40 protein-coding genes and 1 pseudogene (1 of these 41 running past the window's edge) are annotated in these 57,671 nt (G+C 75.7%); 18 read left to right on the top strand and 23 right to left on the bottom strand.

Annotated features, from left to right (window positions below; genetic code table 11):
* Positions 1-376, bottom strand: a pseudogene (locus FXF50_RS27905) (DedA family protein); it reaches 367 nt to the left of the window's first position.
* Between the two features lie 64 nt (positions 377-440).
* On the opposite strand from FXF50_RS27905, the gene FXF50_RS27900 reads away from it, so the two are divergent.
* Complete coding sequence (locus FXF50_RS27900; RefSeq protein WP_148431906.1) at positions 441-1,133, top strand: carbon-nitrogen hydrolase family protein; 693 nt, start codon at positions 441-443, stop codon at positions 1,131-1,133.
* 74 nt (positions 1,134-1,207) lie between these two features.
* Here FXF50_RS27900 and FXF50_RS27895 read toward each other — a convergent pair whose 3' ends face one another.
* The 5 genes from FXF50_RS27895 to FXF50_RS27875 all read right to left on the bottom strand — a co-directional run bounded on the left by FXF50_RS27895 (position 1,208) and on the right by FXF50_RS27875 (position 5,378).
* Positions 1,208-2,650: a protein kinase gene (locus FXF50_RS27895; RefSeq protein ID WP_148431905.1), complete on the bottom strand. Its 1,443-nt coding sequence runs from the start codon at positions 2,648-2,650 to the stop codon at positions 1,208-1,210.
* A gap of 133 nt (positions 2,651-2,783) precedes the next feature.
* A complete protein-coding gene (locus FXF50_RS27890) occupies positions 2,784-2,987 on the bottom strand; it encodes a hypothetical protein (protein WP_107079831.1) in 204 nt (67 codons plus the stop codon).
* Positions 2,988-2,989: 2 nt separating this feature from the next.
* The gene (locus tag FXF50_RS27885) at positions 2,990-4,039 is read right to left on the bottom strand and encodes a LacI family DNA-binding transcriptional regulator (RefSeq protein WP_148431904.1); all 1,050 of its coding nucleotides are present in this window, start codon (positions 4,037-4,039) and stop codon (positions 2,990-2,992) included.
* 81 nt (positions 4,040-4,120) lie between these two features.
* Entirely contained in the window at positions 4,121-5,008 is an 888-nt protein-coding gene (locus FXF50_RS27880; protein WP_148431903.1) for a helix-turn-helix transcriptional regulator, read from the bottom strand.
* Positions 5,009-5,123: 115 nt separating this feature from the next.
* Entirely contained in the window at positions 5,124-5,378 is a 255-nt protein-coding gene (locus tag FXF50_RS27875) for a DUF397 domain-containing protein (RefSeq protein WP_148431902.1), read from the bottom strand.
* A gap of 254 nt (positions 5,379-5,632) precedes the next feature.
* Here FXF50_RS27875 and FXF50_RS27870 point away from each other — a divergent pair, with 254 nt between their 5' ends.
* Positions 5,633-6,268, top strand: coding sequence for a GGDEF domain-containing protein (locus FXF50_RS27870; RefSeq protein ID WP_148431901.1), 636 nt, complete (start codon positions 5,633-5,635; stop codon positions 6,266-6,268).
* Positions 6,269-6,348: 80 nt separating this feature from the next.
* Here FXF50_RS27870 and FXF50_RS27865 read toward each other — a convergent pair whose 3' ends face one another.
* A complete protein-coding gene (locus FXF50_RS27865) occupies positions 6,349-6,843 on the bottom strand; it encodes a type II toxin-antitoxin system PemK/MazF family toxin (RefSeq protein WP_091309209.1) in 495 nt (164 codons plus the stop codon).
* Positions 6,844-6,961: 118 nt separating this feature from the next.
* On the opposite strand from FXF50_RS27865, the gene FXF50_RS27860 reads away from it, so the two are divergent.
* The 4 genes from FXF50_RS27860 (at position 6,962) to FXF50_RS27845 (ending at position 10,698) form a co-directional block, all read left to right on the top strand.
* On the top strand, positions 6,962-7,978 hold the full coding sequence (locus tag FXF50_RS27860) for a hypothetical protein (protein WP_148431900.1): 1,017 nt from the start codon (positions 6,962-6,964) through the stop codon (positions 7,976-7,978).
* Positions 7,979-8,086: 108 nt separating this feature from the next.
* Positions 8,087-8,716: a carboxymuconolactone decarboxylase family protein gene (locus FXF50_RS27855; RefSeq protein WP_148431899.1), complete on the top strand. Its 630-nt coding sequence runs from the start codon at positions 8,087-8,089 to the stop codon at positions 8,714-8,716.
* Between the two features lie 187 nt (positions 8,717-8,903).
* Entirely contained in the window at positions 8,904-9,422 is a 519-nt protein-coding gene (locus FXF50_RS27850) for an NUDIX hydrolase (RefSeq protein WP_148431898.1), read from the top strand.
* Between the two features lie 40 nt (positions 9,423-9,462).
* Positions 9,463-10,698 carry a hypothetical protein gene (locus FXF50_RS27845; RefSeq protein ID WP_148431897.1) on the top strand — a complete coding sequence of 412 codons (1,236 nt, stop codon included), beginning with the start codon at positions 9,463-9,465 and terminating at the stop codon, positions 10,696-10,698.
* A 40-nt stretch (positions 10,699-10,738) separates the two neighbouring features.
* Here FXF50_RS27845 and FXF50_RS27840 read toward each other — a convergent pair whose 3' ends face one another.
* The 11 genes from FXF50_RS27840 to FXF50_RS27785 all read right to left on the bottom strand — a co-directional run bounded on the left by FXF50_RS27840 (position 10,739) and on the right by FXF50_RS27785 (position 40,882).
* Positions 10,739-16,294 (bottom strand): non-ribosomal peptide synthetase/MFS transporter, encoded by a 5,556-nt coding sequence (locus FXF50_RS27840; RefSeq protein ID WP_148431896.1) that lies wholly within the window; start codon positions 16,292-16,294, stop codon positions 10,739-10,741.
* A complete protein-coding gene (locus FXF50_RS27835) occupies positions 16,294-19,413 on the bottom strand; it encodes a non-ribosomal peptide synthetase (RefSeq protein ID WP_148431895.1) in 3,120 nt (1,039 codons plus the stop codon). The genes FXF50_RS27840 and FXF50_RS27835 overlap by 1 nt, the downstream gene beginning before the upstream one ends.
* Positions 19,414-19,468: 55 nt before the next feature.
* Positions 19,469-19,657: an MbtH family NRPS accessory protein gene (locus tag FXF50_RS27830; protein ID WP_148431894.1), complete on the bottom strand. Its 189-nt coding sequence runs from the start codon at positions 19,655-19,657 to the stop codon at positions 19,469-19,471.
* A 1-nt stretch (position 19,658) separates the two neighbouring features.
* Positions 19,659-20,612, bottom strand: a complete 954-nt coding sequence (locus FXF50_RS27825) for a TauD/TfdA family dioxygenase (RefSeq protein WP_148431893.1) — start codon at positions 20,610-20,612, stop codon at positions 19,659-19,661.
* Between the two features lie 26 nt (positions 20,613-20,638).
* The gene (locus tag FXF50_RS27820) at positions 20,639-26,128 is read right to left on the bottom strand and encodes a type I polyketide synthase (RefSeq protein WP_148431892.1); all 5,490 of its coding nucleotides are present in this window, start codon (positions 26,126-26,128) and stop codon (positions 20,639-20,641) included.
* Between the two features lie 47 nt (positions 26,129-26,175).
* The gene (locus FXF50_RS27815) at positions 26,176-29,676 is read right to left on the bottom strand and encodes a non-ribosomal peptide synthetase (protein WP_148431891.1); all 3,501 of its coding nucleotides are present in this window, start codon (positions 29,674-29,676) and stop codon (positions 26,176-26,178) included.
* Entirely contained in the window at positions 29,673-31,976 is a 2,304-nt protein-coding gene (locus FXF50_RS27810; RefSeq protein WP_148431890.1) for a lantibiotic dehydratase, read from the bottom strand. Before FXF50_RS27810 ends, FXF50_RS27815 begins: the two co-directional genes overlap by 4 nt.
* Positions 31,973-35,227, bottom strand: a complete 3,255-nt coding sequence (locus FXF50_RS27805) for a thioesterase domain-containing protein (protein WP_255510227.1) — start codon at positions 35,225-35,227, stop codon at positions 31,973-31,975. Before FXF50_RS27805 ends, FXF50_RS27810 begins: the two co-directional genes overlap by 4 nt.
* The gene (locus FXF50_RS27795; protein ID WP_255510226.1) at positions 35,224-38,679 is read right to left on the bottom strand and encodes an AMP-binding protein; all 3,456 of its coding nucleotides are present in this window, start codon (positions 38,677-38,679) and stop codon (positions 35,224-35,226) included. The genes FXF50_RS27805 and FXF50_RS27795 overlap by 4 nt, the downstream gene beginning before the upstream one ends.
* A gap of 337 nt (positions 38,680-39,016) precedes the next feature.
* Positions 39,017-39,412, bottom strand: coding sequence for a DUF2267 domain-containing protein (locus FXF50_RS27790; protein WP_148431888.1), 396 nt, complete (start codon positions 39,410-39,412; stop codon positions 39,017-39,019).
* 219 nt (positions 39,413-39,631) lie between these two features.
* Complete coding sequence (locus tag FXF50_RS27785) at positions 39,632-40,882, bottom strand: MFS transporter (protein ID WP_187399857.1); 1,251 nt, start codon at positions 40,880-40,882, stop codon at positions 39,632-39,634.
* Positions 40,883-40,981: 99 nt separating this feature from the next.
* Between FXF50_RS27785 and FXF50_RS27780 the strand changes: the two genes are divergently transcribed.
* On the top strand, positions 40,982-42,343 hold the full coding sequence (locus tag FXF50_RS27780) for a PLP-dependent aminotransferase family protein (protein ID WP_148431886.1): 1,362 nt from the start codon (positions 40,982-40,984) through the stop codon (positions 42,341-42,343).
* Here the strand turns inward: FXF50_RS27780 and FXF50_RS27775 are convergent.
* Positions 42,303-42,701 (bottom strand): NUDIX domain-containing protein, encoded by a 399-nt coding sequence (locus FXF50_RS27775; RefSeq protein ID WP_148431885.1) that lies wholly within the window; start codon positions 42,699-42,701, stop codon positions 42,303-42,305. The two genes, FXF50_RS27780 and FXF50_RS27775, sit on opposite strands and share 41 nt — an antisense overlap.
* 177 nt (positions 42,702-42,878) lie before the next feature.
* Here FXF50_RS27775 and FXF50_RS27770 point away from each other — a divergent pair, with 177 nt between their 5' ends.
* From FXF50_RS27770 to FXF50_RS27760, 3 genes are all read left to right on the top strand, one after another.
* A complete protein-coding gene (locus FXF50_RS27770; protein WP_148431884.1) occupies positions 42,879-43,271 on the top strand; it encodes a hypothetical protein in 393 nt (130 codons plus the stop codon).
* A 58-nt stretch (positions 43,272-43,329) separates the two neighbouring features.
* Entirely contained in the window at positions 43,330-45,471 is a 2,142-nt protein-coding gene (locus tag FXF50_RS27765; protein WP_148431883.1) for a molybdopterin-dependent oxidoreductase, read from the top strand.
* A 92-nt stretch (positions 45,472-45,563) separates the two neighbouring features.
* Positions 45,564-46,268: a CBS domain-containing protein gene (locus FXF50_RS27760; protein WP_148431882.1), complete on the top strand. Its 705-nt coding sequence runs from the start codon at positions 45,564-45,566 to the stop codon at positions 46,266-46,268.
* A 27-nt stretch (positions 46,269-46,295) separates the two neighbouring features.
* Here the strand turns inward: FXF50_RS27760 and FXF50_RS27755 are convergent, their stop codons facing one another.
* Genes FXF50_RS27755 through FXF50_RS27745 form a run of 3 tightly spaced genes read right to left on the bottom strand, consistent with a single transcriptional unit; the run spans position 46,296 to position 49,518 of the window.
* A complete protein-coding gene (locus FXF50_RS27755; RefSeq protein WP_148431907.1) occupies positions 46,296-47,654 on the bottom strand; it encodes a hypothetical protein in 1,359 nt (452 codons plus the stop codon).
* Positions 47,655-47,662: 8 nt separating this feature from the next.
* Entirely contained in the window at positions 47,663-48,481 is an 819-nt protein-coding gene (locus tag FXF50_RS27750) for a sugar phosphate isomerase/epimerase family protein (protein WP_148431881.1), read from the bottom strand.
* Positions 48,478-49,518 carry a zinc-binding dehydrogenase gene (locus tag FXF50_RS27745; RefSeq protein ID WP_148431880.1) on the bottom strand — a complete coding sequence of 347 codons (1,041 nt, stop codon included), beginning with the start codon at positions 49,516-49,518 and terminating at the stop codon, positions 48,478-48,480. The genes FXF50_RS27750 and FXF50_RS27745 overlap by 4 nt, the downstream gene beginning before the upstream one ends.
* 119 nt (positions 49,519-49,637) lie before the next feature.
* Between FXF50_RS27745 and FXF50_RS27740 the strand changes: the two genes are divergently transcribed.
* The 6 genes from FXF50_RS27740 to FXF50_RS27715 all read left to right on the top strand — a co-directional run bounded on the left by FXF50_RS27740 (position 49,638) and on the right by FXF50_RS27715 (position 55,119).
* Complete coding sequence (locus tag FXF50_RS27740; RefSeq protein ID WP_148431879.1) at positions 49,638-51,029, top strand: ABC transporter substrate-binding protein; 1,392 nt, start codon at positions 49,638-49,640, stop codon at positions 51,027-51,029.
* On the top strand, positions 51,026-51,988 hold the full coding sequence (locus FXF50_RS27735) for a carbohydrate ABC transporter permease (RefSeq protein WP_148431878.1): 963 nt from the start codon (positions 51,026-51,028) through the stop codon (positions 51,986-51,988). The genes FXF50_RS27740 and FXF50_RS27735 overlap by 4 nt, the downstream gene beginning before the upstream one ends.
* Complete coding sequence (locus FXF50_RS27730; RefSeq protein ID WP_148431877.1) at positions 51,988-52,854, top strand: carbohydrate ABC transporter permease; 867 nt, start codon at positions 51,988-51,990, stop codon at positions 52,852-52,854. The genes FXF50_RS27735 and FXF50_RS27730 overlap by 1 nt, the downstream gene beginning before the upstream one ends.
* Before the next feature lie 115 nt (positions 52,855-52,969).
* The gene (locus FXF50_RS27725; protein WP_148431876.1) at positions 52,970-53,812 is read left to right on the top strand and encodes an alpha/beta fold hydrolase; all 843 of its coding nucleotides are present in this window, start codon (positions 52,970-52,972) and stop codon (positions 53,810-53,812) included.
* Positions 53,813-53,866: 54 nt separating this feature from the next.
* Positions 53,867-54,469: a phosphoesterase PA-phosphatase gene (locus FXF50_RS27720; RefSeq protein ID WP_148431875.1), complete on the top strand. Its 603-nt coding sequence runs from the start codon at positions 53,867-53,869 to the stop codon at positions 54,467-54,469.
* A gap of 44 nt (positions 54,470-54,513) precedes the next feature.
* Positions 54,514-55,119, top strand: a complete 606-nt coding sequence (locus FXF50_RS27715) for a bifunctional 2-polyprenyl-6-hydroxyphenol methylase/3-demethylubiquinol 3-O-methyltransferase UbiG (RefSeq protein WP_148431874.1) — start codon at positions 54,514-54,516, stop codon at positions 55,117-55,119.
* A gap of 161 nt (positions 55,120-55,280) precedes the next feature.
* Here FXF50_RS27715 and eccB read toward each other — a convergent pair whose 3' ends face one another.
* The gene (eccB, locus tag FXF50_RS27710) at positions 55,281-56,663 is read right to left on the bottom strand and encodes a type VII secretion protein EccB (protein ID WP_148431873.1); all 1,383 of its coding nucleotides are present in this window, start codon (positions 56,661-56,663) and stop codon (positions 55,281-55,283) included.
* A 141-nt stretch (positions 56,664-56,804) separates the two neighbouring features.
* Between eccB and FXF50_RS27705 the strand changes: the two genes are divergently transcribed.
* On the top strand, positions 56,805-57,074 hold the full coding sequence (locus FXF50_RS27705) for a metal-sensitive transcriptional regulator (RefSeq protein WP_091309304.1): 270 nt from the start codon (positions 56,805-56,807) through the stop codon (positions 57,072-57,074).
* A gap of 86 nt (positions 57,075-57,160) precedes the next feature.
* The coding region (locus FXF50_RS27700) for an MBL fold metallo-hydrolase (protein ID WP_148431872.1) at positions 57,161-57,671 on the top strand (511 nt) is incomplete at its 3' end.

Here is a 57,671-nt window from a genome sequence, read left to right as displayed (position 1 = left end):
ACGCCTCGGTGCGGTCGACGTCCGCCAGCTTGACCAGCGGCAACCGGCCCGCGAGGGCGCGCATCCGGTCCCGGCCGAGGGCCGCGCCGACGTAGTAGAGGGCCAGCGCGCCCAGCACCGACCCGAGGGTGGTCCACGCGATCGCCCCGGCCAGGCTCATCCGCCCCTGGCTGGCGGCGAACCCGGCCAGTGGCAGGATCACCTCGCTGGGGATGGGCGGGAAGAGGTTCTCCAGGGCGACCGCGAGACCGGCGCCCGGGCCGCCGAGCCGTTCGACCAGGCCGGTGACCCAGCCGACGGGGCCTTCGCCGGCCGGTTCCGCGGCTCGTGGGGCCGCGACGCGGGGACCGACGAGGAGCTGTGCGTTTCCGATCATCCGACAAGGTTACGAGGCGACCCGGCCGGCGACCACGGAAACCGGGGCGCACTACCCTGCGGGCATGCATACGCCCCTGCGTCTCGCGGTCGCCCAGCCGCTGTGCCGCTCGCACGACGTCGCCGGCAACGCCGAGCGGCACGCCGCCGCGGTCCGGGCCGCCGGGGCGCGGGTGGTGGTCTTCCCCGAGCTGTCGCTCACCGGGTACGAACTGGACGCCACGCCGCTGGCCCCCGCCGACGCCCGGCTCGCCCCGCTGGTGGCCGCCTGCGCCGACACCGGTGCGCTGGCGCTGGCGGGCGCGCCGGTGGCCGGGCGGCACATCGCGGTCCTCGCGGTGGACGGGGACGGCGCGCGGGTCGCGTACCGGAAGATGTGGCTGGGTGGCGCGGAGCCGCGGCACTTCCGGCCCGGCCCGGAGCCGGCGGTGCTCGAGGTGGACGGTTGGCGGCTGGGCCTCGCGGTCTGCCGGGACACCGGCGTCCCGGCGCACGCCGGGGCGACCGTGGCCCGGGGCGCGGACGCCTACCTGGCCGGTGTGCTGGAGTCGGACGACGACGCGGCGGTCCCCGAGGAACGCGCGCGCCGGATCGCCATCGCCCACGGGGTGTGGGTGGCGGTGGCGAGCTTCGCGGGGGCCACCGGCGGTGGCTACGCGCGGGCGGCCGGCGGTTCCGGCGTCTGGTCGCCGGCCGGGCTCGCGGTCGTCCGGGCCGGGACGGCCGTCGGGGAGGTCGTCACGGCGACCCTCCACTGAGGGGGCAGCCGACGTCGGACCCCCGGGGGTGGTCCGGACGGGCGACCCGGTGCGGCTGGCCTGAGCCGGCGGGCTCAGCCCTCGTCGCGGCCGCCCCCGCGCAGCCCCGCGTACGCGTCGAGCAGGTCCTTGAGGGCGCCGGCGGTGGCCTCGTCGAGCTTGCCGTCGTCGGCCAGGTCGCCGATCCGCTCGCGCAGGTCCTCGACCCGCTTGGCGCGGTCCCTGGGCTTGCCGCGGTCCAGCTCGGCGGCCTTCTCGCGCAGGTCGTTCGCGGTCTTGCGGTCGATGCGCCCGTCCGCCGCGGCCTGGTCGACCACGTCGGCGAACTGCGCGGCGAGCTGGCGCAGGGTGACGGGCGCCGGCAGGGTGCTGGCCGGGCCGGAGGTGGCCGGCTCGGACGGCGTCGACGGGGCCGGTTCCTCGGCCGGCGCCGTGCCGGTGGACGGGCCGGCGACCGGCCCGGTGGCCGCCGGGTTGTCGGGGTTGTCGCCGAGCAGCAGCGTGCCGACCAGGGCGAGCAGCAGCACCACCCCGGCGGCGACGAGCGCCCCGATGAGGCGGTTCGACCGGGTGGCCGGCCCCGCGGGCGGTGGTGGGACCGGGCGGGGAGCCCGCTCGATCAGCGTCGGCGGGTGTTCGGGGCGGGACACCGTGGGCAGGATCGCGGTCGGCGGGTCGGCCGGTTGGCCGGCGCCGAGCCGGGTGGCGAGCTGGGCGGCGGTGGGCCGCCGCGCCGGGTCCATGGCCAGGCAGGCCATGGTGAGGTCGGCGATGTCGGCGGGCAGCCCGGGGACGCGCAGCGGCGGCACCGGGGGCCGGTGGGCCTGGACGTCGAGCACGTCGTCCCAGGTCTGCACGGGCAGCGGGGCGCGCCCGGTGAGGGTGCGGTAGAGCAGGGCGCCGAGGGCGTACACGTCGCTGGCCGGGTTGGCCGGGCCGGGGGTCATCCGCTCCGGCGCGAAGTAGGCCGGGGTGCCCATGAGCAGCTCACCGGTCTGCCCCGCGAGGGGGTGGCGCGGACCGGCCAGCGTGGCGATGCCGAAGTCGAGCACCTTCGCCCCGGTCTCGGTGAGCATCACGTTGCCGGGCTTGATGTCGCGGTGCACCACGCCGATCCGGTGCGCGGCGGCGAGGGCGGCGGCGATCTGCCCGGCCAGCCGGACGGCCTCCGGCCAGGCGAGCGGCCCGCCGGTCAGCCGGTCGGCGAGGGTGCGCCCCTCGACCAGCTCCATGACGAGGTAGGGCGCCACCGAGCCGTCGGGCAGGGTGGCCTCGCCGTAGTCGTACACCTGGGTCACGTGCGGGTGGGTGAGCCGCGCCGCCGCGCGGGCCTCGCGCTGGATGGTGGCGCGCAGCTGCGGGTCGGCGGCGAGCTGCGTGGCGAGGGCCTTGACCGCGACGGGGCGGTGCAGGACCTCGTCGTCGGCGCGCCACACCTCGGACATCCCGCCGAGCCCGATGCGCTCGCGCAGGACGTACCGATCGTGCAGCCGGAGCGAGGGCATGAACGGCGACATGGTGGTCCAGTGTGCCTGGCCGGTGGGGCGCCCCACCAACCCGGTGCCGGGTTCCGCGCCGATCGGGCTGTTCCGGGTCGAATGGGGTGCCGTCCGGGTGGCGCCGGCCACCCGGACGGGCCGCCGGCCGGGGTCAGGACTGGCAGGTGGGCACCCGGGCGGGGCGCGGCTCCATCCGGTCGGCGAGGCGGCGCAGCGCCGCCGCGGCGGCCAGCCGGGTGGGTGCCAGCCGCGGCTGCCGGGGCCGGTCGGGGCGGACCGGGGCGTCGGGGCGGGCGGAGTTCACGTGCCGGGTCACGGCGTCGACGGCGAGGACGAAGCCGGTGGAGTGTTCCATGGTCAACTCCTGGGGACGGGACCGGTGGAGGTCCGGACGACAAGTTCGGTGGGGAGCAGGAGCTGGCCGTCGGCCGGGTCGGCCGGCGGCTCCAGCAGCAGTGCGGCGGCGAGCCGGCCCTTTTCCTCGGCCGGCTGCCGGACGGTGGTCAGCCCCGCGGCGGCGGCCTCGGCCACGTCGTCGAAGCCGGTGACCGAGAGGCCGGAATCCGGGCCCGCCGCGTCGAGCACTCCGAGCGCCAGCACGTCGGAGCAGGCCAGCACGGCCGTGGGCGGGTCGTCGCCGGCCAGCGCCGGTGCGACGGCCGCGGCGGCGGCCGCCCGGCTGTTGCCGGTGGCGTTGAGCACGGTGATGCCCGACCACGGGACGCCGACGGCGGCGAACGCGTCGGCGAAGCCGGCGAGCCGGTCGCGGGTCGTGGGGTGGGGCGCCTCGCCGGGATCGTCCAGCCGCAGCGGGCCGGGTGGCGCGTCGGGCAGCACGGTGTCGCCGAGCAGGGCCACCCGCCGGTGCCCGAGGCCGGCGACGTGCGCGGCGACGGACCGGGCGGCGGCCCGCTCGTCGATGCCGACGAAGCGGTCGGCCGGGCCGGCGGCGCCGGGTGCGGTGGTGACGAGGGGCAGCCCGCGGTCGCGGATCGCGGCGAGCACGTGCTCCTCGTCGCCGACGCAGTAGACGCAGAAGCCGTCGACCGCGGCGTTGTCGACGGCGGCCCGGGCCCGGTCGCGGTCGCCGGTCAGCGGCACCAGCAGCAGGCTGGTGCCGTGCCGCTCGGCGGCCTGGCCGACGCCGGCCAGGAAGCGCACCGCGAACGGGTCGGTGAACGCGTAGGAGAGGTCGGAGGTGAACAGGACGCCGATCGCGCCCACGAAGCCGCGGCGCAGCGAGCGGGCGGTCGGGTCGGGGCCCGGGTAGCCGAGGCGGCGCGCGGCGTCGAGGATCTTCGCCCGCAGCGCGGCGGAGAGCTGGTCCGGCCGGCTGTAGGCGTTGGAGACGGTGCTGCGGGACACGCCCACCGCGTTCGCGACGTCCTGCAGGGTCGGCTTCGCCACCGGTCTGCCCTTCTGGATCGATTCAGTGCTGTATCGATTCAGAAGCTACTCCGCCGATCGGCGGGAGTCAACGGGAAACGGTCAGGCGGGGTAGAGCTCGTCCCGGATCCGGGCCAGCAGCTCGGGCGTGCGCTCCGGCGGCGCGGCCTCACCGCAGAGCCGGTCCATGGCCCCCGCGTAGTGGTCGAGGTCGTCGCGCCGGTCGAGGTAGACCGCACTGGTCAACTGCTCGATGTAGACGATGTCCGGCAGGTCCTGGTCGCCGAAGCGCAGAATGCTGAAGGCGCCACCCGCGGCGGCGTGCCCGCCGGCGTCGAACGGGACGATCTGGAGCCGGACGTGCGGCGCGGCGCTCGCCTCGATCAGCGCGTCCAACTGGCCGCGCATCACCTCGGGGCCACCCACGGGCCGGCGCAGGGCGGCCTCGTCGAGCACCGCCCAGAGCTGCGGCGGGTCGCTGCGGCGCAGCAGCTCCTGGCGTTCCATCCGCAGGCTCACCCGCCGCTCGACCTCCGCCGGCGGGGCGCCTCGGTGGCCCAGCAGGATCACCGCCCGGGCGTACGCGGGGGTCTGGAGCAGGCCCGGGACGAACTGCACCTCGTACGTGCGGATCAGCGCGGCGGCCGCCTCGAGCCCCAGGTAGGACTGGAACCAGCCGGGCAGCACGTCACCGTAGCGGTGCCACCAGCCGGGGCTGTTCGCGTCGCGGGCGAGCGTGAGCAGCGCGGCCCGCTCGTCGGGCGCGGTGACGCCGTAGAGGGTGAGCAGGTCCGCGACGTCGCGTTCCTTGAAACCGACCCGGCCGAGCTCCATCCGGCTGATCTTGGATTCGGAGGAGCGGATCTCCCAGCCGGCGCTCTCCCGGCTCACCCCAGCGCCCTCCCGGAGCCGGCGCAGCTGCGCCCCGAGCAGCATGCGCAGCACGGTGGGACCGCTGGTCGGGCCTCCCTCGACGGGCACCGTCGTCACCTGGCCGTCCTTCGCATGCCGACTGTCCTGACCGGACGCCCCAGCCCGGCCGAGGAGTAAGCATGTCATGGACCGACAGTGAGGTGAACTCCCCCGGACGGAGGATTCGGTCCCGTCAGCGGGACGGCGACCGGGCGATCAGGTGGTCGAAGTCGCCGTCGCGGGCGCCCAGCACGAATGCGGCGATCTCGTCGACCGTGTAGATGAGCGCCGGGCCCTCCGGGTGCCGGGAGTTGCGTACCGCGATGCCACCGCCGTCGGGAAGCTCGGCCAGCTCGACGCAGTTGCCGCTCGGGTTGCTGCGCCGGCTCTTGAGCCACCGCACCGGCGGCAGGTCACTGGTGGGTACGCCGTTCGACGGCTGCTGCATGGGGGCGTCCTTCACGGGAAGAGCCAGCCGATGCCGCGGGAAGAGGCGGTGGGTGGCGACGGGGTGCTGTCGACTGTAGACGGAGATGCACGTGCATCTGCTATTGCATCTGCAATGGACAGCGAGCATGATACTGCAACAGTGCGGTGTACCCGGACGTTCACGCTCGGTTACCCGGATCCGGTTGCGAGCAGGGCGAACATCCCGGCCGGCGCCGTCCGGCGCGGCCCGTGGACTGCGGTGAGGGAGGGCGCGTGCCGGATCCGATGACCGTCGCCTCCGGCATCTCCGCGGTCGGCGCCCTGGTCTCCGCCTGGCAACTGCGCCGCCGGGCCGTCCGCGCCGAGGCCGAGATCGAGCTGCTCCAGGCCGAACTGGCGGCCGAGCGGCACGCCGCCAGCCACGACCCGCTCACCGGGCTGCCCAACCGGCGCGCCTTCTTCCGGCTGGCCGCCACCCTGCTCACCGACGCCGCCGGCAAGCCGCTCGTGGCCATCGTGCTGGACCTCGACGACTTCAAGCAGGTCAACGACCGCTACGGGCACGCCGCGGGCGACCAGGTGCTGGTCAGCGTAGCGCAGCGGCTGGCCGCGTTCGCCGGGGACAACCTCGTCGCCCGGCTGGGCGGCGACGAGTTCGCCGGCCTGCTGGTCAGCCCGACGGTGGACCGGCGCTGGATCGAGCACGCCACCCGCCGGCTCTGCGAGGCGCTCGCCGCGCCGATCCCGCTGGGCGCCCGCAGCATCCGGGTGACCGCCTCGGTCGGGCTCGCCCCGGTGCACGGCCCGACCCAGCTCACCGACGCGCTGAGCCGGGCCGACGCGGCCATGTACCAGGCGAAGACCGTCGGCGCGGCCCGCGCGGCCCGCCAACTCGTCGCCGAGTGCTGAGCCGGCCGGCGGTCGGCCCGGCCGGCGGTCGGCCCGGCCGGCGACCGGCGTCGCGCCACGCGACCCGGCGGTCGGCCCGGTCAGCGCCAGCCGTAGCCCGCCCGCAGCGCCTGGCCCACCCGGTCGAACCGGCGCCGGTCCAGCACCGCGCCCTCGCGGCGGATGCTGTCCTCGCGCATGGTGAGCACCCGGTCCAGGCGGACCCAGCTCGGCCGCTGGTCCCGGTCCCACTCCCCCGGGCCCAGCGCCAGCCAGTGCCGCTGGCCGTCACGGTCGCTCTGGCTGGACAGCATCAGCCCGAACAGCGTGCGACTCTGCCGGCCCACCACCAGCACCGGACGGTCCTTGCCCTGGCGGGGGTCGTCCTCGTACGGCACCCAGGTCCAGACGATCTCCCCGGGGTCGGCCTGCCCGTCCAGCTCCGGCGCGTACGCCAGCTCGCGCCGCTGCAACGCGGTGACCTGACGGCGCCGGGCGACCTGGGCCGGAATCGGCCGGGCGGTACGGGTCGGCGCCGCCGCGCCCCCGGCGATCCGGCCGAGCCGGGACGCCACGTTCCTCAACAGACCTGCCACGGCGGGCAGCCTAATCCCGGCCCCGGCCGGGCGCGAGGCGGGGACCGCGGCGGCGCCCAATTGGGTTGTCCGACGGTGGCGCACGGGTGACCATGGTCGGCATGGTGGGGGATCCGGTGTGAGGACGCCGCTTCAGGGCGGGCTCCCGCCGATCGACGCGGTGGCCGGCGCCGTGGTGGAGATCGCCTGTGACGAGTCGGGATTCTCGGGCACCAATCTGCTCCGTTCAGCCGCCCCCGTGATCACGCACGCCAGCGTCGACCTGGGCGTGGACGAGGCCGTCGGGCTGATCACCGCGCTGCGCTCCGGGTTCCGGTTCGCACCGCACGAGCTCAAGTCCGGGCAGTTCCTCCGCGGCACGGGCGCGGCCGAGGCGCTGGAGTGGTTCCTGGGGGCGCTGCGGGGCCGCGCGTCCGTCCACCTGGTCGACAAGGAGTTCTTCCTCGTCACCCGGATCGTCGACCTGCTGCTGGCCGAGCCGTCGTACGCGGCCGGCACCCGCCTGGCGCAGGATCACCGTCCGGCCGCTCTCGCCCTGTACCGGGCCGGGCGCTCGGCCGGCAGCGACTGGGGCGCCTTCCTGGCGGCCTTCGTCGACCTGGTCCGGACCAAACGCCGGCATCCGGATCACCGGACCGTGCAACGGTTCTTCGAGGCCCGGGACGCGCTGGCACGCACCGGCCTGGGCAGCGCGGCCGCAGCCGTCCTCGACGGGCTCAGCCCGACCCGCGTGTGGTCCGTGGTGACCAGGCTCGACCACGACGACCGGTCGATCCCGCCACCGTTGGAACCGCTGCTGCCGGCGCTGGCGGAGACGGTCCTGTCGTGGAGCGGCGGACAGCGGCAGGTGCTGGTGGTCCACGACGAGCAGAGCGCGCTCACGGCCGACCGGTTGACCCGCCTCCAGCGGGCGCTGGCCGACCACGGCACACCACCGGCGGCCGACACGGTCGGGGCGTTGCCGGCCGGCGTGTCGCCCCTGGCCGGGCTCGTGATGGTCGACTCGCGCGACGATCCGCGGGTCCAGGTCGCCGACCTCCTCGCGGGGGTGGCCCGGAGGTCGCCGGCGATCACGGACGACGCGCTGCTCCAGCCGCTGCTGTCCCCGACATCGCTGCACGACCCCGAAGGGTGACGCCGGGAGGACATCCGGGTCCCGGCCGACAGCGAGGAGAAACAAGGCGACACCCGAGCTGTCGTCTATCGGTCTTCGGACGGTCGCCGGGTGCCGCACAGTGGCGCCATGAACCCTCCGGCCGCGTTCCTCGCCGATCCGCCGCGGAGCCCGGCGGTGACTGCCGCCTACGAGGGCGACCTCACCTCCGACGGCTACGTCAACAACCTCACCCGGGTCTGGTGCTGGCGTCCGGATGTGCTGGCGTCCTTCCAGGCCCTGCGTGCCGACCTCCTGGCCGGATCGGGCCTGTCGCCGCGGGAGGTGGCCGTGCTGGTCGCCGCCACCGCCGCGGCCCGCGGCGACGCCTACTGCGCGCTGGCCTGGGGTGCCCGGCTGGCCGACCTCAGTGACGAGGCGACCGCGGCACAGGTGCTGCGCGGCGTCGACGGTGACCTGTCCGAGCGGGAGAACGCGCTGGCCGCCTGGTCCCGTCAGGTCGTCCGGGATCCGAATGCCGCGACCGAGGCCCACGTGGAGCGCCTGCGCGACGCGGGTCTCGGTGACCAGGAGATCTTCGAGGCGACCACCCTGATCGCGTTCCGGCTGGCGTTCTCCACCGTCAACGACGCGCTGGGAGCACGCCCGGATCCGCAGCTCGCCGAGAAGGCGCCCCGGCTCGTCCGCGAGGCCGTCACCTTCGGCCGCCAGGTCCAGGCGCACACGGCCCCGGCCCACACCGACAGCGGCGCCGTCTGACGCGCGCGCCGGCGCCCACCTCGACCGGGGTGTCGGGCGTCCCGCCGTGGTATGCCCGGATCGCCGCGATGATCTCGGGCGGATAGCCTGGACGGGCCTCGTGGTAGGCGCCGGGCACCTCGCCGAAGAGCTGCGAGCCGTCCTCGCGGGGCCGGCCGGTCGTCGCCGCCCCGTCGGGAGGAGTGCCGTGGATCCGGAGCTACCCCGCGACCTGCCCCTGTTCGAGCGAACGGCCGTCCGGCTGGTGGTGCTGGACGCCGCCGACCGGGTGCTGCTGTTCCACACCCGCGACCCGGACCATCCCGTGCTGGGCACCTGGTGGGAGCTGCCCGGCGGCGGGCTCGACCCCGGGGAGACCTACCTGGAGGCGGCGGTGCGGGAGCTGCGCGAGGAGACCGGCATCGTGGTCGCGCCGGCCCAGGTGGGCGCGCCGACCTGGCGGCGGCGGGCCAGTTTCCGGCACCGGCAGCGGCGGCACCTCCAGGACGAGGTGGTGGTGACGGTGCGGCTGCCCGGCCCGGGCCCGGACGTGGACGAGGCGGACCGGCTGGACTACGAGGTGGAGGACTACTTCGGGTTCCGCTGGTGGCCGGTGGCGGACGTGGTCGCCGACCGGCCGCGCTGCTACCCGGGGCGGCTGCCGGAGCTGCTGCCGGCGTTCCTGGCCGGCGAGGAGATCGACGAACCGTTCGAGTTGTGGTCGTGACCGGCGTGCCGGACGCGACGCCGACCGGCACAGTGGAGCGGTGAATCCTCTCCACGCACCCCTGGCCCACTACGCCGAGCGGCTGCACCGCGCCGCCGGCGACGCCCACCACGTCGCCTCGCCGCTGGGCGCCTGGCTGCTGCTCGCGCTGACCGGCCCGGCCGCCACCGGCGAGGCTCGGGCCACCCTCACGGAGGCGCTCGGCACCGACGCGGACGACGCCGCCGCGGCGGCCCGCGCGCTGCTCGCCGAGCCGCACCCGCTCGTCGCCGCGGCCACCGCCCTGTGGGAGCGGACCCCGTTCGAGGAGCTGGCCGCCTGGCGGGCCGGCCTGCCCGACCGCACCGAGCGCGGCCCGCTGCCCGACCAGGCGACGCTGGACGCCTGGGCCCGGGAGCGCACCGGCGGCCTGATCGAGCGGTTCCCGCTCGCCGTCACCCCGGACACCCTGCTCATCCTGGCCAGCGCCCTGGCCACGCGGGTGTCGTGGGCGGACCCGTTCCAGGTGGCGCCGGCCGCCGAACTGGGGGCCGGCAGCGCGTGGGCGGGCCGGCTGCGGCGGGTGCTGCGGACCCCGCCGTGGGGGCACCGCTGCTGGGTGGCGGCCACCGAGCGGGCCGGCGACGTGGCCGTGCACGCCGCGCCGGCCCGGCCGGCGGACGGCGGGGCCGGGATGCTGGTGGTGTCGGTGGCCGCCGCGCCGGACGTGCCGGCCGCGGACGTGTTGGCCGCAGCCCAGGAGGTGGCCGCGGCGGCCGCCACGGCTCCGGACGGGGTCGAGCCGGGCCGGCGTTCGCTGTTCGACCTGCCGCTGGGTGAGACGCCGCTGTGGACGCTGCGGGAGGAGCCGACCCGGACGTTCGCCGCGGACGGCCGGGAGGAGCGGGCCGGGGCGGTGCTGCCCTGCTGGTCGGCGGAGAGCCGGCACGACCTGACCCCGGCCGGGTTCGGCTTCGACGGGGCGGCGCGGGCGCTGGGCGCGCTGCTCGGGCTGGCGGAGCCGCCGTACGAGGCGGTGCAGTCGGCGGTGGCCCGGTTCGGGCGGTACGGCTTCGAGGCCGCCGCGGTGACCGCGTTCGCCGTGCGGGCCGCGTTGCCGCCGGAGGGGGTCGCCCGCGTCGCGGACCTGCGGTTCGGGCACCCGTACGCGGTGGTGGCGGTGGCCACCGACGAGGCGGGTGGGCCGTGGCACGGGCTGCCGGTCTACTCGGCCTGGGTGGCCGAGCCGGCGGAACTGCCCGAGGACGAGGTGGCGGACCCGCCGGAGCAGTGGTGAGCGCGGGGGCCTCCGGTTGCCGCCGGAGGCCCCCGTCGGCCTAGACGGCCACCGTCTCCGGTTCGGCGGCCGCCTCGCGCTTCGCGGCGAGCCGCCGTTCCCGCTCCTGCGCGCCGATCAGGTCGTCGGGCAGGGAGTCCTCGACCTCCAGGTCGAAGCGGCGCAGCAGCCGGATCGCGAAGCCGCCGAGGGTGATCAGGATCAGGATCACCCCGAAGCAGACGTACGCGAAGCCGATGCCGCGGCCCGGCCCGGTGCCGATCACCGCGCCCACCGAACCGGCCAGCGCCCCGCCCGGGGCGAGCATCGGCTCGAACAGGGCGGTGGCGCCCGGCGCGAGCAGCGCGAACCCGATGGGCAGCGTGGACCAGGCGATGGTCTGGTTGAGGCTGAACACCCGGCCGTGGAAGCGCTGCGGCACCTTGACCTGGACGATGGTCGCGTAGATCGACTGCGCGGTGGTCATGGCCATGGCCAGCCAGCAGAAGCCCACGCAGATCATCGCCAGCGAGGCGTCCAGGCCGATGAGCACGCAGCCGACCGCGGTGCCGAGGTTGCCGATGAGCACGGCGATCATCCGCCGCTTGCGCGGGCCGCCCCAGAGCGACATGAGCACGCCGCCGGCGACCGCGCCGATCGCCTCGGCCAGCGCCACCTGGGCCACCTGGGTCGGGCTGCCGAAGGAGAGCACCAGCGGGGTGGCGAGCACCAGCGCGGGGGCGAGGAAGATGTTGCCCAGCGCGAAGTAGCCGAGCATCAGCCGGAAGCCGCGGTGCTGCCAGGAGTAGCGCAGGCCGTTGGCGATGGCCACCAGCAGCCGTTCCCGGGGCCGCCAGCCGAGCAGGTCGGGGAAGCGGACCACGGCCAGGGTGAGCACCGCCACGACGTAGCTGGCCACGTCGATGAGCAGGATGCCCTTCAGCTCGATGGCGGCGAGCAGGCCGGCCGCGAAGACCGGCATGAGCAGGGTGGCCACACCGGTGGAGAGCTGCGTGATGCCCATGGCGTGGCCGAGGTAGCGCTTCGGCACGAGCTGCGGCACCGCCGACTGGAACGCGATCCGCTGGAACGACCCGGCGACCGAACTGAGCGCCACCAGCAGGTAGATGTGCCAGAGCACCAGGTTGTCGGTCCACAGCAGGGTGGCGAGGACCAGCTGGATGGAGCCGGCGACGGAACTGGCCAGCATCATGATCCGGCGCCGGCTGACCCGGTCCACGATGGCGCCGGCCACCGGGAGCATCAGCACGCCGCAGATGAGCGCGAGCGCCCAGAGCAGGCCGAGGTCGGCCACCGACCCGGTGCGGTTGAACAGCCAGATCGGCAGGGCGAACGCGGTCAGCGCCGACCCGGTGCTGGAGACGAGCTGCCCCACGGTGATCGCCAGGAAGCGGGCCATGCTGGGCTTGACCGTCGGGGCGGCCGGCCGCTCCCCGGCGCCGACCTGGAACCGGTCGAGCACCGCCCAGCCGGCGTCCTCGCCCCGGGCCTGCGGGCCGAGGTCCGCGACGTCCCCGGCGACCACCGCCGGGTGCACCCGGGTGACGGTCTCGGCCAGTTCCTCGGCGCGGTACTTCAGGAAGAAGTGCCCGGCCTGGTCGAGGACGACCAGCCCGAGGGTGTCGCTGAGGAACTGCCACTCGGCGTACCGCTCGCGGTAGTAGTCGGTGACCGGGTCCTCGGAGCCGACCACGGAGATGATCGGTGCGCGCAGCTTCGTGGCCCGCTGGTCGAGCAGCCGGGTGAAGTACTCCTCCGAGGCGCGGGAGTCGGCCCGCATGTTGCTGATGATCCGGTCGGCCTGCTCCGGGTCCAGCTCGTCGGTGTCCACGCCCATCGACTTGAGCCAGCTGGCGTAGTGCTTGTTGCTGCGCAGCTGTTCGAGCCGGTTGCGGGCGGCCGCGAAGAAGCCCTTGGGGCGGGCGAACGGGAACATCGCGCCGATGTAGACGGCGTCGAGGTCCCGCCCGGCCGCCTCGACCTTGCGGGCCACCTCGGTGACGATGGCGCTGCCCACGCCGCAGTGGCCGTAGAGGGCCAGCGGGCCCTCGACCCGTTCCAGGATCTCGTCGGCCACCCGGGTGGTCAGCTCGTCGAAGGGCAGCGCGTCCTCGCTGAGGCCGACGTCGTGGCCGGGGATGGCGAGGGACCACAGCGCGTGCCCGGCCGGCAGGGCGTCGGCGAGGGGCTGGTAGACGATGGCGCTGCCGCCGCCGTACGGGACGCAGACGTAGCTGAGCACGCGCTGGGCGGCGGGGATCGGCTTGGTCAGCTCGTAGAGCAGCCGGCGCGGACCGGCCTCGGCGGCGTCGCCGGAGATGTACGCGGCCAGCTCGCGGATGGTCCGCTGCTGGAACAGGTCCATGACGCCGACGGCCCGGCCGCCCAGCTCCGCCTTGCGGATCTTCGCGACCACCTGGGTGGCGAGCATGGAGTGCCCGCCCAGGTCGAAGAAGTCGTCGTCGATGCCGAGCGTGTCGACGCCGAGCACCTCGGACCAGATGGCGGCGAGGGCCCGTTCGGTGTCGTCGCGCGGCTCGACCAGCGCCACCGACGCCTCGCGGGTGACCACCGGCGCGGGCAGCGCCCTGCGGTCGAGCTTGCCGTTCGGGGTCAGCGGCAGCGCGTCGAGGGTGACGAACGCGGCCGGCACCATGTATTCCGGCAGGGTCTCCTTGAGCGCGGCCTTCAGCGCCGCGTGCTCGGCCGGACCGACCAGGTACGCGGTGAGCCGCTTGTCGCCGGGGCTGTCCTCGCGGACGATCACCGCAGTCTCGATGACCCCGGGCTGCTCGCGCAGCGCGCTCTCGATCTCGCCCAGCTCGATGCGCAGGCCGCGCAGCTTGACCTGGTGGTCGATCCGGCCGAGGAACTCGATGACCCCGGTCCCGTCCGGCGCGACGACCCAGCGGGCCAGGTCACCGGTGCGGTAGAGCCGGGCGCCCGGCTCGCCGGAGAAGGCGTCGGGCACGAACTTGTCGGCGGTGAGCGCCGGCCGGCGGTGGTAGCCGCGGGCCAGGCCGACGCCGCCGATGTGCAGTTCCCCGGCGACGCCGACCGGGCACTGCGCGCCGGCCGGGTCGAGCACGTGCAGCCGCAGGTTGGCGATGGGCGCGCCGATCGGCACGCCGGTCACCTCGGCCAGCCGGGCCGGGTCGCAGTGCCAGGCCGTGACGTCGATGGCCGCCTCGGTGGGGCCGTACAGGTTGTGCAGGCCGCACCAGGGCAGCCGGGCCGTGAAGTCGACCGCGGAGGCCAGCGGCAGCTCCTCGCCGGAGCAGATCACCCGGCGCAGCGCGGTGGCCGCCTCCACGCCCTCCTCGGCGAGGAACACGGTGAGCATGGACGGCACGAAGTGGGCCGTGGTGATCCGCTCGGCGACCAGCAGGTCGCGCAGGTAGCCGGCGTCCTTGTGGCCGCCGGGCTTCGCGAGCACCAGCCGGGCGCCGGTGCGCAGCGGCCAGAAGAACTCCCAGACCGACACGTCGAAGCTGGCCGGGGTCTTCTGGAGCACCGCGTCGTCGGCGCCGAGGCCGTACGTCTTCTGCATCCAGTCGAGCCGGTTCACGATGCCCCGGTGGGTGTTCGGCACGCCCTTGGGCCGGCCCGTCGAGCCGGAGGTGTAGATGACGTACGCCAGGTGTTCCGGGCCGGCGGTGGGCGCCGGGTCGGTGGCCGGCTGGTCGGCCCAGACGGTGGCGTCGTCGAGGGCGAGCACGGTGGCGGCGGTGGCCGGCAGCACGTCACGCAGGTGCTCCTGGACCAGCACCACGGGCGCGTCCGCGTCGGTGACCATGAAGGCGAGCCGGTCCGCCGGGTACTCCGGGTCCAGCGGCAGGTAGGCGCCGCCGGCCTTGAGCACGCCGAGCAGGCCGGCGACCAGCTCGACCGAGCGTTCCGCGCAGACACCGACGAGGGTCTCCGGACCGACGCCGGCGGCGCGCAGCCGGTGCGCGATCCGGTTGGCCGCGACGTTCAGCTCGGCGTACGTGAGGCTGCGTCCGTCGATGGTGACGGCCACGGCGTCCGGGGTGGCGGCGGCGCGCTCCTCGATGGGGCCGTGCAGCGTCTGGTCGCGCGGGAAGTCCCCGGCCGTGTCGTTCCACCCGCCCAGCAGCGCCCGCTCGTCGGCGGGGAGCACGTCCAGCCGGGAGACCGGGGTGTCCGGCGCGGCCACGACGGCGGCCAGCAGGGTGGTCCACCGCCGGGCCATCCGCTGGACGGTGTCGCGGGTGAACAGGTCGGTGTTGAAGACCAGCTTGCCCCAGAGCCCGTCGACGGTCTCCACGGCGTGCAGCTCGAAGTCGAACCGGGTGGCCCGCAGCTCCATGGGGGTCCACTCGAAGCTGACCTCGTCGCTGCGGGACACCGCGCGGAACCGGCCCATCTCGTAGTTCTGGAGCACGAACATGGTCTGGAACACCGGGGAGCGGCTCACGTCGCGGGGCAGCCCCAGCTCGTGCACCACCTTGGCGAACGGCACCTCGGCGTGCTCGAAGCCGTCCAGCACGCTGCGCCGGGTGCGTTCCAGCAGCTCGGCGAAGGTGGGGTCGCCGGCAAGCTCGGCGCGCAGCGGCAGCATGTTGATGAACATGCCGACGACGTTCTCCAGCTCCGGCGCGGACCGGCCGGCCACCGAGGCGCCGACGGCGAAGTCGTCCTGGCCGGCGTGCCGGGCCAGCAGCACCTGGTACGCGGCGAGCAGCGTCATGAACAGGGTGCCGCCGGTGGCCCGGGTGAGCGCGTTGAGCGCCTCGGTCTCCGCCGGGTCGAGCTGGAACTCGACGAAGTCGCCCCGGTAGGTCTGGGTGGCCGGGCGGGGCCGGTCCAGCGGGAGTTCGAGGGGGGTGATGCCGGCGAGGCGCTGCTTCCAGTAGTCGACGTGCGCCCGGGCCTGCGGGCCGTCCAGCTCCGCGGCCTCCCAGACGGCGAAGTCGCCGTACTGGATGGGCAGGGCGGGCGGCTCGCCGCCCCGGTAGAGGGTGATGAGGTCGCGCAGCAGCACGTCCACCGACCAGCCGTCGCCGACGATGTGGTGCTGGCCGAGGAAGAGGATGTGGTCGTCGACGTTCATCCGGTCCGGAGTGCCGTCTTGCGGCGCGGAGGCCGGATTATCGTCGCAGGCGGACAGCCGGATCAGCAGGGACCGCAGCAGCGGCCCGTCGGCCAGGTCGAACGGTTCGGCGGCGGCCGCGTCCACGAGCGCCTGCGCGCCCGCCTCGTCCGGCGCGTCCACGATGGTCAGCGGCACCTCGACGGACTCCTCCACCACCACGGTGGGGCGGCCGTCGGCGTCGGCCGGGAAACGGGTGCGCTGCGACTCGTGCCGGGCGCTGAGCGCGGCCAGGGCCGCGCGCAGCGCCTCGACGTCGAGCGGGCCGCGCACCCGCAGCGGCACCGCGATGTGGTACGCCGCCTCGCCCGGGGCGAGCTGGTCCATGAACCAGACCCGCTCCTGGGCATACGACAGCGGCACCTCGGCGCCGGCGGGCCGGGGGGTGATCCGGGCCGCGGGGGCGGCCTGGCGGGCGCGCAACCGCTTGGCGATCAGCGCCTGCCGGGCCGCCTCGCGGGCCGGGTCCTTCAGGTCGGTCATCAGCTGCTTTCCTCTTCCGCCGCGAGCAGCGCGGCGACCTCGCTGTCGGAGAGCCCGTCGAGTTCCGCGGCGATCCGCTGCTCGATCTGGGCGGCCAGGTCCGCGACCACGGGGCTGCTGAACAGCGCCCGCATGGGCAGGTCGACGTCCACCTCGGCGCGGATCCGGGCCATGGCCCGCATGCCGCGCAGCGAGTTGCCGCCGAGGGTGAAGAAGTCGTCCAGGGCGCCGACCTTCTCCACCTGGAGGATCTCGGCGTACACCTCGGCGACCAGGGACTCGGCCTCGGTGCGCGGCGCCACGTAGGCGTCCTCGGCCGGTGCGGCGGCGGCCGGTGCGGGCAGCGCGGCCCGGTCCAGCTTGCCGTTCGGCGTCAGCGGCAGCGCGTCGAGCCGGACCAGGGCCGCCGGCACCAGGTGCGCGGGCAGCTCCCGGGCCAGTTCGGCGCGGACCGAGTCCTCGTGGGCGGGGCCGACCAGGTAGCCGACCAGGGTCGGCTCGGCGCCGTCGGTGCGCACCGCCGCGGCGGCCGCCCGGACGTCCGGGTGGGCCAGCAGGGCCGCCTCGATCTCGCCCAGCTCGATCCGCATGCCGCGCACCTTGACCTGGTCGTCCCGGCGGCCCAGGTAGTCCAGGCTGCCGTCGGGCCGCCAGCGGGCCAGGTCGCCGGTGGCGTACATCCGCGCGCCGGGCGGGCCGTACGGGCAGGGCAGGAAGCGCTCGGCGGTGAGGCCGGGACGGCGGTGGTAGCCGCGGGCGAGCTGCGCGCCGGTGACGTACAGCTCGCCGACCACGCCCGGCGGCACCGGCTGGAGGGCGGCGTCGAGCAGCAGCGCCCGGGTGTTCCAGGTGGGCGTGCCGATCGGCACCGGCCCCGGCGGGACGGGCTCGCCCGGGGCGATCCGGGCGGCGACGCAGCCCACGGCGGCCTCGGTCGGGCCGTACTCGTTGACCACCGCGACGTCGGGGTGGGCGGCCCGCCAGCCGGCGAGCTGCTCGCCGGTCAGCGCCTCGCCGCCGATCACGAGGTCGGCGGTGGGCGACAGCTCGGCGTCGAGCAGGGGCAGGTGGCTCGGGGTGACCTTGAGGAAGGCCGGCCGGCCACCGGCCCGGGCGGCCGGCTCGTCGATGGCGGCGAGCCGGACGGTGCCGCCGGCGGTGAGGGTGCCGAGCAGGCCGGTGACGGTGAGGTCGAAGGAGACCGGCGAGTGCAGCAGCGCGACGCCGGCCAGCCCCGGGTAGGTGTGCCGGGCCCAGGCCAGGTAGGCGGTCACCGCCCGGTGCTCCACCACCACACCCTTCGGGCGGCCGGTGGAGCCGGACGTGTAGAGCACGTACGCCGGGTGCTCGGGGCGCAGCGGGCTCCGCCGGTCGGCGTCGGTCAGGTCGCCGTCGGGCTGGTCCGCGCCGAGTTCCCCGTCGAGCACCAGCGCGTCGCCGGGCACCAGGGCGGCGGTGTCCGGGGTGGCCACCACCAGGGCCGGCGCGGCGTCCTCCAGCAGGTAGGTGATCCGCCCGGCCGGGTAGCCGGTGTCCACCGGCACGTACGCGGCGCCGGACTTCAGCACGGCGAGCATCGCCACCACCAGCTCGCAGGAGCGGGGCAGGGCGAGCGCGACCCGGGTCTCCGGGCCGGCGCCGCGGGACACCAGCAGCCGGGCCAGCCGGTTCGCGGCGGTGTTCAGCTCGGCGTACGTCAGCGGCACGCCGTCGCAGACCAGCGCCGTGGCGTCCGGGGTGGCCGCGGCCTGCCGCTGCACCTCGTCGACCACGGTGGCCGCCGGCACCTCGTGCGCGGTGTCGTTCCAGGCGCCCAGCACCAGGTCCCGCTCGGCGTCGGTGAGCAGCGGCAGCGCGGCGACGGTGCGCTCCGGGTCGGCCACGGCGGCGGTGAGCAGCGCGACGTACCGCCGCACCACCGTCTCGGCGGTGGCCCGGTCGAACAGCGCGGTCCGGTAGACCAGCCGGCACTTTCCCGCCGTGATGTCGAAGGCCAGGTCGTCCTTCGTGGTGCCCAGCTCGACCGGGTCGAGGCCGGAGTCCGGGATGTAGTTCAGGGCGGTCTGGAAGATCGGCTGCACCGACGGGTCGCGCTGCGGGTCGACCGCCTCGACGATCTTCTGGAACGGGGTCTGCCCGTGTTCCATGGCGTCGACCAGGCCGTCCCGGACGCGGCCGAGCAGCGCGGCGAAGGACGGGTCGCCGGAGACGTCGCAGCGCAGCGCCACCGGGTTGACGAACATGCCGATGAGCGGGGCCAGCTCGGGGGTGTCGCGGCCCGCCGTGGAGACGCCGACCACCACGTCGGTGTCGCCGGAGATCCGCGACAGCAGCGCCGCGAAGCCGGCCAGCAGCACCATGTACGGCGTGGCCGCGGCGCCGGCGGCCAGCCGGCCGATCCGGTCCAGCAGCCCGTCCGGCAGGTCGAAGCGCACCTCGTCACCGGCGAAGCCGAGCTGCGCGGGGCGGGGCCGGTCCAGCGGCAGGTTCGTCACCGGCGGCGCGCCGGCCAGGTGCCCGGTCCAGAAGGCGAGCTGCCGGTCCAGTTCCGCCCCGGCGAGCTGGTCGCGCTGCCAGACCGCGAAGTCGGCGTACTGGATGGGCAGCTCGGGCACGGCGGGCTCCGGGCCGGCCTGCGCGGCCGCGCAGAACGCGGCGAGTTCGGCGTGGAACAGCACCGCCGAGAGGCTGTCGAAGACGGCGTGGTGCACCACGAAGACCAGCGCCCAGGCGTCGTCGATGCGGACCAGCCGGGCCCGCCACAGCGGCGGCGTGTCCAGCGGGATCGGGGTGCGGGCCAGCTCGGCCCGGATCTCCTCGAACGCGGCCAGCCGCTCGGACTCGGGCAGGTGGCGCAGGTCGGTGGTGGGCAACGGGACCGGCTCGTGGGCGCGGACCACCTGCACCAGCGCGCCCTCGTCCTCCCGCAGGTGGGTGCGGAGCGCCTCGTGCCGGGCCACCACCCGGTTGACCACGTCGGTGGCCGTGTCGGCGTCGACGCCGGCCGGGAAGCGCCACGGGATGGACACGTTGAACACCGGCGAGCCGGCGTCGAGCTGGTTGGCCATCCACACCCGCTCCTGGGCGAAGGAGGCCGGGAAGGTCCACTCCTGGCTCATGGTTGCCGCCTTCCGTTCGCGACTGCGGGGCTCCGCTTCGCTGCACTCCTCGCGCTCACTGACTGGCCTCGCGTACGGAGCGGGGACGCATGTCGGTCCAGACCGTGTCGATGTGGGCCAGGCACTCCTCGCGGGTGCCGGCGAAGCCGGTGTCGTGCCAGCCCGCGGGGAGGTCCCGGTCGGCCGACCAGATCGAGTACTGCTCCTCGTCGTTGCGGACGACCAGGAATCGGGGTTCGGCCATCTCAGTTCGCTCCAGGGGTGTCGGGGGTGTGCGGCTCGGCCATCGCCACGGCGATCTTGCGGGGGCCGGTGAACGGCTCCCGGCCGTGCGCGGCGGTCATGTTGTCCACCACCAGCACGTCGTCACGCTGGTAGTCGAAGCGGACCGTGGCCGCCCGGTAGGCGGCGCGCAGGTGATCCATGACGTCGGCGGGGATCTCGCCGCCGTCGCCGTAGTAGGTGTTCGACGGCAGCCCGTCGGCGCCGAACATGGCCAGCAGCCCGTCCTGGTAGTCCGCCGGCAGGGTGCTCACGTGGAAGAAGGTGGCGTGGTTGAACCAGCGCGGGGTGTCCGAGCCGGGCCGGTGGTGCACCACGTCCCGCACTGCCCGGGTGCGCAGGCCGTCCTTGCCGACCCACTCCACGGTGATCCCGTTGGCCGCCGCGTACGCCTCGACCTCGGCCCGGTTCTCGGTGTTGAACACCTCCTGCCAGCGGGTGCCGAAGTCGCCGTGGAAGTTGCGCACCAGCATCCAGCGCCGGCGGACGAACTCCTCGCGCACCGCCGGGTCGATCAGCTCGTACACCCGGCGGACGTCGGCCAGCGGGGTGGCGCCCTGGGTCTCCGGCGCCGTGATGCAGTAGAAGAACAGGGTCAGCGGCCAGCGCGCCTGGTACGAGTTCTCGTTGTGCAGGAAGATCTCCTCGTCCGGCGGGTAGTCGGTCGAGGTGTACACCCGGCCCTTGATGGAGTGCCGGGGCGAGGAACGCTCGGTGTAGGTCAGCGGTTCGCCGGACAGGGCGCGGACCACCCCGTCGAAGCCGTCCACCCCGCCGACGTCGAAGCCGCGGAACAGCAGCCCGCCGTGCTCGACGAGGGTGGCGCGCAGTTCGGCGCGCCGGACCCCGATGAGGTCGGTCAGCGCCCGGCCGTCGTTCTCGACGACCACCGGAAGCGTGGCGATCGTGTCGCTCATGATGCGGTGTCTCCTGTTCTTCGTGGTCAGGCGCGGGGCAGCCGCGGGATGGCCGGGATCGCCGCCGGCGCGGCCGGTTCGTCGGTGGGCTGGTCGGCCCGCAGCTCCTCGATCCGGGCGGCCAGCCCGGCGACCGTGGGGGTCTCGAAGAGGCTGCGCATGGGCAGCCGCACCCCGGTGGCCTTGCGCATCGCGGCGATCAGCTGCACCGCGACCAGCGAGTTGCCGCCAAGGGCGAAGAAGTCGTCGTCCACGCCGACCTCGGTCACGCCGAGGCCGTCGCGCCACACCTGGGCGATGGTCTTCTCCAGCTCGGTGGAGGGGGCGGCCGAGCCGCCGCCCGCGCCGGTCGCCGCGGCGGCCGGGGCGTCGGTCTCCGCCTCCAGGCTGTCCGTGGTCACCCGGGCCGAGCGCCGCCGGATGTCGGCGACGGTGCGGGTGGTGATGACCACCTGCGCGCCCAGGCCGGCGGTGAGGCTGCGCCGGAACGCCTCCGCCCCGTCGACCGGCCGGATGTCCTCGGTGACCGGCGCCGGCGCGGCCTCGGCGGCGGCCGGGGTGTCGGCCAGGCCGCCGGTGACCGCGCCCTGGTCCACCTTGCGCAGCACGAAGTCGCTGATGGCGACCAGTTCCCGGCCGTCGGTGTCGCGCAGCGACAGGTCGGCCGCCACGACCTCCTCGGTGGCGCTGGGCCGGTGCCGCAGGTGGCTGTGGAAGCTCGCCGGCAGCGACCCCCGCACCACGATCCGGCCGTACGACAGCGGCAGGTAGGTGCCGGAGCCCTGGCCGCGGCCGAACGCGGTGGCCACGTCCAGCAGCGCCGGGTGCAGCCCCCACGACGGCAGGTCGCCGAGCGCGGCGGCGGGCGCCTCGACCCGGGCCAGCTCCTCCCCGTCCGCCAGGTGGTGCTCGGCCAGCGCGGCCCAGCGCGGCCCGAAGGTGAGCATGCTGGTGCGGCCCCGGCCGAACGAGGCGTCGTCGTCGACCCGGCGCCCCGCGACGGCGGCCGTGCCGGCCGGCGGGGCGGCCTCGGTGGTCCAGCCCGCGGCGCCGCGCACGTGGGTGCGGAGCTGACCGGCGGCCAGGCTGGCCACCGTGAAGTCCACCCCGTCCTCGGCCGGGGTCAGCTCGACCCGGTACTGGGCGACCGTGCCGTCCGGCACCGAGAACGGCTCCAGGAAGACCACGTCGCGCAGCTCCACGGCGGCGTCCGGCCCGGGCGCGGGCAGCGCGGCGGTCACCGCGGCCCGCACCGACTCCAGGTGGGCGGTGCCCGGCACCACCGGCACCCCGCCGATCCGGTGCTCGTCGAGCAGCCAGTGGGTGGCGGCGGAGACCAGGCCGTGCAGCACGGTGCCCTCCGGGCCGGCCACCTTCGTGGTGAGCACCGGGTGATCCACCGGGCTGGTGACGGCGTCCCGCCCGGCGGCCCGGAAGGCGGCCGGCGCGTTGGTCTCCACGGCCATGCCGACCTCGGCCCAGCCGCCCCAGTTCTGCGACACCACGGGGGCGCGGAAGCCGGCGCCGGAGCGCGCCCAGGCGTCCAGGAAGTTGTTCGCCGCGCAGTAGTCGACCTGGCCGAAGCCGCCGATCACCGCGGTGATCGAGGAGCAGAGGGCCACGAAGTCCAGCGGCAGGTCGCCGAAGACCTGGGCCAGGGCGAGGGTGCCGGCGAGCTTCGGGGCCAGCACCCGCTCGGCCTCGGCCCGCTCCTTGATCTCCGCCATGCCGCCGCCGGGCAGGCCGGCGGCGTGCACGATGCCGTCCAGCCCGCCGAACCGGGAGACCGCCGCCTCGCGTACGCGGCGGAGGTCGTCCGGGTCGGTGACGTCGGCGGCGAGCACCAGCACCTCGGCACCGGCCGCCTCCATCCGGCGGATCGCCGCGATGGCCCGACCGGCCCGGTCCGCGCCGCCGTGCACCGCCAGGTGCTCGTCCCAGCCGTCCCGCTCGGGCAGGCCGGAGCGGGCCAGCAGCACCAGCTTGGCGCGGGCCCGGCGGGCGAAGTCCTCGGCCAGGGTGACGCCGATGCCGCCGAGACCGCCGGTGATCAGGTAGCGGCCCGCCTCGCGCAGCACGCCCGGCTCGCCCTCGGCGTCCACGGTGACCTGCTCGTAGCCGGCCACCCAGCGCCGGTCGCGGCGCAGCGCCACCTCCGGGTGCTCCGGGTCGACCGGGGCGCGCAGCTCGGCTGCGAGCGCGGCGACCCCGCGCGCCGCGGCGTCCGCGTCGACCAACCGGACGGTGAGCCCGGGCAGCTCGACCGGGAGCACCCGGGCCAGGCCGGCCAGGGTGGCGTGCTCCGGCCGGACCAGGTCGTCGCCGCGGACGTCGCCGGTGCCGGCGGTGACCAGGTCGAGGCGGATGCCCTCCTCGTCGGCGGTCAGCCCGGCGCCGGCGAGCGCCTGCACCAGGTGCAGCGCGCTGAAGAAACCCCGGTCCTGGGCGGCCCAGGCGGCGGCGATGTCCGTGCCGGCCGGCTCCCCGTCGAGGGCGTACGCGTGCACGATCCGGCGGGGCAGGTCGGCGCCGAGCGCGGCGACCAGGGCCTCGTGGTCCTCGCGGACACCGGGGCGCAGGCGGAAGCCGGCGCCGGTGGCGGCGAAGGCGGTGCCGGCGCGTACCTCGACCGGGTCGTCGCCGGCGGCCCGCAGCGCGGCGACGAGCGCCTCGCCGCGCGGGCCGTCGGCCAGCACCAGGCACCGGCCCAGCGGGACGACGGTCCGCGCCGGGGCGGCCTGCCGCCACACCGGCACCGCGAACCACTCCGGCAGCGGCCGGGGCCCGGTCTCGACCGGCGCCGCCGCCTGCTCCACCGGGTCCGGCTCGACCCAGTAGCGGCGCCGTTCGAAGGGGTACGTGGGCAGCGGCACCCGCCGGGCGTCGGGGTCGACGGCCAGGGTGACCGGCACCCCGGCGCACCAGAGCGCCCCGGCGCTGCCGAGCAGGGTGGCCAGGTCGCCGGCCGGTTCGCCCGGGCCGGGCAGGCTGCCCAGCGGGGTCAGCTTCCGCTGCGCCTCGGACGCCTTGGCGACCTGCATCCGGGCCAGGTTGGCGAGCTGGCGGCCCGGGCCGCACTCGACGAGCGCCCAGGTGCCCTCGGCGAGCAGCGTGGCCACGCAGGCGCCGAAGCGGACCGGCCGGCGCAGGTGCGCGGCCCAGTACGCCGGGTCGGTGGCCTCCGCCTCGGTGATCCAGGTGCCGGTCACGTTGGACAGGAACGGCACGGCCGGCGGGCGCAGCGGCACGCTCGCCATCAGCGCGGTGAACTCGTCGAGGATCGGGTCCATCATCGGCGAGTGGAAGGCGTGCGAGGTGCGCAGCAGCTTGGACTTGTTCTTGCCGCCCAGGCTCGCCGCGAACTCCTCGACCAGCGCGGTCTCGCCGGCCACCACGCAGGTGCCCGGGCCGTTGACGGTGGCCACCGAGAGCCCGGCGGGCAGCCGGTCGGCGACGGCCGACTCGTCCAGCGTCACGGCGAGCATCGAGCCGGCCGGCAGTGAGTGCATGAGCCGGCCCCGGGCGGCGACCACCCGCAGCGCGTCGGGGAGCGTGAGCACGCCGGCCACGGTGGCGGCGACGTACTCGCCGATGGAGTGGCCGAGCATCGCGGCCGGGGCGACCCCGGCGCGCTGCCAGGCGGTGGCGAGGGCGTACTCGACGGTGAACAGGGCGGGCTGGGTGTAGCGGGTCTGGGTGAGCTTCTCCCCCGCCTCCGGGTCGCGGCCGAGGATCAGGTCCCGGATGTCCAGGCCCAGCTCGGGGCGGAGCAGTTCGGCGCACTCGTCCACGGTGGCCGCGAAGGCCGGGTCCTCGGCGTAGAGCTCGGCGCCCATGCCGGCGTACTGGGAGCCCTGGCCGCTGAACAGGAAGGCCACCCGCGGGGCGGGACCGTCGACGGCGCCCCGGTGCCCCTTGCGCCTGTCCCGCAGGGCGGCCGCGACCGTCGGCAGGTCGGTGGCGACCACGGCGGCGCGGTGCGCGTACTGCTGGCGGCCGACCCGGAGGGTGTGCGCGACGTCGGCGAGCAGTCCCGCGCCGCCTCCGGCGGCGCCACACAGTGCGGCGCCGCCTCCGCTGCCATTTTCCAGGTGGTCGGCCAGCCGCTTGACCGCGGCGTCCAGGGCGGTCGGGGTCTTCGCCGAGACCTGGAGCAGGTGCGCCGGGCGGACCCGCCGCTCGGTCCGGTACGCCGCCGGCGCCTCCTCCAGCACCACGTGCGCGTTGGTGCCGCCGATGCCGAACGAGCTGACCCCGGCCCGCCGCGGCCCGCCGTCGGTGTCCCACTTGGTCAGCGTGTTCGCCACGTAGAACGGGGTGTCGGCGAAGTCGATGGCCGGGTTCGCGGTCTCGTAGTTGACGGTCGGCGGGATGAGGCCGTGCTCCATGGCGAGCACCGTCTTGATCACGCTGACGATGCCGGAGGGCTGGCTGAGGTGGCCGATGTTGGACTTCACCGAGCCGATGCCGCACCAGCCCCGGTCGTCGGTGTCCTTCGTGTACACCGCGGAGAGGGCGGCGACCTCGATGGGGTCGCCCAGCGCCGTGCCCGTGCCGTGCGCCTCGACGTAGCTGATGGTGCGCGGGTCGACGCCGGCCAGGCCGACCGCCTGGGCGACCGCCTCCATCTGCCCGTCGATGCTGGGGGCGGTGAAGCCGACCTTGCCGGCGCCGTCGTTGTTGATGGCGTTGCCGAGCACCACGGCGCGGATGGCGTCGCCGTCGGCGATCGCGTCGGAGAGGCGCTTGAGCAGGGTCACCCCGACGCCGCTGCCCCAGACCGTGCCGTTGGCGCCGGCGTCGAACGGGCGGCACCGCCCGTCCGGCGAGGTGAAGCCGTCCATGCCGAGGTAGCCGACGTGCGGCAGCTCGATGTTCACGCCACCGGCCAGGGCCATGTCGCACTCGCCGTTGCGCAGCGCCTCGCAGGCCAGGTGGAACGCCACCAGCGAGGTGGAGCAGGCGGTGTGCACGGTGAGGCTGGGCCCGCGCAGGTCGAGCCGGTAGGAGACGTTGGTGGTCACGTAGTTCGGCGAGTTGCCGGTGGCCAGGGAGACCGCGCCGTGCGGGCTGCCGCCGACCCGCTTGTTGCGCAGCACGTTGCGGTGCAGGTACGTGTTGCCGCCGGTGCCGGCGTAGACGCCGACCGCGCCGTCGTAGCGGGCCGGGTCGTAGCCGGCGTCCTGGAGCGCGGTGTAGCAGCTCTCCAGGAAGAGGCGGTGCTGCGGATCGGTGATCTCGGCCTCGCGGGCGGTCATCCCGAACAGGCCGGCGTCGAACTCGTCGTAGCCGTCGACCAGCGGGGCCCGGCTCACCCAGCTCGGGTCGTCGACCTCCTCGGGGGTGGCGCCACGGGCGAGCTGCTCCTCGCGGGTCAGCTCGGTCACCGACTCGACGCCGTCGATCAGGTTCTGCCAGAACTCGTCGACGTCGGCCGCGCCGGGCAGGCGGGCGGCGAGCCCGACGATCGCGATGGGTTCGATGCCGTCGTCGGTGGAGGGAAAGTCGTTCTGCATCGGGGTTGTCCTTAGCTCACGCGGTACGTCGGGGAGGGGTTGCGGCGTCATGGCTGGTTCGGTCGTCGGGGTGGGGTACGGCGGGCGCGCCCCCGCCGGGCGGCGGCCCGCAGCGCGGCGCGGGCCAGTTCCGGCCGGTCGGCGGCGCCGTCGAGGCTGGCGGCGAGGGCCCGCACGGTCGGGTGGCGGAACAGGTCGAGCATGGTGAGGGAGCGGCCGGTGGCCTCGGTGAGCCGGGCGTGCACCGCGGCGAGCGCCATCGAGTGGCCGCCGATGTCGAAGAAGTTGTCGGCGACACCGACCCGGTCCCGGCCGAGCACCTCCCGCCAGATGCCGGCGATCAGCTCCTCGGTGGCGGTGAGCGCGTCCGGCCCGGTGGGCAGCGCGGCCCGGGCCGGCTCGGCGGCGGCCACGGTCATGGCGCCCAGCGCCGGCACCCGTACCGCCGGCCGGGGCAGCTCGGGGGCGACCTGCTCGGCGGGGGCGTCCGGGTCGGCCGCGAGGGCGCCGACCAGGGCGGCCAGGTCGGCCAGGAGCGCCTCGATCCGGTCCGCGTCGAACAGGTCCGGGTTGTGCACCACCTCGACGCCGGCCCGGCCGTCCCGTTCCACCACGTAGACGGTGATGTCGAAGGGCGAACCGGGCTTCGGCACGGGCACCGGCTCGACGGCCAGGCCGGTCAGCGCCAGCCGGGGCGGGACGAAGTTGAGCACGTTGAACAGCACCTGCACGAGCGGGGCGCGGGAGGTGTCCCGGCCGACGCCGAGCGCCTCGACGATCCGTTCCAGCGGGGCGCCGGGGTGCTCGGTGACCGCGTGCAGCTCGGCGGCGCACCGGTCGACCAGCGCGGCGAAGGTCGCCCCGCCGGTGCGGACCCGCACCGGCACGGTGTCGATGAAGAAGCCGATGACGTCGTCGAAGGCGGCCAGCCGCCGGTCGGCGACGATCGCGCCGAGCACGTGGTCGTCGCCGCCGGTGAGCCGGCGCAGCAGCTCGCCGAAGCCGGCCAGCAGCACGGCCGCCACGGTGGTGCCACGCCGGGCGGCCAGCTCGCGCACGGCCCGGTCGGCCGCCTCGGTGAGCCGCACCGCGGCCTCGACGCCGGCGTAGGTCTGCACGGCCGGGCGGGGCCGGTCCCGGGGCAGGTCCAGCACGGTCGGCGCGCCGGCCAGGTGGTCGGTCCACCAGGCCAGGTCGTCGGCGCCCCGGCGACGGTCCCGCTCGGCCCGCCAGACCGCGTAGTCGGCGTAGCCGGCGGGCAGCGGCGGCCGGGCCGGCGGCTCACCGGCGACCGCCCGGGCGTACGCGCCGGCCAGCTCGTCGTAGAGCAGCGCCTCGGACCAGCCGTCGAAGACCGCGTGGTGCACGGTGAGGGCGAGCACGTGGGTGTCGGCGGCCAGCCGGTAGACGGTCACCTGCCAGGGCGGCCCGGTGGCCAGGTCGAAGGAGTGCCCGGCGCCGGCCGCGAGCATGCCGGCCAGCTCCGCCTCGGCGTCAGCGGCGCCGGTCAGGTCGACCACCGGCACGGCCACGTCGGTCGGTTCCTCGCGGACCGCGTACGGCACCCCGCCGGTCTGCGGGATCCGCCAGCGCAGCACGTCGTGCCGCTCGGCCACGGCGCGCAGCGCGGCGCCCAGCGCGGCGGTGTCCAGCGGCCCGTGGAGCCGGTGCGCCACGGCGATGTTGTAGGGGGCGCTGGACGGGGCGAGCTGGTCCATGAACCAGAGTCGCCGCTGCGGCGGGGAGAGCGTGGGCGGGTTGCCGGTGGTCAGCCCGTCGCCGTCGGCGGGGGCGGCGGCGCGTACCCGGTCGACCAGCGCGGCGAACGTGCGGTCGGTGAACAGCACCCGGGTGTCGACCCGCCGGCCCAGCTCGGCGCGGAGCGCGGCGACCAGCCGCATGGCCGCGATGGAGTTGCCGCCGGCGGCCAGGAAGTCGCTGTCCGGGCCGGGGACGGCGCCGAGCAGCCGGGTCCAGAGCCGCCGGACCGCCGCCTCGACCGGGTCGCCGGCGTCGACCTCGTCCCCCGCTTGCGGGGCGGCCGCGGCGAGTGCGCGCAGCGCCGGACGGTCCAGCTTGCCGCTGGTCGGGCTGACGGGCAGCGCGGCCAGCCGCACCGTCCGGGCCGGCAGCATCGCGGCGGTCAGCCGGGGCCCGGCGTACGCCCGCAGCGTCTCGTCGTCGGGCGCGTCGGCGGGGGTGAGGAAGGCGACCAGCTCGGTGCCGGCCGGCCCGGTCACGGCCTCCACGGCGACCCGGTCGACGCCGGGGTGCCCGGCCAGCACGGCCTCGACCTCGCCCAGCTCGATGCGCTGGCCGCGCACCTTGACCTGCCGGTCGGCCCGGCCCAGGTAGACGATCCGGCCGTCGGGCGCCTGACGGACCAGGTCGCCGGTGCGGTACAGCCGCTCGCCGGGCCGGTCGCCGATCGGGTCGGGGACGAACCGTTCGGCGGTCAGCCCGGGCCGGTTGAGGTAGCCGTCGGCCAGCCCGGGGCCGCCGATGAGCAGCTCCCCGGTCTCCCCCGGCGGCACCGGGCGCAGCTCGGCGTCCACCACGTACGCCCGGTGGTTGGGCAGGGGGCGGCCGATCGGCACCGGGTCGGTGTCGGCGGCGGTGAGGTCGCCGCTGACCGCCAGCACGGTGGTCTCGGTGGGGCCGTAGCCGTTGAGGAAGCGCCGGCCGGGGGCCCAGCGGGCGACCAGTTCGGCGGGGACCGCCTCGCCCCCGCAGAGCAGCACCCGCCAGGACGGCAGCTCCGCCGGGTCGAGCAGGGCGAGCACTGTGGGGGTGATGAAGCCCCAGGTCACCTCGTGCGCGGCGACGAACCGGGCCAGCCGGACGGGGTCGGCCCGGTCGTCGGCGCCGAGCAGTTGCACCGCGCCGCCCAGCAGCAGCGGCACGAACAGGTCCATGGTGGCCGCGTCGAAGCCGAGCGAGGCGATGCCGAGGCTGCGCACCGAGGCGTCGGCGCCGGTCAGCGCGGTGACGCCGGTGACGAACTCGACGGCGTTGCGGTGGGTGGTGAGCACGCCCTTGGGCCGGCCCGTGGAGCCGGAGGTGAACAGCACGTGCGCCGGGTCGCCGGGGCGGGCCGCGCAGGGGACCAGGGGGGCCGGGCCGGGCAGCCCGACCGTCTCGACGCCGGGTTCGTCGCCGAACTCGGCCGCCGCGGCGTCACCGGCCACCACCCGGATCCCGGCGTCGCGGGCGATCTCGCGCAGCCGCTCGCGGGGGCCGCCCGGCTCCAGCGGCACGTACGCGGCGCCGGCCAGCAGCACGCCGAGCACGGTGACCACCAGGTCGGGGGTGCGCGCCCCGCAGACCCCGACGCGGTCGCCGGGGCCGGTCCCGCGCTCGCGCAGCGCGGCGGCGAGTCCGGCGGCCCGGTCGACGAGCTGCCGGTAGGTCAGCCGGGTGTCCCACTGGCGTACCGCCACCGCGTCGGGGGTGCGGGCGGCCTGCGCGGCGATCAGGTCGGCCAGGGTCGCGTCGGGCCAGGGCAGGTCCGCCCCGTACGCGGCGCTGGCGGTCATCAGGTCGCTCACCCGTGGTCTCCCCGGTGCTCGGTCGGGTCGGTGATCTGGAGGCGCAGTTCGCTGACGTAGCCGCGGCCCTGCGCGTCGGTGACCCAGGACCGGTCGGGCGCGGGCAGCAGCTCGGAGACCACGATGGGCACGTCCGGGCTGGTCCGGTGGGCGGCGTCCACCATGGCGCAGAGCGACTGCGCGTAGAGCGGGCCGGTCAGGTCGACGTAGCAGGGCTTGATCTCGATGCCCACCTTGACGAACACCCGCTCGGGCAGCCCGGCGGCCGCCCGCCAGCGGCGGACGGCGAGGTAGCGGGCCGTCTCGTCGGTGTGCCCGGCCAGGCCGCAGCCGCCCGCCGTGCTCCGCCAGGTGCGGCGGGCCACCACCAGCCGGTCGATGGTGATCCGGGGCGTGTGCGGGGCCGGGTCGAGCAGCTTGAAGGCGTCGATGAGCAGCGAGTCGAGCAGGCTGGCGAAGACCTCCATGAGCGACCAGCGCCCGCCGTCGGGGAAGACCGCGACGAGCTGGCCGGCGACGACCTCCACGGTGACCGCGGTGGCCGGCACCAGCTGGTCCGGGTCCGCGCCGTGGGCGCTGTCGATGCCGAGCTGGCGGTCCGCGGGCCCGGTCAGCCCGTACGTGGTGCGGGTGGTCCGGCGCGGGTAGCTGTCCGGCCACAGCAGCCGCAGCCGGGCGGGGCCGAGGTCGGCGTCGCCGGCGGCCCGCAGCGCGGCCGGGTCGTGGTGGAACGGGGCGAACACGGCGCTGTCGTAGGCGACGTGGGCCGGGTGCAGCTCGCCGAGCACGAGCAGGAACTCGCCAAGCCGGATCGCCTCCGGTGAGGCGGCGCTCAGCTGGACGTCCGGGTTGTGCAGCCGGGCCGACGGCCAGCCGGGGCGATCGGCGGGAAAGAGCTGCCGGACCCGCTCGGCCAGGTCGTCGGCGCGCAGCAGCAGCTCCGCCTGGTCGGGGGGCAGGTCGCGCAGGCCGAACAGCTCCGCCCACCGCTCGGTCAGGGCGGCGCCGGCCCGGCCGATGGGGCCGTCGGGTGAGACAAGCGCGCCCTGGGCCAGCGACCAGAGGTCGGCCAGCCGCACCGGGCCGTCGGCGGCCAGCTCGTCGTGCAGCTCGGCGAAGAGCTCGGCGCACCGGGTGGCGACCTCCCCGGTGAACCACCGGGCGGTCCGCAGCACCAGCGCCAGCGGGCCGGCCAGCGCGTCCAGGACGGCCGAGCCGACCGTGAACTCCAGGTCCCGGGCGGTCTCCTCGTAGCAGACGGTGCGGCCCACGTACATCTGGCCGCTCTGCCGGGTGGCCGGCCGGCCGGTCACCGCCGTGAACTCGGTGTTCAGGGCGGCCAGGGCGGCGCCGAGCCGGTCCGGGTCGCCGGCGGCGGCGGCCACCGCGTCCCGGGCCGCGCGGAGCCGGTCGAAGCCGGCCGCCACCTCGGCCCGGACGCCCTCGTCACCGATGAGCCCGATCCGCTCGACGAGGACCCGCTCGGCGTCGGGGCTGACCGGCAGGTTGGCGCCCCAGATGAGCTGGCCGCGGTCGACCCACCGGTCGAGCAGCAGGTAGACGTCGTCGACGCCGTGCACCTCGCCGTCGGCGTGCATCCGCTCCGCCAGGTCGATGGCGGGCGTCCGCCCGTCGCAGGCGGCGAGCAGCCGGGCCTCGGTCGGGGTCAGCGCGATCGGCGGGTGCAGCGGCCAGCGCAGCCGGCGCCCCTCGACGGTCAGGTGCGGTTGCAGCGCGGGCGCCCACCAGCGGCGCACCGCCAGGTCGTCACCCAGCCGGTCGGCGTACGCGATGAGCGCCCACGCCTCGAAGAACACCTGCCGCCGGTGGACCAGCGACGGGCCCGGCGACAGCCGGACACCCGGCTCCGCCGGATCGAAGGTCCCCCAGCAGACCGGCCCGAAGAAGCCGATGGTCTCCGCCTTGCCGCAGTAGCGCTGCCAGTAGCGCAGCAGGCTCAGTTCCCGCTTGCGCCGGCGGACGTTGCGCACCTCGGGATCGGTGCGCAGCAGGCCGTCGAGCGCCACGAGCATGTCCGGGTTCTGCCAGGTGACCGCCTCGCGCAGCAGCGGGTCGGCGGCGAGCTCGTTCACCACGGCGGACGACTCGGCGAACGCCTCGCGCAGCACCTTGTCGAGCAGTTCCGGGACGCTCGCGCCGGTGAGCACCGCGTCGGCGACGGCGGCGGCCTCCGGCGCGGCGAACCGGTCGAGGCCCGCCGCCGGGAACCCGGCGGTGCGCAACACCACCTCCCGCCAGACCGACCAGCCGGTCTCCCCGAGTGGCAGCAGGTGGCTCATCGGTGCTCCGTTCCCCGGGTGTCCACGAGGTGCAGGCGCAGCTCGCTGAAGTAGCGGCGGCCCGCGCCGTCGGGCACCCACGCCTGGTCGGTGGTGGGCAGCATCTCGCTGACGGTGAGCGAGACGCCCTCGCCGCCGTCGAGCCGGGCGGCCCGGACCATGGCGCAGAACATGTTGGCGAAGGCCGGGCTGGCCAGGTCCACGAAGCACGGCTTGGTCTCGGTGCCGAGCTTCACGTAGACCTGCTCGGGCAGGCCCAGCCGGCGCCGCCAGTCGCGGACGGCCAGGAAGCGGCGCCGCTCGCCGGTGGCCGTGGCCAGGCCGCTCTCCCCCACCGTGGTCCGCCAGGTCTGCCGCGCCACCACCAGCCGATCGAGCGTGATCCGGGGCGTGTACGGCGCGGCGGCGACCAGCTTGAAGCCGTCCACCGCGTGCGCGCTCAGCAGCTCCGCGAAGACCTCGGTGAGGGGCCAACGCTGCCCGTCGGAGGCGGTGGCCACGAGCCGGCCGTCGACCTCGGTGACGGTGAGGTCCACGGTGGGCAGCACCCGGGCCGGCTCCGCGCCCGGCGCGTCCTGGAAGGCCAGGTGCCGGTCCGTGGGCCCGGTCAGCGACTCGGCGGTACGGCTGGTCCGGCGCGGCCATTCGGCCGGGAAGAGCAGCCGGACCCGCCGCTCGCCCATGTCCTCGGCCAGCGCGGCGCGCAGCCGCTCCACCTCGGGGTGGGAGGGGGTGAAGACCGCGCAGTCGAACGAGGACCAGGCGGCGTGCAGCTCGCCGAGCACGACGGTGTACTCACCCCGGGCCAGCGCCGCCGCGTCGGTGGCGCAGATCTGCAGGTCGGGGCTGTGCATCACGGCGTTGGACCAGGTCGGCCGGGCGCCGGGGAAGGCCCCGTCGACCCGGTCGGACAGGTCGGCCGCCCGCAGCCGTACGTCGGTGGTGCCGGGCGGCAGCGCGTCCAGCCCGAACAGCCCGGCCCAGCGGGCGGCGAAGTCGGCCGCGACCGCGTCGACCGGACGCTCGCCCCCGCCCCAGAACAGGCCCTGGGCCAGGAACCACAGGTCCGCCAGGGCCACCGGGCCGGCGCCGGCCTCGGCGCGCAGCTCCTCGTAGAGCCCGCGGAACACCTCGTCGTACGCCTCGGCCAGGGCGTTGCCCAGCCATCGGGCGGCCCGCAGCAGCACGTCCAGCGGGGCGGCCAGCTCGGCCAGCAGCGGCGCGCCGAAGACCACGTCCAGGTCGCGGGCGCTGTCCTCGTAGCAGATGGTGCGGCCGGCGTACATCTGGCCGGCGCGGCGCACGGCGGGGACGCCGGTCAGCTCGGTGAAGGTGGCGTCGAGGGCGTCCAGGGCGGCTCGCAGCCGCAACGGGTCGCCGGCCGACTCGGCCACCGCGTCCCGGGCGGCGCGCAGCCGGTCGAACCCGCCCCGGGCGGCGCTCCGGGCGGCCTCGTCGCCGATCGCCTCGATCCGGTCGGCCAGCACCGCCTCGGCGTCGGGGCTGACCGGCAGCGCGGCGTCCCAGCTGACCAGTTCCCGCTCGACCAGCCGGTCGAGCAGGGCGTACCCGTCCTCGGGGCGGCGCAGCCCGATGGCCGGGTCGGCCACCAGGTCGGCGGCGCAGCGGCGGCCGTCGGCGGCGGCCAGCAGCGCCGCCTCCACCGGGTTCAGCGTGAGCGGGGGCCGGCCGGGGCGCAGCACGGTCCGGTCCCGGACCGCGAGGTGCGGGCGCAGCACCGGCGGCCACCACCGGCGGACGGTCAGGTCGGCGCCGACCCGCTGGGCGTACGCCGTGAGCGCCCAGGACTCGAACCAGACCCAGCGCCGGCGGGTGAGCCGCTCGCCGGGGCGGATCCGGACGGTCTCCGGCTGGGCGGGGTCGACGGTCACCCAGCAGCTCGGGCCGAAGAAGCCGACCGTCTCGTTCTTGCCGCAGTAGCGCTGCCAGTACTTGAGCAGCGCCCGCTCCCGGTCCCGCCGACGCACGTTGCGGGCCGCGTCGGCCCCGCCGCGGGCCAGCCCGTCCAACGCGACCAGGGCGCCCCGGTTCTGCCAGGTGACCGCCTCGCGCAGCAGCGGGTCGGCGGCCAGCTCGCTCAGCCGCTCGGCGGCGCCGCGGACCGCCTCGTCGAACTCCTTGTCGAACCGGTCCTCGCCGGCGCCGGTGGCCAGCAGCTCGTCGGCCGCCGCGGCGGCCCGGGGCGCGGTGAACAGGTCCAGGCCGTCGGCCGGGAAACCGGTGGTCCGCAGGATGGCGTCGCGCCACACCGACCAGGCGGTGTCGCCGAGCGGCACCCGGTGCGCGCCGCCTGCGGTCCCGCCACCGGCGGCGCGCACCGAAAAACTGTGCGCGACCGACCCGTCGACGGGGGCGGTCCCGCGACCGGCGGCGCGCACCGGGAAACTGTGCGCGACCGACCCGTCGACGGGGGCGGTCCCGCCACCGGCGGCGCGCACCGGGAGACTCTGCGCGACCGGGCCGCCGGCGCCGGTGGTCTCGGCCTCGGTGCTCCTCGCGCCGAGCGCCCCGGTCAGGTCGGCGCGGACGAGGGCGAGCAGTTCGGGGAGCTGGTCGTGCAGGAAGAAGTGGCCGCCGGCCAGCTCGTGCAGGGTGAACCCGGCGGCGGTGTGTTCGGCCCAGGCGGCGTTCTGCTCGCGGGTCACCGCCCGGTCGTCCCGGCCGCTGAACGCGACGATGGGCACCGGCAGCGGCTCGCCGGACACGTACCGGTAGCCGTCCACCCGACCGAAGTCGGCCCGCAGCAGCGGCAGCAGCAGCTCCACCAGCTCCGGGTGCGCGAACAGCTCGGCGGGGAGGCCGCCGCCGTCGGCGAGGCGGCGCAGCAGCTCCTCGTCGTCGGCGCGGGACAGCCCGTCGAACAGGCCGGGCGCGGCGACGTGCGGGGCGCGGGCGCCGCCGACGTAGAGCCGCAGCGGCAGCGGGCGGCCGGTCCGGCGCAGCTCGCGGACCACCTCGAAGCCGAGCCGGCCGCCCATCGAGTGGCCGTAGAGGGCGTAGGGGCGGTCGGCCCGGGCGGCGATCGCCTCGGCCACCTCGGCGACGTCGAAGCGCGGATCCTCGTTGATCCGGTTCTCCCGGCCGGGCAGCTGCACCGGGAGCACCTCGACGTCCGGACCGATCCCCTCCTGCCAGCGCCGGAACGCGCTCGCGCCGGCGCCGGCGTAGGGCAGGCAGAACAACCGCACCGGAGCCTGGGGTCGGCTTCCGGCGGAGACGAACCAGTTCACCGCGGACCTTTCTGCACGGGGTCGATCCAGTACCGCTGGCGCTGGAACGGGTAGGTGGGCAGGCCGGTGCGCCGGACCATGCCCTCGGGGTGCAGGGCGTCCCAGTCGACGTCCCGCCCGGCGACCCAGTCGGCCGCCAGCTCGCGCAGCGGGCCACCCTCGCCCGCGACCCGGGCGTCGGTGTCGAGCAGCGCGTCCAGGCCGGCCAGCGCGCCGGGCAGGTCCGCGGCGACCACCGCGGCCCGGTGGGCGAAGGCCCGCCGGCCGAGCGCCAGCGTGGCGGCCACCTCGGGCAGCGCCGGGGCGTCGCCGCCGAGGTGGGCCCGCAGCCGGGCCAGCGCGGCCCGCAGCGCCGCCGGGGTACGCGCCGACACCGGCAGCAGCCACGGCCCGTCACCGGGCGGGTCGGCCGGGTCGGCCGGCGGCGGCTGCTCCACCACGACGTGCGCGTTGGTGCCGCCGAGGCCGAAGGCGCTGACCCCGGCCACCCGGCGCGGCCCCTCGGGCCAGTCCCGCGCCTTGGTGGGCACGTAGAACGGGCCGGCCGACAGGTCGATCTCCGGGTGCGGGCGGGTGAAGTGCAGGTTCGGCGGGATCACCCCGTGCCGCACGGCGAGCACCGCCTTGATCAGCCCGGCGATGCCGGCGGCGGCGTCGAGGTGGCCGATGTTGGTCTTCACCGAGCCGAGCGCACAGGTCTCGGCGGGCGCGGCGCCCGCGTACACCTCGTGCAGCGCCGCGACCTCGATGGCGTCGCCGAGCGGCGTGCCGCTGCCGTGCCCCTCGACCAGGCCGACCTCGCCGGGGGCGACCTCGGCGGTGGCCAGCGCGTTGGCCACGGCGGCGGCCTGGCCGGCCGGCCCGGGCACGGCGAAGCCCGCCCGGTCGGCGCCGTCGTTGGTGACCGCCCAGCCGGGCAGGACGGCGTAGATCCGGTCGCCGTCGGCCTGCGCGTCGGCGAGCCGGCGCAGCGCGAGCACCCCGACCCCGGAGCCGAAGCCGGAGCCGTTGGCGCCCTCGTCGAAGGCGCGGCACCGCCCGTCCGGGGAGGCCAGCCCGCCGAGGGTGTGCCGGTGCCGGGGCCAGGTGACGGTCACCCCGCCGGCCAGCGCGAGGTCGCACTGGTAGTCGGCGAGGCTCTGCGCGGCGAGGCAGACCGCGACCAGCGAGCTGGAGCAGGCGGACTGCACGGCCAGGGCCGGCCCGGTGAGCCCGAACCGGTAGGCGACCTGACCGGGCAGGTGGTCGGTGAACTGCCGGCCGATCAGCCGGGCCTCCCAGTCGTCCGGGTCGACGTCGCCGACCACGGCCGGGTTGTCCATGAGGTGGAACAGGAAGTACCGGTTGGCGGAGGTGGCCGAGTAGACGCCGACCAGACCGGGGAAGCGGTCCGGGTCGTGCCCGGCGTCCTCCAGGGCCTCCCAGGCGGTCTCCAGGAAGAGCCGGTGCTGCGGGTCGGTCCGGGCGGCCTCGTCGGCGCCGAACGAGAAGAACCCGGCGTCGAAGTCGGCCACCCCGTCGAGCCGGCCGACGGCCCGCACGTGCCGGGGGTCCGCGCGCAGCCCCGGCCCGACGCCGAGGGCGGCCAGCTCCTCGTCGGTGTGCTCGTGGATGGAGTCCACGCCGGTGCACAGGTTCCACCAGAAGGTGGCCACGTCCGGCGCGCCGGGGAAGCGGCCGGCGAGGCCCACCACGGCGATCTCGTCGCCGGTGTACTCGCGGGCCGCGGCGGCGGGCGCGGCCGGCGCGGGCAGCACGGGGGCGCGGACCGCGTCGGGCGGGGCGTCGAGCAGCGCCGCCTGGGCGGCCACCGTGGGGTGGTCGAAGAGGCGCAGCAGGGGCAGGCGCACGCCGAACCGCTCGGCGAGCCGCTGCTGCACCTGGCCCAGCAGCAGGGACTGCCCGCCGACGTCGAAGAAGCTGTCGGTGCGGCCGACCGTCGGGCGGCCGAGCACGGCGCACCAGATGTCGTGCACGGCCCGTTCGGTGGCGGTGGCGGGCGCCTCCCCGGCGGGCGCCTCGGCCGCCGGGTCGGGCAGCGCCCGCTCGTCGACCTTGCCGGTGACGGTGAGCGGGAACTCGTCGAGCAGCACGACCGCGCGGGGCAGCGCGTACGCGGGGAGCGCGGCGGCGAGCGCGGCGCGCAGCGCGGCCGGGTCGGGCCGGTCGGCGGCCGGGCGGGCGTACGCCAGCAGCTCGCCGTCGCGGGCGATGGCGCGTACCCCGGCCACGCCGGGCTGGGCCGCGAGCACGGCCTCGATCTCGGTCAGCTCGACCCGGTGCCCGCGCACCTTGACCTGCCGGTCGAGCCGGCCGAGGCAGACCAGCTCGCCGCCGGGCAGCCGCCGGCCGAGGTCACCGGTGCGGTACGACCGCACCCCGTCGGCGTCCACGCTGAACCGGTCGCTGGCCTGGTTGAGGTAGCCGGGGGCGAGGTGCCGGCTGCGGACCACCAGCTCGCCGGTGTCCGGGGCGAGGTCCACCCGGTAGCCGGGGAACGCGGCGCCGATCGGCAGCGGGCCGGTGGCGGTCGGATCCACGGTGGACAGCGGCAGCGCGTGCCGGGTCGCGAAGGTCATCTCGGTGGCGCCGTAGCCGTTGACCAGCACGCAGCCGGGGGCGAACCGGTCCCGGCCGCGGTTCGCGTCGGCGTACGTGGCCTGCTCGCCGCCGAGCAGCACCACCCGGACCGCGTCGAGCCGCCGGTCGCCGAGGGTGTCCAGCAGGTAGCGGTAGACGGTGGGCGTGCAGTGCAGCACGGTGGCCCGGTGCCGGTCGAGCTGCTCGACGGCGTGGGCGAGGCCCTGCCGGCGCAGGTCGACCGGGACCACGGCGGCGCCGGTGAGCAGCGCCGGGTAGAGGTCGGGGATGGCGGCGTCGAAGCTGAACGAGGCCAGCAGGCTGAGCCGGTCGGCCGGGCCGATCGCGAGCGCGTCGATCTGGTTGTCGACCACGTGCGCCAGGTTGCGGTGGGTCTGCCCGACCGCCTTGGGCACGCCGGTGGAGCCCGAGGTGAACAGCACGTACGCCAGCGCGTCGGGGTCGACCGGGACGGGCCGCAGCGGGGCGGGCGGCACCTGGTCGAGCGGCACCACGGTCCGCCCGTCGGCGAGTGCCCGGGCCAGCTCGCGGTGCTCGGCGGCGCAGGCGACGGCGGTCACCCCGGCGGCGGCCAGCATGTGGCGCAGCCGGTCGACCGGGAAGCCCGGGTCCAGCGGCACGTACGCGCATCCGGCGGCCAGGGCGCCGAGCAGCGCCGCGACGGTCGGTGCGCCGTGGGCGGTGAGCAGGGCGACGCGGTCGCCGGGTCGGACGCCGGCGGCGACGAGCGCGGCCGCGTGCCCCCCGGCCGCACCGGCCAACTCGGCGTAACCGACCTCGTGGGTCTCACCGAGCAGAGCCGGACGTTCACCGTGATGCGCCGCGACCTCGCCGAAACGATTGATGATCATCGGCTGTGCCATGTCAGCGGGCTGCTGTTTCCCCGTGGACGGCAGGCGCGCAGCGTTCGGTGACTGTGATCATGATCCCCCCCAGGACTTCACACTGGAGGCAGAATAAAGCTCGATGTCTCGATGGGGAGGGCATCGATACAGGTCGAGCCGAAGGGATGACGGCACGTGGAACCCCGGACGAAGGAATCCGGCCGATCGACCCCCTAGCGCGTAGACGATTTACCGCGTAGGTGTCTACTGGCGAGTTAATTTACGGTGAAAATACTTCCTGGCCGTGGAATTTCCGTCGCACGGCCCCTTTGCCGCAGCTCAACCCGGGTCTCGGGGAGCCTGCCTACACATCGTACGGTGGGCGCGGGATCGGGTCGACCATCGCGTCGAATCCCTTGGGGAGCTGTGCCACGAGATCCTGGAACTCGCCGACCGTGACCGTCTCCCGCAGCGTGGCCAGGACCGCCCGGGTCCCGACCTCGGCGACCGCCGCGTCCACGCCGGCCCGCTCCGCGACCCGGTACAGGAAGGCGACGGCGCCGCCGGTCGTACCGCCCTCGCCGGACGCGGCCAGGTAGCTGCCCACCTCGTCCGGCAACTGCGCCGCGAGGTCCGCCGACTCGTTGGCGGTGATCCGCTCGGCCAGGGTCTGGAGCACCGCCCGGGAGATGGTGGCGGCCTGCTCGGTGGGCAGTTCGGCGCGGCGGGACACCGCGTCGACGAATCGGGGAAACCGCACAGCGCACTCCTGTCGTCGCCGGCCGCCGCCGGGTGTCCGACCCGTCCGCGCCTCGCGGCCCGGAACGTCGCGCCCGCGGTTACCCGCCCCCGACGGCGGCAAACGGCCCCGTCGGGCGACGGGCACCCGCCGCGTCCACCCGGAGGCGGCGGCAAACGGCCGCCGTCGGGCGACGGGCACCCGCCGCGTCCACCCGGAGGCGGCGGCAAACAGCCGCCGTCAGGCGACGGGCACCGCGTCCGCCGGCGCGTCGGGGGTCGGGAAGTCCCGGATACGCCAGACCGGCGAGCAGCGCGTGACCAGCGCGGCCGCGGCCATCCCCGCCGCGGCCAGCCCGAGGTACGCCGGCGCGCCCAGCAGCCCCGTCAGCGCGCCGCCCAGCGCCGCGCCGAGCGGCATCGCGCCCCAGATGACGAACCGGCTCGTGGCGGTCATCCGGGACAGCAGCGCGGGCGGGGTGGCGGCCTGCCGGAGGCTGACCGCGTTCACGTTGTAGAGCCCGCTGGCGAAGGCGCTCACCGCCAGCCCGAGGGCGATCCCGACCGGGTGCGGCCAGAGCACCAGGGCCGCCCCCGCCTGGAGCACCGCCGCGGCGGTGACCGCCCGGCCCACGCCGAGCCGGGCCCGGGCGCGGCCGGCCACCGCCGCGCCGAGCAGGTAGCCGACGTTGGCGGCGGCGACCAGCAGGCCGACCGTGGCGGCGGGCACCCGCAGCTCGCGGACCGCGTGGACCAGCAGCATGGCGAGGAAACCGGCGTGCCAGAGGTTGGTCAGGCCGGAGCAGAGGGTCAGCGCCCGGACCACCGGATCCCGGAACACGAACCGGATCCCGCCGGCGGCGTCCCGCCACAGCCCACCGGCGCCCGGCACGGCGGCGCGGGCCAGCCGGGGCGTACCGGCCAGGAAGAGCGCCGAGGCGGCGAAGCTGGCCACGTCGACCAGCAGGGCCAGCGGCGCGCCGAGGACGCCGACCAGCACGCCGGCCACGCCCGGACCGGCGGTCTGCCCGACGGCCCGGGTCGCCTCGAGGCGGGCGTTGGCGTCGGCCAGCCGCGCGGCCGGCACCACCGCGGGCACGGCGGCGAAGTAGGCCACGTCGAACAGCACGGTGGCGCAGCCGGCGAGCAGCGCCACCGCGACGAGGTGGGCCAGGCTCAGCAGCCCGGCCGCCCAGGCGAGCGGGACGCTGGCCAGCAGGACGGCGCGGGCCAGGTCGGCGCCGACCAGCACGGCGCGGCGGGGCATCCGGTCCACCAGCGCCCCGGCCGGCACGCCGAGCAGCAGGTACGGCAGGGTGGTGGCGGCGGTCAGCGCGGCGACCCCGGTGGCGCCCGCGCCGAGCACGGTCAGCGCCGCCAGGGGCAGCGCCACGCTGGTCACGTGGGTGCCGAGGGTGCTGACCGCGTCGGAGAGCCAGAGCCGGCGGAAGGTGGCGTGCCGCCAGAGGACTGCGGCGGAGGTGACGGTCATGCGGGCAGCCTGCGGCGCGTACCCGGGAAGCCGGTCGGCGTCGAATGTCATGGTGACAATCGGGCGGTGGGCGAGGCATGCGGTGGCTAGATTGTCACGGTGACAATCTGGGAACCGACGGGTCCGACCGGCGACGGGCCCCGCTACCTGGCGCTCGCCGACGCGATCGGCGACGACATCGCGGCCGGCCGCCTCGGCCCCGGCGACCGGCTGCCGCCGCAGCGGGACCTGGCCCGGCGGCTCGGTGTCACGGTCGCCACCGTGGGCCGGGCCTACCAGGTGGCCGCCCGGCGCGGCCTGCTCACCGGCGAGGTGGGCAGGGGCACCTTCGTGGCGCCCACGCCGCCCCCGCCGCCGGCGAGCCCCGGCCCCGTGCTCGACGTGGCCGCCGTGCACCCGCCCGGGCACGGGCCGGTGCACCGGGCCGTCGCGCCGATCCTGCACCGGCTCGCCGCCGACCCGCACGCGGTCGGCGCCGAGGACGCCGACGCCGTGCGGCACCGCATCGCCGGCGCCCGCTGGATGGCGCACGCCGGCTGGCGGCCCGAGCCGGACCGGGTCGAGGTGACCGCCGGCGGACAGCACGGCCTGGCCGCCGCGCTCGCCGCGTTCGCCGCGCCCCGGCAGGTGGTGGTCACCACCGAGCTGACCAACCCCGGCCTGCTCGCCGCCGCCCGGCTGCTCCGGGTCGAGTTGGCCACCGTGCCCGGCGATGCGGCCGGCCCCCGGCCCGACGCCCTCGACCGGCTCTGCGCCCGCCGCCGGGTCGCCGCGCTGCACCTGCACCCGACGCTGCACAACCCCACCGGGCTCACCGTGCCCGCCGACCGCCGGCGGGAACTCGCCGCCGTCGCCACCGCCCACGACCTCGTGGTGATCGAGGAGGACCCGTTCGGCGCGCTCCTGCCCGACCGGCCGCCCCCGGTGGCGGCGTGGCACGCCCGGACCGTCCACCTGAGCGGGATCACCAAGACGCTCGCGCCCGGCCTGCGGATCGGCTACCGGTACGCCCCGCCGTCCCTCGCGGAACCGCTGCGCGCCGCGGCCCGTGCCCTCGCCTGGGCGCCCGCTCCCCTGGTCGCCGAGGTCGCCACCCAGCTCGTGCTCGGCGGGCACGCGCACCAGCTCGCCGCCGCCCGCGCCGCCGAGCTGGCCGGCCGGGCCGCGCTCGCCCGGCAGCTGCTCGGCGCGCGCGTCGCCGCGCCGGGACCGGCCCCGTTCGCCTGGGTACGCCTCGACCGCGACGCCGAGACGGTCACCGCCCTCGCCCGCCGGCGCGGCGTCGCCGTGGCCGGCACCGACGAGTTCGCCGCCCGGCGGGGCGCCCCGGCCGGGCTGCGGATCAGCCTCAGCGCCGACGACCGGACCGTTCGCACCGCGCTGCGCGCCCTGGCCCGGCTGCTGCCCGACCGGGCGGAGGTCAGCGCAACGCGCCGAGTCCCCGGAAGTGGTCGAAGATGATCTGGTCGACCGGCGAGACCCGGTCGCGGTCGGCGTAGCCGAGCCAGGCCAGCTCCGCGATCTCGCTCGCGGGCCGCAGCGTGCCCCGGTAGTCGGCGGCGTAGCAGGTCATCCGGACCAGCGTGCCGGCGCCGTGGCCGTGCGCCTGCGCGGTGAAGACGCCCACCGGGACGGCGGACTCCGGCACGACGGTCACGGCCAGTTCCTCGGCGATCTCCCGGACCAGGGTCGCCAGGTCGCTCTCGCCGGCCTCCCGCTTGCCGCCGGGCAGGTACCAGACGTCCCTGCCCCGGGACCGGGTGCTCAGCACCCGGCCGTCCTCGATCCGGATCCAGGCGACCTTGTCGATCTCGGGCATGACGCTCCTCGGTCTCCGGCGGCTCTCCGCGAACCACCGCCCCGGAAGGGTAGTGCCGGCTCAGCCCCCGTGGGCTGCCGGGAATCCACCGCCGCCGGGTTTGCCGCCGCCGCGCGACCGGGCACTTCCGCCCCGACGCCCGGGACGCCGGGCGCCGGCACGGGACGGAGTCGTCGGATGGGATGGCTGGACAGACTGCTGGGTAGGCCCGGGTCCGCACGGCAGGACGTCGCGGAGCGGCTGACCACGTACGGCCCGTTCCGGACCACGACCGAGACGGTCGGGCTGGACGACCGCGAGACCGTGCGGCGGTGGCTGCGGGGACTCGACCCGGATCTCCGGCAGCAGGTGCACGTGCGCCGGCCGTGGGGCGTGATCGCCGCGGTGAGCGACCACCGCGACCCGGTCGGTGTGGTCATGCGGGAGCCGGACGGCCGGGCCTGGGGCGCCTACGTACCGGGCGCCGACCGCCGGGAACACCTGACGCCCGAGCAGGTCGAGGCCGTGATGCTCGCCGCGCTGACCTCGACCGGACGACCCGACGGGCCGGACTGGCGACCGATCGCCTGATCCGCCCGGCGTCCGCCACGGGACCCGGACGCGCGCCGCCGCTCGGTAGGCTCGCCGCATGGCCCGCACCACCCACCCCGGCGCCTGCCCGCTGGACTGCCCGGACACGTGCGTCTGGCAGCTCACCGTGGAGGACGGCCGGGCCGTCGCGCTGCGCGGCGACCGCGACCACCCGTTCACCCGGGGCGCGCTCTGCGGCAAGGTCAACCGCTACCTCGACGCCGTCAACGGCCCCGACCGGCTGACCACGCCCTACGTGCGCACCGGCCCGAAGGGCGCCGGGCGCGTCGCGTACCGGCCGGCGAGCTGGGCGGAGGCGGTCGACCGGGTGGCGGCCGGGCTGCGCGCCAGCATCGAGCGGGACGGCCCCGAGGCGGTGCTGCCCTACTACTTCGCCGGCACCATGGGGCACGTGCAGGGCTGGACGATGGGCCAGCGGCTCTTCGCCCACCTGGGGGCGTCCCGGCTGGACACCACCATCTGCACCGGCGCGGCCCGGGCGGCGCTGCGCTCGATCTACGGCAGCTCGATCGGCTTCGAGCCGGAGTCGATCGTGGCGGCGAAGCTCATCGTGCTCTGGGGCGCCAACCCGCTCGCCACCAACCTGCACCTGTGGCCGTTCGTGCAGCAGGCCCGGGAGCGCGGTGCGTACCTGGTCACCATCGATCCGCTGCGCACCGACACGGCGGCCCGCAGCGACGAGCACCTGGCCCCGCTGCCCGGCACCGACGCGGCGCTCGCCCTCGGCCTCATGCGGCACGTGCGCGACGCCGCGGCGGCCGACGAGGAGTGGCTGGCCGCGCACACCGTCGGCTGGCCCGAGTTGAACGCCCGGCTCGACGAGTGGCCGGTGGAGCGGGCGGCCGCCGAGTGCGGCCTGCCCGTCGAGGTGCTCCGCCGGCTCGGCGACCGGATCGCCACCACCCGCCCCACCGCCGTCCGGGTCGGCCTGGGTCTGCAACGACACCGGGGGGCCGGTCAGGCGATCCGGGCGATCTGCGCGCTGCCGCTGGTCACCGGCGACTTCCGGTACCCGGGCGGCGGCGCCCTGGTGTCGACCGGCGGGCACCACCCGATCGACGAGGACGCGGTGGTCCGGCCGCCCGGCATGCCGGCCCCGCCGGCCCGGTCGGTGAACATGAGCCGGCTGGCGACCGTGCTCACCGGGGAGGCCGACCCGCCGGTGACCTCGCTGGTCGTGTTCAACGCCAACCCGGCCGCCACCGCCCCGGACCAGAACCGGCTCCTCGCCGGCCTGCGCCGCACCGACCTGTTCACCGTGGTGCTGGAACAGCGTTGGACCGACACCTGCGACTACGCCGACGTGGTGCTGCCGGCCACCATGCAGCCCGAGCACCTCGACCTGCACTCCTCCTACGGCCACCACTACACGACGCTGAACCTGCCGGTCACCCGGGCGCCCGGGGAGGCGCTGCCGAACACCGAGATCTTCCGGCGGATCGCCGCCGCGCTCGGCCTCGACCATCCCCGGTTCTCCGACAGCGACGAGGACCTGGCGCGGCAGTTGCTGGCCGGCACGCCGGTCACCTTCGAGGAACTGCGCGAGCGGACGTACGCCCGGACCACCGGCGTGCCGGTCGGCGCCGCGCCGTTCGCCGCGGGCGGCTTCCGCACCCCGGACGGCCGGGCCCGGCTGCACGACCCGGCGCTGGCCCGGCTCGGGGTGGACCCGCTGCCCGGGCACACCCCGCCGGCGGAGGCCGCCGACCCCGACCTGGCCCGCCGGTTCCCGCTGGTGCTGCTCGCCCCGGCCGGCCGGTTCCTCATGAACTCCACTTTCGCCTCGCTGCCCTGGCACGCCCGGCGGACCGGGCCGCCCCGGGTGCACCTGCATCCGGACGACGCGGCGGCGCGCGGCCTCGCCGACGGCGACGCGGTGCGGGTGCACAACGACCGCGGTGCGTTCCTCGCGGCGGTCGCCGTGGACGAGGCGACCCGGCCGGGGCTGGCGTTCACCTACAAGGCGTACTGGGCGCGGCTGAGCCCGGGGCGGTCCACCGTCAACGCGGTCACCGCCGTACGCGACACCGACCTGGGCGAGGCGCCGACGTTCCACGACTGCCGGGTCGAGGTCACGCCGGTGTCGGCCGAGCTGCTGATCCCCGAGCCGCCGGCGGACACGGCGACCGTGCCCGCGCCGGCCGCACCCGCCGACGCGGCGGCCGTACCGGCCGGCTGAGCCGGGACTTCCGGCCCCCCGGCGGGGTCCCTGCGCCCCTGCTCCCGCACCGCCGCCCTCCGTAGCGTCGACAGGGAAAGAGGGAGGTCGCCATGCGTACGTGGCAGGTGCAGGACGTGATGACCACCGACGTCGCGACGGTACGGGAGGGCACGGCGTACCGGGAGATCGTCGACGTGCTGACCGGCCGGCACGTGACGGCGGCGCCGGTGGTGGACGGGGCGGGGCGGGTCCTCGGGGTGGTCTCCGAGGCGGACCTCATGTACAAGGTGGAGTTGCAGGGTCAGCCGCAGCCGCGGCGGATCCTGCCCGACCGGCACCGGCGGGAGGCGCGGGCGAAGGCCGACGCGACCCTGGCCGCCGACCTGATGACCGCTCCCCCGGTGACCGTCACGCCGGACGCCTCGCTGGTGGAGGCGGCCCGGACCATGGACGCCCGAGGCGTGAAGCGGCTGCCGGTGGTCGACGACCTGGGCCGGCTGGTCGGCATCGTGACCCGCGGTGACCTGCTCAAGGTGCACCTGCGGCCGGACGCCGACATCCGGCGGGACGTCCGCGACGAGGTGCTGCGCCGCACCCTCGGCGTGCCCGACGGCGTGGTGGACGTGACCGTGCACGGCGGCGTCGTCACCCTCACGGGGCAGCTCGACCGCTGGTCCACGGTGCGCCTGGCGCTGCGGCTGGCCCGGCAGGTCAGCGGCGTGGTCGAGGTGGTCGACGCGCTCGGCTACGCGATCGACGACGCCCCGATGGCCGCGCTGCGGGCCGCCGGTGCGACCCCCGCCGGCATCGCCTGACCCCCGCCCGGCCGGGCCGCCGGCGGCTCAGCCCTCGGCGAGGGCGTCCAGCACCAGCGCGGCCGTCCAACCGAACGCCGGTGACCCGAGTCCCGCCCCGGTGTCCGGGTGGAAGTACTCGTGGCAGCCCGCCGCGTCGACCAGGTCCAGCATGGACTCGCGGAGCCCGGCGGCCAGGTCGGGGCGGCCGTGGGTGCGCAGCCCCTGCCAGAGGATCCAGTCGGTGTTCAGCCAGCTCGGGCCGCGCCAGTAGCGCAGCGGCTCGAAGTCCGGCGCCGTGCGGTCGTGGGTGGGCAGCGGGCGGTCCATCCGGGCGGCCAGGCCGAAGCGGGGCGAGCACGCCTCGGCGACCACCGCCCCCACGTGGTGGGCCGGCAGGTCGGGCAGGATCAGCGGCATCAGCCCGAGCACCGTCCGGGCCGGCACGAGCCGGTCGGCCCGGACGTCGCGCGGGCGGAACGTCCCGGTGACCGGGTCGAAGAGTCGGTCGACCAGGGCCTCGGTGATCCGCACCGCGCGGTCCCGGTGCGGCCCCGGGTCGGCGCCGACCACGGCGGCGATCCGCGCGAGGGCCCGCTCGGAGACCGCGAGCGCCGCGTTGACCAGCGGGCACTCCACCAGGAACGGCTGCCGGCCGAGCAGCCCGTCGTCGCGGTAGCGGCCCGCCCGGTAGGCGGCCACGAGCGCGACGTAGCGCGCGTAGTCGAGGTCGGTGGGGCGGTGCGCCGCGTCGGCGTGCGCGGTGTCGTGCCGGCGGTACGCGCGCATCACCGCCTCGTCGGCGGGCACCGCGGCCATCGGGGCGTCCCAGGCGGGGCTGTTGTCCAGGCCGGACTCCCACGGGTGCACGATGGCGGCCAGCCCGCCCCCGCCGACGTCCCGCCGGCCGGTCAGGTAGCGCTGCTGCGCGACCAGCCGCGGGTAGAGCCAGCGCAGCGCCGCCACCGACGCCTCGGAAGGGGCGCGGCGGTGCACGAGCCAGGCGGCCGGGGCGTGCACCGGCGGCTGGACGATCCCGGAGGTGGCCGCCGCCGGGGCGCCGTCGGCGCGGGCCGAGTCCCAGAAACCGGGCCCGGGGAAGTAGGCGCCGGCGCGCAGCGCCGGGTTGAACACGATGTGCGGGACCCGCCCGTCGGCCCACTGCGCGGCGAACAGGGTGCGCAGCTCCCGCCAGGCGCGGTCCGGGCGGGCGTGCACCAGCCCGACCGCGATGAACGCCGAGTCCCAGCTCCACTGGTGCGGGTAGAGGGTACGGGACGGGACGGTGTGGTCGTGCTCCCAGTTGGCGTCGAGCGTGGTGAGCGCGAGCCGGCGCAGCCGGGCGGCCCGCTCGGGATCGGTGCGGCCGGGGCCGCCGGCCCGCACCGGAGCCGTGCCGCCGGGCATGCCCGTGCTCACGCCGCCGCCCGCCGTGGCCCGGCCTGGGCGAGGACGGTGGCGGCCTGGCGCAGGGCGGCGACCGGGTCGCCGCGCAGCCGGCACTCCAGCGCCAGCCAGCCGCGGTAGCCGATCCCGTCCAGGGTGGCCAGCAGCGCCCGCCAGTCCAGGTGCCCGGCTCCCGGCTGGTAGCGGTTGGAGTCGCTGACCTGCACGTGCCCCAGGTACGGCGCGGCCGCGCGGAGCGCCGCGCAGGCGTCGTCCTCCTCGATGTTCATGTGGTAGGTGTCGGCGACCACCCGGACCGAGGGCAGGTCGACGGCGCGGCACAGGGCGACCGCCTCGTCGAGCCGGTTGACCATGTGGTCCTCGTACCGGTTGAGGGGTTCCAGGAAGAGGGTGACCCCCTCGGCGCGGGCGTGCTCGCCGAGGGCGCCCAGGGCGTCGACGAGCACCTGCCGGTCGCCCTCGGGCGGGCGGGGCGGCTCGAACGGCGGCAGGCGGCGGGAGAACATCCCCCACGCGGCCGGGGTCATGGCGCCGAGCCCGCCGAGCTCGGCGATGACCGAGAGCTGGGAGCGCAGGTTGCGCACCGCGTCGCGGGAGCGCTCGGGGTCGAAATCGCCGATGAAGTGGTCCATCTCGACGCAGACGGTCGGCATGACCACGCCCTCGGCGCGGGCCCGGCGCAGCTCGGGCAGCCGCCGGGCGAGGGCCAGGTCGCCCCGGCCGCGCAGCTCGATGCCCTGGTAGCCGAGGGAGACGGCGAGGGCGTACTTCTCGGACAGGCCGGCGCCGGGGAGCAACTGCTCCTGGCAGGCGAGTGGGATGGTCATGAGAACCTCAGCACGACTTGGAGGACGTCACCGTCACCGCGGTCGAGCAACGCCAGCGCGTCGGCCACCGCGCCCGCGTCGACGACGTGGCTCACCAGCGGCAGCGGGTCGACGCTGCCCTCGGCCACCAGTTCCATGAAGGTGTGCGCGATCCGTGACCCGGTCCACCGGCCGGCCGTGCCGGGCGCCGGGGCGGGCCCGGAGATCTGGGCCGCCACCAGCTGGATCCGGTTGTGGTGGAACTCCTCGCCGAGTCCCAGCCCGTGGGCGTACCCCTGGTAGAAGCCGGCGGCCACGACGCGGCCGGCGTGGGCGGTGGCGCGGATCGCCTCGTGCAGCGCCGGGTACGACCCGGACAGCTCCAGGCAGACGTCCGCGCCGCGGCCGTCGGTGGCCGCGTGCAGCGCGGCGGCGGCGGAGTCGACGGCGGCGTCGACGACCCGGCGGGCGCCGAGCCGGGTGGCGTGCGCGAGGCGGTCCGGCATCCGGTCGACGGCCACCACGCGGGCTCCGGAGAGGACGGCGAGCCGGGTGCCGAGCAGACCGATCACCCCCTGCCCGAAGACGCCGACCCAGTCGCCGAGGTGCAGGTCGCCGGCGAGCACGGCGGTCAGCGCGATGGCGCCCGGGCGGGCGAAGACGGCGACCAGGGGGTCGAGCCCGGGGGCGAGCGGGGTGACGGCGCCGGCCGCCAGCACGGCCTCCGCGCGGTGTCCCCAGATGCCCCAGACGACCTGGCCGGGCCGGCGGTCGGCGACGTCGGGGGCGACCTCGACGATCTCGCCGACCTCCTCGTAGCCGAAGCCCACCACCGGGTACGCGGGCGGGGACTGCCGGGGCACGAACATCCGGGTGGCGTCGTCCCAGTCCTTGCTGAGCCGGGGGTTGCTGCCCCGGTAGAGGGTCAGCTCGGTGCCGGCGGAGATCCCGGAGTAGCAGGTGCGGACGCGGACCTGGCCCGGGCCGAGCCGGTCCGGGGGGCAGGGCTCCAGGCTCACGCGCCGGGGCCCGGCCAGAGAGACAACCCAATTGCCCATGGCGTCGCTCCGTGGAAAGTGCCGGGCCCAATTCTAAAACGAAATATTGGTAAATGTCTTGTAAACGATCAATCGAGGGCGTTAAATCCCTCATGTACCCTTCGAGAGGAGTGCCACCGATGCCATCACCCTCGATGCGGATCCTCGCCCCCACCCTGATCATGGCACTTGCGGGGACAACCCTGCTGGCCTGCGGTGACGACGAGCCGAAATCCGACAGTTCCCAGATAACCGTGTGGAGCCTGGAAGACGTGGCGGACCGGGTGAACGCCACCAAGGCGATCATCGCCGACTACACCGCCAAGACCGGCGTCAAGGTCAACCTGGTCACCGTCAACGAGGACCAGTTCCCCTCCCTCATCGCCTCCAGCGCCGCCGCCGGCGATCTGCCCGACGTGGTCGGCTCGGTCTCCCTGGCCGGGGTGCGCACGCTGGCCGGCAACGACCTGCTCGAGCCGGACGCCAACAAGCGGGTCGTCGAGAAGCTCGGCCGGGACACGTTCTCCCCGCGCGCCCTCGAACTGACCAGCGAGGACGGCAAGCAGCTCGCGGTGCCCAGCGACGGATGGGGCCAGCTGCTCGTCTACCGCAAGGACCTGTTCGCGGCGGCGGGCCTGGCCGCCCCCGACACGTACGAGAAGATCGCCGCCGCGGCGGCGAAGCTGAACACCGGCGGCGTCGCCGGCATCACGGCGGCGACCGCCCCCGGCGACGTCTTCACCCAGCAGACCTTCGAACACCTCGCGCTCGCCAACAACTGCCAGCTCACCGACGACGCCGGCAAGGTCACGCTGGACTCCGCCGAGTGCGTCGAGGCGTTCCGCTTCTACGGCGACCTGATGCGCAACAACTCGGTCAAGGGCGCGCAGGACGTGGACACCACCCGGGCCACCTACTTCGCCGGCAAGGCGGCCATGCTGATCTGGTCCCCGTTCATCCTCGACGAGCTGGCCGGGCTGCGGAACGACGCCAAGCCGACCTGCCCGCAGTGCCAGTCCGACCCGGCATGGCTCGCGAAGAACAGCGGTTTCGTCACCGCCATCAAGGGCCCGAACGGCGCCGAGCCGGCCCAGTACGGCGAGATCAGCTCGTGGGCGGTGCTCGACGGCGCGAGCGACTCCGCATCGTCCTTCGTGGAGTACATGCTCTCCGACGGCTACCCGCGCTGGTTCGGCATGTCCCCCGAGGGGCGCTTCCCGGTCCGCACCGGCACCGCGGAGGACAAGCAGAAGTTCCTCACCGCCTGGAACACCAGCCAGGCCGGTGTGGACCGCAAGCAGCCGCTGTCCGCGGTCTACGGGGAGGACGTGCTCGCCACGCTGCGGAAGAGCCCGGACACCTTCCAGCGCTGGGGCCTGCCCCAGGGCCAGGGGAAGCTGGTCGGTGCGATCCTCGGTGAGCTGCCCGTACCCAAGGCGCTCGCCGACGTGGTCGGCGGGAAGTCCGACGCCCGGGCCGCCGCCGAGCGGGCGAAGAAGGACGTCGACGCGATCGCCAAGGGCGTGAATTGACCACCACCGCGCCGGAGGCCGGCCGCTCCCCCACCGGGGAGCGGCCCCGCCCGCCCGGCCGACGCCCGCTCACCCTGCGCCGCCGCGAGTCCCGCGCCGGGCTCGCGCTGGTCACCCCGACCCTGCTCGTCGTGGTCGCGGTGATCGGCATCCCCATCGTCTGGACCGTGGTGCTGGCCTTTCAACGGGTACGCCTCGCGACGCTGCGCCGGACGGGCCTCTTCGGCGAGCTGACCCTGGACAACGTCGACCGGGTGCTGCACACCCCCGGCTTCGCCGACACGCTCTGGACCACGGTCGTCTACAGCGCCGGCGGCACCGTCGGCTCCATCCTGGTCGGCCTGCTGGCGGCGCTGGTGGTCCGCCGGCCGTTCCGGGGCCGGACGATCGTCCGCGCGTCCATGCTGCTGCCGTACGTGGCGCCCGTGGTCGCCATGACGTTCGTCTGGCAGGTGATGCTCGACCCGCAGATCGGCTTCGTCAACGACTGGGGCCGGCGGTTCCTCGGCTGGGACGCGCCCGTGCCGTTCCTGTCCCAGGAGTCCACCGCGCTCTGGACGGTCATCGCGTTCGAGGCGTGGCGCTACTTCCCGTTCGCCTTCCTGTTCCTGCTGGCCCGGCTCCAGGCCGTGCCCGGCGAGTTGGAGGAGGCCGCCCGGGTCGACGGGGCCACCCCGACCCAGCGCTTCCGGCACATCCTGCTGCCCCAGCTCATGCCGGTGATCGCGCTGATCGGCGTGCTCCGGTTCATCATGACCTTCAACAAGTTCGACGACGTCTACCTGCTCACCGGCGGCTCGGCTGGCACCGAGGTGGTCAGCGTCCGGGTCTACCAGTTCCTCACCGCGCGGACCGACATCGGCGCGGCGGCGGCGCAGGCGGTCGTGCTGGCCGTTGTGCTGATCGTCTTCGTCGCGATCTACCTGCGCTTCTTCAGTGGCCGACGGGAGGAGGCGTGATGGACCGGGACCGGATCGAGACGGTGAGCCTGCGCTGGCTGCGCCGGCTGGTGATCGCCGGCTTCCTGCTCGTCACCCTGCTGCCGTTCTGGTACATGCTGGTGCTCTCGGTACGCCCCATCGAGCGGCTGCTGCTCGACCCCGGCTCGCTGCTCGTGCCGTTCGGCGAGCTGACCGTCGCCACGTATGCCGAGGTGCTGAAGTCCGTCGAGGACGGCGGGCAGGGCTTCCTCGCCTTCATCCGCAACAGCGGCATCGTGGCGCTGGCCGCCACCGCGCTCACCCTGGTGATCGCCATCCCCGGCGCGTACGCGGTGTCCCGGCTGCGGTTCTTCGGCCGGCGGCAGGTCAGCGCGCTGTTCCTGGCGGTCTACCTGTTCCCGTCGATCGTCATCGCGATTCCGCTCTTCGTGGTCTTCACCCGCGCCGGGCTGCGCGGGTCGCTGGTCGGGCTGGTGCTGGTCTACATTTCGCAGACCCTGCCCGTCTCGGTCTACATGCTGAAGAACTACTTCGAGACGATCCCGGTCAGCCTGGAGGAGTCCGCGGCCATCGACGGGGCCGGCCGGCTCGGCATCATCCGCCGGGTCAGCCTGCCGCTCGCCGCGCCGTCGGTGATGGCGGTCGCCCTCTACGACTTCATGATCGCCTGGAACGAGTTCCTCTTCGCGCTGCTCTTCCTGGTCGACCGGCCCAACCGGTGGACCGTCTCGCTGGGCCTGTCGCTGCTCTCCGACGGCGTCGAGGTGCCGAAGACGGTGCTGATGGCCGGCTCGGTGATCCTCACGCTGCCGATCGTGATCCTCTTCTTCGCCAGCGAACGGCTGCTCACCGAGGGTCTCACCAGCGGCGCGGAGAAGGGCTGATCCGCCGCTGCCAGGTGCCGGGAGTGCCCACCCGGCGCCTGGCAGCGCCGCATCTCGGCCCGTGATGCCCGATTCGTGGGCTATCGTCGCTTCGGTCATCGGCGATCGGGGTGGGATGCCAGACGTATGCGAGACACTCACGGTTCCCCGGGCCGGGCACCTGCTGCATGTCGAGGTGGCCGGCAGCGAGGGGGTGCCGCTGGTGCTGATGCACGGCTTCCCCGACAACCTGCACCTCTACGACGAGCTGATGCCGCACCTCGGCGATCGGCGGGTCGTCCGCTTCGACTTCCTCGGCTGGGGCCGCTCCGACAAGCCCGCGGGCTACCCGTACACCGCGGACAACATGACCGGAGACCTCGCGGCCGTGATCGACCACCTCGGGCTGCGGCGGGTCGTGCTGGTGGCCCACGACGCGTCCGGGCCGCCGGCGATCGACTGGGCCCTGCTCTACCCGCACCGGGTTGCCGCACTGGTGCTGCTCAACACCTACTACCACCAGACGGCGTCACTGCGCCGACCACCGGTCATCGCGCTCTACTCGACGCCACTGCTGCGCGCCGCGGCCCGGAAGCTGGCGGGCCGCGGCTCGGATCTCGCTCGACGCCTCTACATCTGGCAGGTGGGCCGGTTCATCCGCGACGACCGCCGCCGCGGCCCGGTGGTGGAGCGCCTGTGCGACAACTTCGTCGCAGCCCAGCCGGCGTTCTGGCGGCTCAACGACGACCTGCTCGGCACCGTCCTGACGCGCCGGCGCCGGATACCCGACCTGCGCCGGTTCGGCGCGCCGGTGCGGGTGATCTTCGGCGTCGAGGACCGCTCCCTCAACCCCCGGGTCGCGCGCCGCTTCGCCCAGCTCTTCCCCCGCGCGGACCTGCACCTGCTGCCGAACGCGGGCCACTTCGTGCAGGTCGACCAGCCGGAGCGGACCGCCCAGCTCGTCCTGACCGCCGGTTGACCGCCACGCCGCCCGCAGTTGACCTTGGCGGGCGGCGGGACCAGGATGACCCGGATGCGGGCGACTGCGGAACGGACGGCCAGCGGGCGGCTGGCCCGGCTGATCACCGAGGCCCTCGCGCCGGGCGTCCTGGTGACCGCCCTGCCGCTGGTCGCGGCGGCCCGGGTCAGCCGCTCGCCGCAGCAGTTCCTGCTCTGGGGCGGCACGGCCCTGCTGTTCTGCGCGGTGATCCCGGTCGGCGTGATCGTCCACGGAGTACGCCGCGGCCGGCTCACCGACCGGCACGTCGGCGACCGCACCCAGCGGGCCCGCCCGCTGCTCACCGGCCTGGCCTCGGTGGCGGTCGGCACGGCGCTGCTGGCCGCGCTGCGGGCGCCCGCGGAACTGTTCGCCGTCATCGTGGTGATCTTCGCGGTCGGCGCGGCGTGCACCCTGGTGAACCACTGGTGGAAGCTGAGCATCCACGCCGCGGTCGCCGCCGCCACCACGGCCGTCCTGGCGCTGCTGTTCGGCCCGGCGCTGCACGTCGGCTGGCTGCTCGTGGCCGCGGTCGGCTGGTCCCGGGTGGTGCTGCGGGACCACACCTGGCCGCAGGTGGTGGCCGGCGCCGGCACCGGCGCCCCGCTCGCCGCCGCCGCCTTCCTCGCCCTCGGCTGAGGTTCCCCCGACCCGGCCGCACAAGATCAGCTACCGTTGACGGCATGGGCAAGCCGACCCGCTGGGTGACCGAGACCAAGCCGGGACACTCGCAGTGGTACGTCGACCGGTTCCGCCGGCTCGCCGCCGAAGGGGCCGACCTGGCCGGTGAGGCGCGGCTGCTGGACACGCTCGTCCCGCCGAGCGCCCGGATCCTGGACGCCGGTTGCGGCACCGGCCGGGTGGCCGCCGCACTGGCCGAGCGGGGCCACACCGTGGTGGGCGTGGACGCCGACCCGGTGCTCATCGACGCCGCCCGCGCCGACCACCCCGGCCCGCGCTTCCTGGTCGCCGACCTGGTCGACCTGGACCTGGCCGCGCAGGGCGAGCCCGAGCCGTTCGACGCGGCCGTCGTGGCCGGCAACGTGATGGCGTTCGTCGCCCCCGGCACCGAGCGCGCCGTGCTGACCCGGATCGCCGCGCACATCCGGCCGGACGGCCCGGTGGTGATCGGTTTCGGCACCGACCGCGGCTATCCCCTCACCGAACTGGACGCCGACGCGGTGGCCGCCGGGCTCCGCCTCGACCACCGCTTCGCCACCTGGGACCTGCGTCCCTGGCACGACGACGCGGAGTTCGCGGTGACCGTGCTCCGCAAGCCAGCCCCCTGAGCCTTCACCGACGCCCTCCCGGGCGGCGGGGCGGGCGTCGCATTCCACGGCTGGCGTCTGGCCGGACCGCGACCCCACGGGGCGGCGGGGCGGGCGTCGCATTCCACGGCCAGCGTCTGGCCGGGCCGCGACCCCGCGGGGTGGCGGGCCAAGGGTCGGGGTCAGGCCGGGGCGGCGACCGTGCGGGCGGCGGCCGGGTCGAGCGGGCTACCGGCCGGCACCAGGCTGACCAGGCCCGCCGGCAGCCGGACCGGGTGGACCCCGGCGTAGCCGAGCATGCCCGGCACCTCGGCGCCGGCCAGCACGTAGCGCCGGCCGAGGTCGGTGACCAGGCAGACCGCGCCGCCGCCGGCGCCGGGGGCGGCGACCGACTCGACCAGCGCGCCCCGTCCCGGCTCCACCAGCACCTGGTCGGCGAACCCACCGCGGCCGGGCGGCGTCCGGGCGGCGGCGGAGAGATCCGGCGGGGTGGCACCGAGCCGCACCTCGCGTACGCCGGTGTCGTCACCGGCCCGGGCGCAGAGCGCGCCGCCCTCGGCCGTGGCGAGCCGGGGCGGGACGGCGGGCGGGGCGGTCGGCCCGGCGGGCACCAGGTCGGGAAGCTTCGGCAGGGCGGCGAACCGCCCGAGGGTGATCGGTTCCGGGTCACCCTGACCGGTGCGGGCGAGCAGCAGGGCGGCCTGCAACTCGGTGATGCCGGCGAGGCCGGTCCGCCCGGCCACCGCGTACTGGCGGCCGCCACCGGAGTTGCGGACCAGGTAGACGTCACCGACGGTGGCGCCGGTGACCCGCTCGGACGGGGCGCCGAGGTCGCGCAGCGGGGGCGGCGCCAGGTCGGCCCCGGCCGGCACGATGTTGAGCAGCGCCGGGGCCACGGGCACCGCCCGTTCCCGGGTGGCGGCCAGCGCGGCGAGCACCCGGTCGGTGTCGCGGAGCAGGTAGCGCCGCTCGTGCCAGAGCAGGTGCAGGGTGCCGTCCGGGTGGCGCAGCAGCAGGCCCTCGTCGCCGAGGGGCCGGCCGCCCGCTGCGTCCCGCCCGATCAGCAGCGCCGACCGGGCCTGCGTCCTGCCCGCCTCGGCGGCCGTGACCGAGCAGACCGTCCACGCCCCGCCGGCGAGCCGCCCCGGCGCGGGCAGCGAGTCGGGCGCGTCGGCGATGCCGAGTGGCAGGCCGCGCGGCACCCCCTCGACGGAACGGCGGGAGACCAGGACGGTCTTCGGCCGCTCCGCCCCGATGACCAGCAGCGCCGAGGCGTAGTTGAGCACCGGGTGCAGCTTCTCCTCCCGGTAGACGAACCGCGCCCCGGACTCCTTCTCCACGATCACCGCGCCCGGGTCGCGCCAGGCGCTGCCGCCACCGGCGAACAGGCCGTAGAGGGCGACCCCGCCGAGCGCGATCACCGCGACCAGCACGCTGGCCAGGCCCGCGCCGGCCAGCCGGCGGAACGGCGACTGTGCGGGGTCGGTCTCCCGCATCACCAGCGCGGCGACCGCCCGCTGGACGGTGAACTGGTAGGAGTGGAGCTGGTCCTGCCGGGACGGCATCGGGTCCCTTCCGAGAGCAGTCGTCGCCGCACAGGATAAGCGTTCCGTCGATCTCCCGGGGACCCTCCGTATCGGCGTCGGGTCCCCGGGAGACGGAACCGCTATCCCCCGGGGGGTATGTTGGACGCCAGGAGGTGCACGGTGAAACTTCGACCCGAGATGACCAGCGACGCCCTGACCCGGCTCAAGCGGGCCCGCGGCCAGCTCAACGCCGTCATCGAGATGATCGAGAACGGGGAGGACTGCCGCGCCACGCTGACCCAGCTCGCCGCCGTCTCCAAGGCGATCGACCGGGCCGGCTTCAAGATCATTGCCTCCGGCATGCGGCACTGCGGCACCGCCCGCGACCGGGGCGAGGAGCCGGAGATGACCGAGGAGGAGTTGGAGAAGCTCTTCCTCGCCCTTGCCTGACCGGACAAACGACCACCCGCGCGCCTGATCCCGGCGCGGGTGGGTACCTCCGCCCCTGCACACGTGGGGACGGAAGGAGCACCACCGTGGCGGTCGAGGTCTCGGTGATCGCGACGTCGTCGCTGGGTGACCGCAGCTATCTGGCCTCGGACGGGCAGGTGGCGATCGTGGTGGACCCCCAGCGCGACATCGACCGGATCATGTACCTGGCGGGGGAGAAGGGCGTCCGGGTCACGCATGTGGTGGAGACGCATATCCACAACGACTACGTCTCCGGCGGTTTGGAGCTGGCCCGGGTGACCGGCGCCCGGTACCTGGTGGCGGCGGCGGACGAGGTGGGCTTCGACCGTGTGCCGGTCTGCGACGGCGACCAGGTGGCCGTGTCCGACGGGGTGCGGCTGCGGGTGATCGGCACGCCCGGTCACACCTTCCACCACCTGTCCTACGTGCTGGACGAGGCCACCGACGGCGGGTGGCGGCCGGCGGGGGTGTTCACCGGTGGGTCGCTGCTGTTCGGCACCACGGGCCGCACCGACCTGCTGGGCGAGCGGCACGCGCACGAGTTGGCCCATCACCAGCACGCCTCGGCGCGGCGGC

Origin of the sequence: Micromonospora sp. AP08 (assembly GCF_008085935.1) — a bacterium.
GTDB lineage: Bacteria > Actinomycetota > Actinomycetes > Mycobacteriales > Micromonosporaceae > Micromonospora > Micromonospora chersina.
The sequence above is the reverse complement of the archived record's forward strand: the minus strand, read 5'-3'. Positions and strand labels throughout refer to the sequence as shown.

Excerpts from the sequence above, each read along its gene's own strand:
- FXF50_RS27900 (WP_148431906.1), top strand. The coding sequence starts at position 441 with ATGCATACGCCCCTGCGTCTCGCGGTCGCCCAGCCGCTGTGCCGCTCG.
- FXF50_RS27750 (WP_148431881.1), bottom strand. The coding sequence starts at position 48,481 with ATGACCATCCCACTCGCCTGCCAGGAGCAGTTGCTCCCCGGCGCCGGC.
- FXF50_RS27890 (WP_107079831.1), bottom strand. The coding sequence starts at position 2,987 with ATGGAACACTCCACCGGCTTCGTCCTCGCCGTCGACGCCGTGACCCGG.
- FXF50_RS27835 (WP_148431895.1), bottom strand. The coding sequence starts at position 19,413 with ATGAGCCAGGAGTGGACCTTCCCGGCCTCCTTCGCCCAGGAGCGGGTG.
- FXF50_RS27730 (WP_148431877.1), top strand. The coding sequence starts at position 51,988 with ATGGACCGGGACCGGATCGAGACGGTGAGCCTGCGCTGGCTGCGCCGG.
- FXF50_RS27745 (WP_148431880.1), bottom strand. The coding sequence starts at position 49,518 with ATGGGCAATTGGGTTGTCTCTCTGGCCGGGCCCCGGCGCGTGAGCCTG.
- FXF50_RS27755 (WP_148431907.1), bottom strand. The coding sequence starts at position 47,654 with ATGCCCGGCGGCACGGCTCCGGTGCGGGCCGGCGGCCCCGGCCGCACC.
- FXF50_RS27840 (WP_148431896.1), bottom strand. The coding sequence starts at position 16,294 with ATGACCGACCTGAAGGACCCGGCCCGCGAGGCGGCCCGGCAGGCGCTG.
- FXF50_RS27770 (WP_148431884.1), top strand. The coding sequence starts at position 42,879 with ATGGGATGGCTGGACAGACTGCTGGGTAGGCCCGGGTCCGCACGGCAG.
- FXF50_RS27855 (WP_148431899.1), top strand. The coding sequence starts at position 8,087 with ATGAACCCTCCGGCCGCGTTCCTCGCCGATCCGCCGCGGAGCCCGGCG.
- FXF50_RS27720 (WP_148431875.1), top strand. The coding sequence starts at position 53,867 with ATGCGGGCGACTGCGGAACGGACGGCCAGCGGGCGGCTGGCCCGGCTG.
- FXF50_RS27725 (WP_148431876.1), top strand. The coding sequence starts at position 52,970 with ATGCCAGACGTATGCGAGACACTCACGGTTCCCCGGGCCGGGCACCTG.
- FXF50_RS27875 (WP_148431902.1), bottom strand. The coding sequence starts at position 5,378 with ATGCAGCAGCCGTCGAACGGCGTACCCACCAGTGACCTGCCGCCGGTG.
- FXF50_RS27830 (WP_148431894.1), bottom strand. The coding sequence starts at position 19,657 with ATGGCCGAACCCCGATTCCTGGTCGTCCGCAACGACGAGGAGCAGTAC.
- FXF50_RS27765 (WP_148431883.1), top strand. The coding sequence starts at position 43,330 with ATGGCCCGCACCACCCACCCCGGCGCCTGCCCGCTGGACTGCCCGGAC.
- FXF50_RS27775 (WP_148431885.1), bottom strand. The coding sequence starts at position 42,701 with ATGCCCGAGATCGACAAGGTCGCCTGGATCCGGATCGAGGACGGCCGG.
- FXF50_RS27795 (WP_255510226.1), bottom strand. The coding sequence starts at position 38,679 with ATGATCATCAATCGTTTCGGCGAGGTCGCGGCGCATCACGGTGAACGT.
- FXF50_RS27825 (WP_148431893.1), bottom strand. The coding sequence starts at position 20,612 with ATGAGCGACACGATCGCCACGCTTCCGGTGGTCGTCGAGAACGACGGC.
- FXF50_RS27760 (WP_148431882.1), top strand. The coding sequence starts at position 45,564 with ATGCGTACGTGGCAGGTGCAGGACGTGATGACCACCGACGTCGCGACG.
- eccB (WP_148431873.1), bottom strand. The coding sequence starts at position 56,663 with ATGCCGTCCCGGCAGGACCAGCTCCACTCCTACCAGTTCACCGTCCAG.
- FXF50_RS27715 (WP_148431874.1), top strand. The coding sequence starts at position 54,514 with ATGGGCAAGCCGACCCGCTGGGTGACCGAGACCAAGCCGGGACACTCG.
- FXF50_RS27895 (WP_148431905.1), bottom strand. The coding sequence starts at position 2,650 with ATGTCGCCGTTCATGCCCTCGCTCCGGCTGCACGATCGGTACGTCCTG.
- FXF50_RS27820 (WP_148431892.1), bottom strand. The coding sequence starts at position 26,128 with ATGCAGAACGACTTTCCCTCCACCGACGACGGCATCGAACCCATCGCG.
- FXF50_RS27740 (WP_148431879.1), top strand. The coding sequence starts at position 49,638 with ATGCCATCACCCTCGATGCGGATCCTCGCCCCCACCCTGATCATGGCA.
- FXF50_RS27810 (WP_148431890.1), bottom strand. The coding sequence starts at position 31,976 with ATGAGCCACCTGCTGCCACTCGGGGAGACCGGCTGGTCGGTCTGGCGG.
- FXF50_RS27785 (WP_187399857.1), bottom strand. The coding sequence starts at position 40,882 with ATGACCGTCACCTCCGCCGCAGTCCTCTGGCGGCACGCCACCTTCCGC.